47 protein-coding genes are annotated in these 47,134 nt (G+C 73.1%); 13 read left to right on the forward strand and 34 right to left on the reverse strand.

The window, feature by feature from the left end; translation table 11 throughout:
- Positions 1 to 604: condensation domain-containing protein (locus UW392_RS27570; RefSeq protein ID WP_320777828.1), on the reverse strand; the 604-nt coding region annotated here is incomplete at its 3' end.
- Positions 605 to 1,052: 448 nt separating this feature from the next.
- Between UW392_RS27570 and UW392_RS27575 the strand changes: the two genes are divergently transcribed.
- Positions 1,053 to 2,384 carry a phthiocerol/phthiodiolone dimycocerosyl transferase family protein gene (locus UW392_RS27575; protein ID WP_320777829.1) on the forward strand — a complete coding sequence of 444 codons (1,332 nt, stop codon included), beginning with the start codon at positions 1,053 to 1,055 and terminating at the stop codon, positions 2,382 to 2,384.
- Between the two features lie 57 nt (positions 2,385 to 2,441).
- On the forward strand, positions 2,442 to 2,960 hold the full coding sequence (locus UW392_RS27580; RefSeq protein WP_320777830.1) for an RNA polymerase sigma factor: 519 nt from the start codon (positions 2,442 to 2,444) through the stop codon (positions 2,958 to 2,960).
- 53 nt (positions 2,961 to 3,013) lie between these two features.
- Here UW392_RS27580 and UW392_RS27585 read toward each other — a convergent pair whose 3' ends face one another.
- Positions 3,014 to 3,790 carry a PAS domain-containing protein gene (locus tag UW392_RS27585; protein ID WP_320777831.1) on the reverse strand — a complete coding sequence of 259 codons (777 nt, stop codon included), beginning with the start codon at positions 3,788 to 3,790 and terminating at the stop codon, positions 3,014 to 3,016.
- 455 nt (positions 3,791 to 4,245) lie between these two features.
- Between UW392_RS27585 and UW392_RS27590 the strand changes: the two genes are divergently transcribed.
- Positions 4,246 to 5,496, forward strand: a complete 1,251-nt coding sequence (locus UW392_RS27590; RefSeq protein ID WP_320777832.1) for a helix-turn-helix domain-containing protein — start codon at positions 4,246 to 4,248, stop codon at positions 5,494 to 5,496.
- Positions 5,497 to 5,671: 175 nt separating this feature from the next.
- Positions 5,672 to 7,012: a cytochrome P450 gene (locus UW392_RS27595; RefSeq protein WP_320777833.1), complete on the forward strand. Its 1,341-nt coding sequence runs from the start codon at positions 5,672 to 5,674 to the stop codon at positions 7,010 to 7,012.
- Positions 7,013 to 7,069: 57 nt separating this feature from the next.
- Here UW392_RS27595 and UW392_RS27600 read toward each other — a convergent pair whose 3' ends face one another.
- The 6 genes from UW392_RS27600 to UW392_RS27625 all read right to left on the reverse strand — a co-directional run bounded on the left by UW392_RS27600 (position 7,070) and on the right by UW392_RS27625 (position 12,825).
- Positions 7,070 to 7,408, reverse strand: coding sequence for an STAS domain-containing protein (locus UW392_RS27600; RefSeq protein WP_320777834.1), 339 nt, complete (start codon positions 7,406 to 7,408; stop codon positions 7,070 to 7,072).
- The gene (locus tag UW392_RS27605; RefSeq protein WP_320777835.1) at positions 7,405 to 8,721 is read right to left on the reverse strand and encodes a PP2C family protein-serine/threonine phosphatase; all 1,317 of its coding nucleotides are present in this window, start codon (positions 8,719 to 8,721) and stop codon (positions 7,405 to 7,407) included. Before UW392_RS27605 ends, UW392_RS27600 begins: the two co-directional genes overlap by 4 nt.
- A complete protein-coding gene (locus UW392_RS27610; RefSeq protein ID WP_320777836.1) occupies positions 8,721 to 9,524 on the reverse strand; it encodes an alpha/beta hydrolase in 804 nt (267 codons plus the stop codon). The genes UW392_RS27605 and UW392_RS27610 overlap by 1 nt, the downstream gene beginning before the upstream one ends.
- Positions 9,525 to 9,644: 120 nt before the next feature.
- The gene (locus tag UW392_RS27615; protein ID WP_320777837.1) at positions 9,645 to 10,172 is read right to left on the reverse strand and encodes an alpha/beta hydrolase fold domain-containing protein; all 528 of its coding nucleotides are present in this window, start codon (positions 10,170 to 10,172) and stop codon (positions 9,645 to 9,647) included.
- Between the two features lie 328 nt (positions 10,173 to 10,500).
- Positions 10,501 to 11,619: an SDR family oxidoreductase gene (locus UW392_RS27620; RefSeq protein WP_320777838.1), complete on the reverse strand. Its 1,119-nt coding sequence runs from the start codon at positions 11,617 to 11,619 to the stop codon at positions 10,501 to 10,503.
- A gap of 81 nt (positions 11,620 to 11,700) precedes the next feature.
- Positions 11,701 to 12,825, reverse strand: coding sequence for an alkene reductase (locus UW392_RS27625; protein WP_320777839.1), 1,125 nt, complete (start codon positions 12,823 to 12,825; stop codon positions 11,701 to 11,703).
- 159 nt (positions 12,826 to 12,984) lie between these two features.
- Here UW392_RS27625 and UW392_RS27630 point away from each other — a divergent pair, with 159 nt between their 5' ends.
- Positions 12,985 to 13,356, forward strand: coding sequence for a MerR family transcriptional regulator (locus UW392_RS27630; protein ID WP_320777840.1), 372 nt, complete (start codon positions 12,985 to 12,987; stop codon positions 13,354 to 13,356).
- A gap of 100 nt (positions 13,357 to 13,456) precedes the next feature.
- On the opposite strand, the gene UW392_RS27635 is transcribed toward UW392_RS27630, so the two are convergent.
- On the reverse strand, positions 13,457 to 14,569 hold the full coding sequence (locus UW392_RS27635; RefSeq protein ID WP_320777873.1) for an alkene reductase: 1,113 nt from the start codon (positions 14,567 to 14,569) through the stop codon (positions 13,457 to 13,459).
- Positions 14,570 to 14,682: 113 nt separating this feature from the next.
- Here UW392_RS27635 and UW392_RS27640 point away from each other — a divergent pair, with 113 nt between their 5' ends.
- The gene (locus tag UW392_RS27640) at positions 14,683 to 15,039 is read left to right on the forward strand and encodes a helix-turn-helix domain-containing protein (protein WP_320777841.1); all 357 of its coding nucleotides are present in this window, start codon (positions 14,683 to 14,685) and stop codon (positions 15,037 to 15,039) included.
- Between the two features lie 19 nt (positions 15,040 to 15,058).
- Here UW392_RS27640 and UW392_RS27645 read toward each other — a convergent pair whose 3' ends face one another.
- From UW392_RS27645 to UW392_RS27675, 7 genes are all read right to left on the reverse strand, one after another.
- Complete coding sequence (locus UW392_RS27645; protein ID WP_320777842.1) at positions 15,059 to 15,634, reverse strand: hypothetical protein; 576 nt, start codon at positions 15,632 to 15,634, stop codon at positions 15,059 to 15,061.
- A gap of 92 nt (positions 15,635 to 15,726) precedes the next feature.
- Positions 15,727 to 16,443 carry a sulfite exporter TauE/SafE family protein gene (locus tag UW392_RS27650; RefSeq protein WP_320777843.1) on the reverse strand — a complete coding sequence of 239 codons (717 nt, stop codon included), beginning with the start codon at positions 16,441 to 16,443 and terminating at the stop codon, positions 15,727 to 15,729.
- Positions 16,440 to 17,489: an ABC transporter ATP-binding protein gene (locus UW392_RS27655; RefSeq protein WP_320777844.1), complete on the reverse strand. Its 1,050-nt coding sequence runs from the start codon at positions 17,487 to 17,489 to the stop codon at positions 16,440 to 16,442. Before UW392_RS27655 ends, UW392_RS27650 begins: the two co-directional genes overlap by 4 nt.
- Positions 17,482 to 18,504 (reverse strand): ABC transporter ATP-binding protein, encoded by a 1,023-nt coding sequence (locus UW392_RS27660; RefSeq protein WP_320777845.1) that lies wholly within the window; start codon positions 18,502 to 18,504, stop codon positions 17,482 to 17,484. Before UW392_RS27660 ends, UW392_RS27655 begins: the two co-directional genes overlap by 8 nt.
- Positions 18,501 to 19,493, reverse strand: a complete 993-nt coding sequence (locus UW392_RS27665) for an ABC transporter permease (RefSeq protein WP_320777846.1) — start codon at positions 19,491 to 19,493, stop codon at positions 18,501 to 18,503. Before UW392_RS27665 ends, UW392_RS27660 begins: the two co-directional genes overlap by 4 nt.
- 14 nt (positions 19,494 to 19,507) lie before the next feature.
- On the reverse strand, positions 19,508 to 20,437 hold the full coding sequence (locus tag UW392_RS27670) for an ABC transporter permease (protein WP_320777847.1): 930 nt from the start codon (positions 20,435 to 20,437) through the stop codon (positions 19,508 to 19,510).
- 1 nt (position 20,438) lies between these two features.
- Positions 20,439 to 22,040, reverse strand: coding sequence for an ABC transporter substrate-binding protein (locus UW392_RS27675; protein ID WP_320777848.1), 1,602 nt, complete (start codon positions 22,038 to 22,040; stop codon positions 20,439 to 20,441).
- Between the two features lie 263 nt (positions 22,041 to 22,303).
- On the opposite strand from UW392_RS27675, the gene UW392_RS27680 reads away from it, so the two are divergent.
- The 4 genes from UW392_RS27680 to UW392_RS27695 all read left to right on the forward strand — a co-directional run bounded on the left by UW392_RS27680 (position 22,304) and on the right by UW392_RS27695 (position 26,757).
- Complete coding sequence (locus tag UW392_RS27680; protein WP_320777849.1) at positions 22,304 to 23,305, forward strand: 2-hydroxyacid dehydrogenase; 1,002 nt, start codon at positions 22,304 to 22,306, stop codon at positions 23,303 to 23,305.
- Positions 23,306 to 23,395: 90 nt separating this feature from the next.
- Positions 23,396 to 24,685 (forward strand): glucarate dehydratase family protein, encoded by a 1,290-nt coding sequence (locus UW392_RS27685; RefSeq protein WP_320777850.1) that lies wholly within the window; start codon positions 23,396 to 23,398, stop codon positions 24,683 to 24,685.
- A gap of 16 nt (positions 24,686 to 24,701) precedes the next feature.
- Positions 24,702 to 25,715 carry a 2-hydroxyacid dehydrogenase gene (locus UW392_RS27690; RefSeq protein ID WP_320777874.1) on the forward strand — a complete coding sequence of 338 codons (1,014 nt, stop codon included), beginning with the start codon at positions 24,702 to 24,704 and terminating at the stop codon, positions 25,713 to 25,715.
- 130 nt (positions 25,716 to 25,845) lie between these two features.
- Positions 25,846 to 26,757 carry a 5-dehydro-4-deoxyglucarate dehydratase gene (locus UW392_RS27695; RefSeq protein WP_320777851.1) on the forward strand — a complete coding sequence of 304 codons (912 nt, stop codon included), beginning with the start codon at positions 25,846 to 25,848 and terminating at the stop codon, positions 26,755 to 26,757.
- A gap of 41 nt (positions 26,758 to 26,798) precedes the next feature.
- Here UW392_RS27695 and UW392_RS27700 read toward each other — a convergent pair whose 3' ends face one another.
- The 4 genes from UW392_RS27700 to UW392_RS27715 form a co-directional block, all read right to left on the reverse strand.
- The gene (locus UW392_RS27700) at positions 26,799 to 27,254 is read right to left on the reverse strand and encodes a hypothetical protein (RefSeq protein WP_320777852.1); all 456 of its coding nucleotides are present in this window, start codon (positions 27,252 to 27,254) and stop codon (positions 26,799 to 26,801) included.
- A gap of 18 nt (positions 27,255 to 27,272) precedes the next feature.
- A complete protein-coding gene (locus tag UW392_RS27705) occupies positions 27,273 to 27,902 on the reverse strand; it encodes a class F sortase (RefSeq protein WP_320777853.1) in 630 nt (209 codons plus the stop codon).
- Between the two features lie 6 nt (positions 27,903 to 27,908).
- Positions 27,909 to 28,592: a DUF4142 domain-containing protein gene (locus UW392_RS27710; protein WP_320777854.1), complete on the reverse strand. Its 684-nt coding sequence runs from the start codon at positions 28,590 to 28,592 to the stop codon at positions 27,909 to 27,911.
- A gap of 134 nt (positions 28,593 to 28,726) precedes the next feature.
- Positions 28,727 to 30,232, reverse strand: a complete 1,506-nt coding sequence (locus UW392_RS27715; protein WP_320777855.1) for a Gfo/Idh/MocA family oxidoreductase — start codon at positions 30,230 to 30,232, stop codon at positions 28,727 to 28,729.
- 201 nt (positions 30,233 to 30,433) lie between these two features.
- Here UW392_RS27715 and UW392_RS27720 point away from each other — a divergent pair, with 201 nt between their 5' ends.
- Complete coding sequence (locus tag UW392_RS27720; protein ID WP_320777856.1) at positions 30,434 to 31,183, forward strand: TetR family transcriptional regulator; 750 nt, start codon at positions 30,434 to 30,436, stop codon at positions 31,181 to 31,183.
- Positions 31,180 to 31,950 carry an SDR family NAD(P)-dependent oxidoreductase gene (locus tag UW392_RS27725; protein ID WP_320777857.1) on the forward strand — a complete coding sequence of 257 codons (771 nt, stop codon included), beginning with the start codon at positions 31,180 to 31,182 and terminating at the stop codon, positions 31,948 to 31,950. Before UW392_RS27720 ends, UW392_RS27725 begins: the two co-directional genes overlap by 4 nt.
- A 230-nt stretch (positions 31,951 to 32,180) precedes the next feature.
- Here UW392_RS27725 and UW392_RS27730 read toward each other — a convergent pair whose 3' ends face one another.
- From UW392_RS27730 to UW392_RS27795, 14 genes are all read right to left on the reverse strand, one after another.
- A complete protein-coding gene (locus UW392_RS27730; RefSeq protein ID WP_320777858.1) occupies positions 32,181 to 33,557 on the reverse strand; it encodes a lytic transglycosylase domain-containing protein in 1,377 nt (458 codons plus the stop codon).
- Between the two features lie 37 nt (positions 33,558 to 33,594).
- Complete coding sequence (locus UW392_RS27735; protein WP_320777859.1) at positions 33,595 to 34,407, reverse strand: hypothetical protein; 813 nt, start codon at positions 34,405 to 34,407, stop codon at positions 33,595 to 33,597.
- 29 nt (positions 34,408 to 34,436) lie between these two features.
- Positions 34,437 to 34,952, reverse strand: a complete 516-nt coding sequence (locus UW392_RS27740; RefSeq protein ID WP_320777860.1) for a nuclear transport factor 2 family protein — start codon at positions 34,950 to 34,952, stop codon at positions 34,437 to 34,439.
- 95 nt (positions 34,953 to 35,047) lie between these two features.
- Complete coding sequence (locus UW392_RS27745) at positions 35,048 to 35,707, reverse strand: hypothetical protein (protein WP_320777861.1); 660 nt, start codon at positions 35,705 to 35,707, stop codon at positions 35,048 to 35,050.
- Positions 35,707 to 36,258 (reverse strand): hypothetical protein, encoded by a 552-nt coding sequence (locus UW392_RS27750; RefSeq protein ID WP_320777862.1) that lies wholly within the window; start codon positions 36,256 to 36,258, stop codon positions 35,707 to 35,709. Before UW392_RS27750 ends, UW392_RS27745 begins: the two co-directional genes overlap by 1 nt.
- Entirely contained in the window at positions 36,255 to 37,508 is a 1,254-nt protein-coding gene (locus UW392_RS27755; RefSeq protein WP_320777863.1) for an MlaD family protein, read from the reverse strand. Before UW392_RS27755 ends, UW392_RS27750 begins: the two co-directional genes overlap by 4 nt.
- On the reverse strand, positions 37,505 to 38,680 hold the full coding sequence (locus UW392_RS27760) for an MCE family protein (protein WP_320777864.1): 1,176 nt from the start codon (positions 38,678 to 38,680) through the stop codon (positions 37,505 to 37,507). Before UW392_RS27760 ends, UW392_RS27755 begins: the two co-directional genes overlap by 4 nt.
- On the reverse strand, positions 38,677 to 39,708 hold the full coding sequence (locus UW392_RS27765; RefSeq protein WP_320777865.1) for an MCE family protein: 1,032 nt from the start codon (positions 39,706 to 39,708) through the stop codon (positions 38,677 to 38,679). The genes UW392_RS27760 and UW392_RS27765 overlap by 4 nt, the downstream gene beginning before the upstream one ends.
- Positions 39,705 to 40,799 carry an MCE family protein gene (locus tag UW392_RS27770; RefSeq protein WP_320777866.1) on the reverse strand — a complete coding sequence of 365 codons (1,095 nt, stop codon included), beginning with the start codon at positions 40,797 to 40,799 and terminating at the stop codon, positions 39,705 to 39,707. Before UW392_RS27770 ends, UW392_RS27765 begins: the two co-directional genes overlap by 4 nt.
- The gene (locus UW392_RS27775) at positions 40,796 to 41,854 is read right to left on the reverse strand and encodes an MlaD family protein (RefSeq protein ID WP_320777867.1); all 1,059 of its coding nucleotides are present in this window, start codon (positions 41,852 to 41,854) and stop codon (positions 40,796 to 40,798) included. Before UW392_RS27775 ends, UW392_RS27770 begins: the two co-directional genes overlap by 4 nt.
- Positions 41,851 to 43,116, reverse strand: a complete 1,266-nt coding sequence (locus UW392_RS27780) for an MCE family protein (RefSeq protein WP_320777868.1) — start codon at positions 43,114 to 43,116, stop codon at positions 41,851 to 41,853. Before UW392_RS27780 ends, UW392_RS27775 begins: the two co-directional genes overlap by 4 nt.
- 1 nt (position 43,117) lies before the next feature.
- Positions 43,118 to 43,924, reverse strand: a complete 807-nt coding sequence (locus tag UW392_RS27785; RefSeq protein ID WP_320777869.1) for an ABC transporter permease — start codon at positions 43,922 to 43,924, stop codon at positions 43,118 to 43,120.
- A gap of 5 nt (positions 43,925 to 43,929) precedes the next feature.
- The gene (locus tag UW392_RS27790) at positions 43,930 to 44,694 is read right to left on the reverse strand and encodes an ABC transporter permease (RefSeq protein ID WP_320777870.1); all 765 of its coding nucleotides are present in this window, start codon (positions 44,692 to 44,694) and stop codon (positions 43,930 to 43,932) included.
- Complete coding sequence (locus tag UW392_RS27795; RefSeq protein ID WP_320777871.1) at positions 44,691 to 45,743, reverse strand: ABC transporter ATP-binding protein; 1,053 nt, start codon at positions 45,741 to 45,743, stop codon at positions 44,691 to 44,693. Before UW392_RS27795 ends, UW392_RS27790 begins: the two co-directional genes overlap by 4 nt.
- Before the next feature lie 693 nt (positions 45,744 to 46,436).
- On the opposite strand from UW392_RS27795, the gene UW392_RS27800 reads away from it, so the two are divergent.
- Positions 46,437 to 47,078 (forward strand): hypothetical protein, encoded by a 642-nt coding sequence (locus tag UW392_RS27800; protein ID WP_320777872.1) that lies wholly within the window; start codon positions 46,437 to 46,439, stop codon positions 47,076 to 47,078.
- Positions 47,079 to 47,134 lie beyond the last annotated feature (56 nt).

The raw sequence follows: 47,134 nt of genomic DNA on the forward strand, positions 1-47,134 counted from the left end.
CGGCCCAGTGGGCGCGGTCGCGCGCCGCGCGCTCGGAGGCGAGGTAGGCCGCCTCCTCGGTGGCGAGCCGGGCCACGGGGGCGAAGGCGGCGGGGGTCGGCCGGCGGCCCGCGGCCAGCGCGTCGTAGGTGTCGGCGAGGCGGCGTCCGAGGAGCTTGTAGCTGTAGCCGTCGAGCAGGATGTGATGGGCTCTCAGGAACCAGATGTGCCGGTCCGGTGCGAGGGTGAGCAGGGCGTGCGAGAACAGGGGCCCCTTGTCGATGTCCACGGGGGTCGCGAGGTCCGCGTGGATCCACTGCCACGCGGCGGCCTCCGGGTCGTCCGTGCCGCTGACGTCGATCCGGTGCAGTGTCCAGTCGTCCGCGTCCGGTGCCGGCCGGCAGCGGGGGCCGTCGTCGGTGTCGAGGAAGCGCAGGGCGAACGTGCCGGCCTCGCCGACGGTGTGCCGCAGCGCGGCCTCGAACAGGCCGGTGTCGAGGGGCCCGTGGACCTCCACCGCCTCTCCGGTGTTGTAGGCGGCACTGTCCGGAGCGAGTCGCTGGGCGTACCAGAGGCCCTCCTGGGCTCCGGTCAGCGGGCGACGGTCGTCCTCGTGGAGTGACATGCACAACCCTCATGTGGCAAGCCGTGATCACACGGTCGGGGGGGATGGGGTCCGGTCGGGCCGGACGCGCGCGAGCGTCGGACCGGTTCGTTCAACGTATTCCTGGGGCCGGCGCAGGCAAAAGGGGAACTGTCGCTCCACTCGAGGGTCGTTCGGCCCTGTCGCCGGTTCCGGCAGCTCTTTACGTTGAGGGAGCACGAGCGGCTCGGTCAAGGCCGGAGCGTACGGCGGGAGGAATTCCGGGAATTCCCCTAGAAGTACGTGCCGCCGGCCGGGAGAAGTTCTAGGGAAAGCCCCCGATTCGGGGCCCGGGGCCGCCCGGAGTTGGATTTTGCGGCTTCCGGCGATGCACCCTCTGAACGACACCGGGTTACTTCGGGCAGCCGGCGGTGGCGCGGTGCCATCGCCTCGGGTACGGAAAATGGTTGACGAGCAGATGACTGACGGCATGCAACGTGCACTGTGTCCGGTCGAGACGCTGTATGTGGGCCAGCGGAGCCGGGCGGTGCTCTCCTGCACCCTGCACGGACACGTCGACGTGGAGGCGCTGTCGGCGGCGTTCGACGCCGTCACGGCCGCGCAGCCCACGCTGCGCGCGCGGATCGTGCCGGACGGCACGGGGTACGCGCTGCGCCTCCTCGACGAGGAGAGCAGGCCACGCCTGATCACGCGGACCGGCGACGCGGAGGAGGCGCACGCGGCGGAGCTGAACTCGCCGCTGCCGGTCGGCTCCCCGCTGACCCGCGCGGTCCTCGTCAGCGCACCGGACGGTGACCAGCACCTGTTCGTGCTGACGATCGACCACACGATCACCGACGGACACAGCGCCCTCACCCTGCACAACATCCTGTGGGACCGATACCGGGAGATCGTCGAAGCGGACGGGGAGCACCGGGAAGCGGTGCCGTCCGCCGCCGCCGTGGTCACGGAGGACCGCGTGGACGGCCCGCAGTGGCCGAGTCCCGTCAGCCTGTCGCTGCCCCGCGGGGACGAGGCCGACACCGCCGCGTACCTCGAGCGCCGCACCGAGGAGGCCAGGCAGCACCCGGTCGAACTGGTGGCCTACGACGTACCGGCCGGCACGGAGGACGGGCACGTCGAGGCGTGCCGGCTGACCCTGGACCCGGAGGACACCACCCGGCTGCGGCAGGCCGCCCGCCGGGCCGGGGTCTCCGTCCACGCCCTGGTGAGCGCCGCGGTCCTGGGGGCGGCCCGCCGCCGGCTGGCGGGCGACGGCGCCCGGACGCTGGGCTGTCTGTCCCCCGTCGACCTGCGGTCCCGGATGTCCCCGCCGCTCCCGGCCGCCGTCGCGGTGGCCGCGGTCACCAGCCACCTGCAGACCGTCGAGGTGTCCGAGGAGACGGAGCCGCTGGCCCTGGCGCGCACCGTGCACGCCCGGATCGGTGAGTACATCGCGCGCGGCGACCACTTCCGGGAGGTCCTGATCACGCCGGAGATCCCCCGGAACCCGGCACTGCAGCTGGGCACCGTGATCGTCACCAACATGGGCGTGGTGCCCGGGCCGCGGCTCCCGGAGGGGCTGCGCGCGAGTGACGTCCGGCTGGTGCCCGGCCGGGAGAACTACTTCCCGCAGATGGGCCGGAGCCCCGTGATGGCGTGCGTCGTCTCCTGCGAGGGCCGGCTCGCCATCGAGTTCCCGCACTTCACCGCCTGCTTCAGCCCGTCCTTCATGGCGGCGTTCCGCGACGACGTCCGCGACGGGCTGCTCGCCTTCACGGGCACCGCCGAGCCCGAGCCCGCGCTCGCGGACGCGCGCTAGGAGAAGGCCTCCGGCCCAGCGCACCTGCCCCAGCTGCCACGAGGAGCGATCCCCCGCATGAACACCGTCAGCGACCTCCCCCCTCTCCCGGCGCTGCTGCCGCGGGCCCGGGCGGGTGACGAGGAGGCCATGAACAGCCTGCTCACCGGCATCACCCCGTACGTCGCCCGGATCTGCCGGTCCATCACCCAGGACGACGCCGCCGACGCCACGCAGGAGGCGCTCCTCGCCATCTACCGCGGTCTTGGCACCCTGCGCGAACCGGCGGCGTTCTACGGCTGGGTGCGCTCGGTGACCGTCCGCGAGGCCGTCCGCACCGCGAAGCGGCGCGGTGCGGAGACGACGTACTCCGAGGTGGAGACGGAGCAGCGGACCAACCCGCTCGACGCGGTGTACATCAGCGACGTGCTGGACCGGTTGTCCGACGCCCACCGCCAGGTCCTCACCCTGCGCGTCTACGGGCTCAACGAGGAGGAGATGGCCGAGACGCTCGACCTGCCCGTGGGGACCGTACGGTCCCGTCTGCACCGTGCCCGCCGCCGGTTCCAGGAGGCCTGGCAGCCGGCGGCCGCGTGACGGGGCCCCCGCCGGCGGCGCGGCCGTCCGGCGGGGGCCCCGTCACGGGAGGGTCAGGCGACGCACTCCGGTGGCACGCGCGGCGGCCACTGCCCCACCGTCAGCAGGCCCAGACCGTGCGCACGCGCCACGAGGGCGGGACGGTTGGGCACCTGGAACCTGCGCAGCAGCAGTCCGACGCGGTACTCGACGCCCTGCCGGCTCATGAACAGGCGGGCGGCCAGCTGCACCGTGGAGGCACCGCCCGCGACGCCCTCCAGCACCTGCGCGTCGAGCTTGCTGAGCATCCGCCGGGCGGGCGCGTCCGGCTCGTCGTCCACGTCCGCCGCGCCCGTGTCGTCGTCGGGCCGGAGCAGGAGGACGACACCGGCCGGCCTTCCGGCCGTGCCGTTGACCGCCGTGCCGGTGAGCTCGGCCGAGAAGGGGCGCCCCGTTCCGTCCCGGCCCGTCACCCGTTCCGTGAAACGACCGCGGCGGCCCTCGGAAAGACCGGCGAAACGTGCGCTCAGCGAAGGCAGTGACAGGGCGGGGAGAAACTCGTGGAGACCGCGGCCGTACATGTCGGCCGGGGTCCGGCCGAATTGCCGCGCGAATCCGTGCTCCGACGCCGTGATGACGAGGTCACCGGGAGATACGTGAGCCGTAAAAATGCGTCGGTGCGGCCTTCCCTCCGTGCCGTTCCGACGAGTTCCGGTTACGGTTCGGACTTCGGGGACCACTGGGGCGGCACCGTTATTCACCGCGCCGATCGAAGCACCGGTGATGTGCGCGGTCACCACGGACCTACCGTCTTTCCTCCCGTACGGGGAGAGCGCCGCGCCCGCGTGCACGAGGACAGGTACAACGTTGTCATGGCCATTCGATCTCCGGCTCCCCCGCCGTGGTCTCGAGGGACGCCGCCGGAGCGGTCGCGGCCACCCCTGCGGCAGCCCCCCACTGCCAGCCCAAGAAAGCGTGACGCAACACGAATACCTCCACGGAACCTGGTGAGACGGATCGGGGTCGGCACTTCAAGGGTAAAGCCAGGCAACTACTGTGACAAGAGTTTGCCTACAAGGATCAAGGTCTTGCCAAGCCTCCCGTCACTGAAGAACGAGGCCCTCACCTGCAAGAACGGCCGTACGCCTGAGGAACAGCACGCAGCGGACCGTGACGCAAGCCGCAAGGGTGATCAAGTCGGTTGCCAGGCTTGCCCGATCTTTCGTAAGGTGGCGGCACCTTCCGCACCCCGGCTGACGACCCGGAACGAAGGAGTGCCGGAGGCGTCGGAGAACAAGAGGTGGGAATGCTTGACCAGCCGCACTTCGGCCGCCGGCTGAGGAGGCTCAGGCTGGAACGAGGTCTGAGTCAGGCTCATGTGGTGGGCGAGGGCATGTCCACGGGCTACCTGTCACGCCTGGAGTCCGGGGAGCGCCCGCCCACCGAACGGGCCGTCGCCTACCTCGCGGGGCGGCTCGGCGTCGACGTGTCCGTCCTGACCCGCCCCACGGACGGCTCCCTCACCGAGGTACTGGCCGGCGCGCTGTCGGCACCCGCCGGCACGGACAGCACCGACGCGCTGTCCCGCGCGCTCGAGGACGACGAACGCGAGGACCCCGCCGCCCGCTGGCAGGCCCTGTGGCTGCTCAGCCGCGGCAACCGGCGCAACGGCGACCACGAGCAGGAACTCGCCCAGTTGCTGGAGATCATCGAGCTGAGCGAGCTGCTCGACTCGCCGGAACTCAGCGCGCGGGCACACATGCAGCACGCCCGGTGCCTGCGGGCGCTGGGCAGGATGGGGCAGGCGGAGCCGGTGGCGGTGCGGGCCCTCGCCATCGCCCGCGACGAGGCCCTGTCCGTGGCCGACACGATGGCCGCGCTCATGGTGCTGATCAGCATCGAGACGGAGATCGGCAGCATCGAGGCCGCCGGCCGGCACGTCGCGGAGCTGGAGCGGGACTTGCTGGCGGACGCCGCCCCCACCCAGGCGGCCGAGGCCCTGTGGACCGCCGCCATGGTCAGCAACCGCCAGGGCGACCACACCGGCGCCCAGGTCAGACTGGAGCGGGCGCTCGATCTCCTCGAGGGCAAGGACGACCTGACCCTGTGGGCGAGACTGCGGGCGGCCGCCACCGCCGCCGCGCTGCAGATGTCCCCTCCCCGTGTGGACGCGGCCGAGCACTGGCTGGGTGAGGCCGAGCCCGTCGTCGAACTGATCGGCACCCCCCTGCAGGTGCAGGAGCTGCACGCCCTCCAGGCCCATCTGGCCTACCACAAGGGCGACCTGGACGAGGCCCGGGCCCGCTGCGACGCGCTGCCGACGGACGACGACCTCCGCCTGTCCTACCGCGACCGCGTACGCCTGCGGGTCCTCCGGGGGCAGTTGACGATCCTGGACGGCCGGATCGACGAGGGCATCACCCTCCTCAAGGAAGCGGGCCGGCAAGCGGCCGACTCCAAGAACCTGGACCTGGCGGCCCACATCTGGCAGTCCCTGGCCACCACCCTCACCGAGGTGCGCGCCACGGAGACGACCGGCACGACACGGGACGACTGACACCGGAGGCGCTCGGCGTGTGAGACGCGCACCGCGTGTGTCTCATGTGGCGCTGGTGAGGCAATGGTGCACATCGTGCACGTGCTGCGAACACGCGACCCGTACGGGCGTACGCACGCGAACAGCCAGGGAAGACATGGGGGCGCCAAGATCAGCCCGAAGGGAGCAAGCCTCCGTGACGCTCGCCGCGCCGCCCCCCATACCCAGAGCAGCGGGATCGTTCCCCCTGCTGGGTCACGCCGTCCAGCTCCTGCGCGACAACCTCGGTTTCGTCGCCTCGCTCCGCCGCGACTACGGGCCGCTGGTGGAGATCACCCTGCAGCCCGGCACCCGCACCGTCATCGTCCAGGACCCCGAACTGATCCGCACCATGCTGGTCGACCTCGGTCCCAGCCTCGACAAGGGGCGCTTCTTCGAGAAGATGGGCGAGCTGCTGGGCGACTCGGTGGTCACCGCCGCCGGCCAGCACCACGTGCGCAAACGCCGCCAGCTGCAGCCCGCCTTCGCCCGCGACGAGATCGCCCGCTACGTCGACATCATGCGGGACGAGGTCACCGCGCACGTCGACGGCTGGCGGGAGGGCCAGACCCTCGACGTGCGCGAGACGATGGTCGGGCTCTCCCTCGACATGCTCGCCAAGACGGTCTTCTCCGGCTCCCTCGACGAGGGCACCTTCCGCCGGCTGCGCGAGGACCTGTCGGTGGTGATGAACGGCGTCGGCGCCCGCGTCATGCTGCCCGACTGGGTGGCGCGCCTGCCGCTGCCCCACAACCGCCGCTTCGACCGGTCCCGGGACGCCGTCCGGGCCACCGTCCAGCGCGCCGTCGACGAACTGCAGGCCTCCGGGCACGACACCGGCGACATGCTCTCCCTGCTGCTGCGCGCCCGGGACGAGACCACCGGCCGGCCGCTCACCGGGCACCAGATCTGCTCCGAGATCCTCACCCTGGCCGTGGCCGGGACCGAGACCACCGCCTCGGTGCTCTCCTGGACGCTGTACGAACTCGCCCGCCACCCGGACGTCGAGGCACGCGTCCTGACCGAACTGGACGAGGTCCTCGGCGACCGGCCGGTCACCTTCGAGGACGTCACCCGCCTCCCCTACCTGCGGCGCGTGATCGACGAGGTGCTGCGGCTGCACCACACCGGCTGGCTGGTCACCCGCCGTACCGTCACCGAGACCCGCCTCGGCCGGTGGACCCTGCCCGCCGGCACCGAACTGGCCTACTGCCAGCACGCCCTCCACCGCGACCCCGAACTCTTCACCGACCCCCTGTCCTTCGACCCCGACCGCTGGCTGGACAGCGCACAGCCGCCCCCGTCGGGCGCGTTCCTGCCCTTCGGCGCGGGCAAGCACCGCTGCATCGGTGACCGGTTCGCCCTCACCGAACTGATCACCGCCATCGCGACGATCACCCGGCGGGTACGTCTGGACCTGGGGGGCCGGACCGTCCGGCCGGTGGCCCAGGCCACCGTGCGCCCGCGGACCCTGACCATGGACGTGCGGCTGCGGTGAACACCGCCCCCGGTCGCCGTCGCCGTCGGCGTCACCCGGGGGCCGCCCACCCGCCGTTCACGGCCGGGTGGCGGTCTCGCTGTCGCGGTGGAAGGTGAAGACCTGGTCGAGGCCGACGATGCCCAGCACCCGCAGGGTGTGCGCGGGCACGGCGGCGAGGGCGAGGTCCGCCCGGGCGGCGAGGGCGTGGTTGCGGGCGGCGAGCAGGGCGGTGATGCCGCTGGAGTCGCAGTACTCCATGCCGGCCAGGTCCAGGACGAGGCGCTGGCCCGGCCGCAGGGTGAGGGCGGCGAGCAGGGCGCGCAGCTCCGGTGCGCCGGCGTAGTCGAGTTCGCCGGTGATCTCCAGGACGGGACCGGTCGTGGCGTCTCGGGTGGTGATCTTCAGCGAGCTCATCGTGCGTATCTCGTCGTCGGGTCGGGAGTGGTGGGGGCGGAGGAGGTGGCGGGCGCGGGCACGCCCAGCGCGAGCAGGGCGGTGTCGTCGTCGAGGCCGTCCCCGAAGCTGTCCAGCAGGCTGGTCAGCGCCTCGACGAGGGTACGCGGGGACGCCCCGGCGTGGTCCGCGGCGAAGGCGCGCAGGGCCTCGTCGCCGTACAGCGTGGTGCGGTCGGGGCCGATGCGGGCCTCGGTGAGGCCGTCGGTGTAGAGCAGCAGGGTGTCGCCGGGGGCGAGCACGGTGTCGACGGTGGCGAAGCGCGCGTCGGGCAGGACGCCGACGAGGAGCCCGCCGGGGGTGGGCAGGTAGTCGGCCGTCCCGTCGGCGCGCAGCACCAGGGCCGGCGGGTGCCCGCCGGAGGCGAGGCGGACGGTGACCTGCCCGGTTTCCGGGTCGGGCTCCAGGGTGCCGAAGATGGCGGTGCAGTACCGCGGGTCGCCGCCCGTGTAGCGCTCGTGCAGCACCGTGTTGAGGGTGGACAGGGCGGCCACGGGGTCGGGGTCGTGCAGGGCGGCGGCGCGCAGGGTGTAGCGGGTCAGCGAGGTGACCGCGGCGGCTTCCGGGCCCTTGCCGCAGACGTCGCCGAGGAACAGGGCGAAGCGTTTGCCGTCGACGGGGAAGACGTCGTAGAAGTCGCCGCCGAGCCGGTCCGGGGAGGCGGTGTGGTAGTGGGCGGCCGTCTCCACCCCGGGCACCGGGGGCAGGGTGGCCGGCAGCAGCGACTGCTGGAGCACGGCGAGGGCCGCCTGCAGGCGGGCGCGGTCCGTCTCGGCCTGCCTGCGCGCCTGTTCGGCCGCCTTCCGCCCGCGCAGGAGCTCCTCCTCGTAGGCGCGGCGGTCGCGGGCGTCGAAGAAGGTGGCGCGGATCAGCAGCGGCTCGCCGGTGCTGCCGCGCTTGACCACGCCGGAGACCAGCACCGGCATCCGGGCGCCGTCGGCCTGCCGGAGCTCCAGGGCTATGCCGCTGACCTCGCCCCGCACCCGGAGCAGCGGAGCGAGGTGGGTCTCGTAGTACATCCTGCCGCCCACGGTCAGCAGGTCGGTGAACCGCATCCGGCCCACCACCGCGTCCCGCTCCAGGCCGAGCCAGCCCAGCAGCGTGGCGTTGACCTTCGCGACGGTGCCGTCCATCAGCGTGGACAGGTAGCCGCACGGCGCGCTTTCGTACAGTTCCTCGGCGCTGTCCTCCAGCAGCGCGGCGAACAGCGCGTCCGGCACCTCGGGGTCGCAGGCGGTCTCGTGCGGGTCGGGTTCCGGCCCGGTGCGGCACATCACCGCAGGCTCCTCAGGAATGCGGTGATCGCCGCGTTGGTGGCGTCGGGCGCGGACAGGTGCGGGCAGTGCCCGGTCGCGTCGAGGACGACCAGCTGCGAACCCGGGACCGCCCGGTGGACGTGGGCGCCGACCTCCGGGGAGGCGATGACGTCCTGCGCGCTCTGCAGCACCAGGGTCGGCACCCGCACCCCCTTCAGGTCGTCCCTGGAGTCCGAGAGGAACGTGGTCCGCGCGAAGACCCGCGCCATCTCCGGGTCGGTGGCGCAGAAGCTGTCCGTCAGCTCCTCACCGAGTTCCGGACGGTCCGCGTTGCCCATGATCATCGGCGCCGTGGCCTGTGACCAGCCGAGGTAGTTGGACTCCAGCGAGCCCAGCAGCTCGTCGATGTCCGCCGCGCTGAAACCGCCCCGGTAACCCTCGTCGTCGACGTACCGCGGGGACGGGGCGACCATCACCAGCGCCCCGATGCGCTCCGGGGCCAGTCCGGCGGCCAGCACCCCGATCATGGCGCTGACCGAGTGCCCCACGAACACCGCGTCGCGCAGGTCCAGGGCCTCGCACACCTCCAGCACGTCGCGGGCGTAACCGTCCAGGGAGGAGTACCGCTCCTCCGAGAACGCGGACAGGTCCGAGCGGCCCGAGCCCACGTAGTCGAAGAGCACCACCCGGTGGTCGTCGGCCAGGGCGGGCACCGTCAGGCGCCACATGTTCTGGTCACAGCCGAAGCCGTGCGCCAGCACCACCACCGGCCCCCGGGGGTCGCCGGTGACCGTGACGTTGTTCCTGCGCCGGATGTCCATGCGAACCATCCTCGCAGCTTCCGTCCGTCGACCCGGTCCGGCCCTCGCATCACCCCGAGCTCTGCCCAGCGCCTTCACCTCCCGTCACCACGTGGGACGCGGGGCGCCGCCGGCGTCCGGTCAGCCGGACAGCACGCTCACGAAGAAGTCGGGCGAGCGGTCCACCTCCCCGAGGGACGGGCCGCGGTTCGGGTACCCGTGCGCCATGCCCGCCGCGTGGTACGTGCGGACGGGGACACCGGTCTCCTCGCGCTGCCGGGCGAGCAGTTCGCCGGACGGGCGGAGGTCGTCGTGCTCGGCGAGGACGATGCCGGTCGGGGGGAGGCCGTCCAGCTGCGTCGCCCCGGGCATCGCGTCCGCGGGCAGACCGGTCAGGCGGCCCACGCACTTGCGCACCATGTCCTCGATCGACCCGGTGGTGAACCGCAGGAGTGCCGGGAGCTCCCGCATCGCGGCCGCCGTCGCGTCGTCCAGGGCCGGGGTCGGGAAGTGCACGAAGGGGTACGCCGGCAGCAGGGCGTCCGGACGGGGTTCGTCCCGGTCGCGCAGCCGGAGCGCCGTGGACAGGGCGAGGGCCGCGCCCGCGCTCGCGCCCCGAGGGCGACCGGGCCGGAGGGCGCCCGGCCGGCTCCGGTGAGCCAGAGCCACGCGAAACGTGGATCCGGACGGGGACCTCCCCGTGCGGCCCCGGCACGGTGCGGTCCTCGACCGAGATGTCCGGCGCGCTCCACCCGCCCGGGTCGCGGCAGAACTCCGCGACCCGGGCCATGGCCCGCGGGTCGGCCTGGGCGTCCTCCTGGCTCAGGCCGTCGAGCAGGTGCGTCTTTGGGGCGAGGCAGGGATCGAGTGGCATGCGCGCTCCCCGGGCGTCCGGTTCCGGTGTCCGGTTCCTCGCGTCTGTCCATCACCTCCGGACGTCTCGAACATCGAACACGGTTCTGCATGTCGGGAGACGGAGATCGCCGGACGGCGGGTGTCAGGCGGCGGGGATCACGCGCTCGCTCCGCAGGGTGTCGAACAGGGCGGCGAAGGAGGCGAGGGTGTCGACGTGGTCGGTGAAGCCCGCGCGGCGACTGCGCGCCATGTCGGTGAAGCACTCGACCGGACGGTTCAGGTCGCTGTCGGTGTGCCACCAGGAGGCGACCCGGGCGAGGTCCGGTTCGGCGAGGCCCTCACGCTCGGTGAGCCCGCGCCACAGGTCCTCCTTCCCGGCCATCTGCTCCTCCAGGGGACGCGGCCGCCCGGCGTAGCCCTCGGGTTCGACGCCGAGCAGCCCGGCGATCCGCGGCCACATCCAGCGCCACCGGAAGACGTCACCGTTCGCCGTGTTGTACGCCTGGCCGGGCAGGCCCTCGGTGGTCGCGGCCCAGATCATCTGGCGGGCCAGCAGGCCGGCGTCGGTCATGTCGGTGATGCCGTTCCACTGCGTCTCGTTGCCGGGGAAGACGAAGGGCCGGCCCTCGGCGCGGCACAGCGCCGCCTGCGCGGCCAGGGTCTGCCCCATGTTCATGGCGTTGCCGACCGCGTGTCCGATGATGGTGTGCGAGCGGTGCACGCTCCAGGAGAAGCCCTGCCGCTCGGCGGCCGCCCACAGCTCGTCCTCCTGGGCGTAGTAGAAGTTGGGGGCGTCCAGGCGGGGCTCGTCCTCGTGGAACGGGGTGTCGCGGGTCGCGCCGGTGCCGTACGCCTCGAACGGGCCGAGGTAGTGCTTGAGGCCGGTGACGAGGGCGACGTGCCGCAGGGTGCCCGCCCGTCCGGCCGCGTCCAGGACGTTGCGCACCATGGCCGCGTTGACGCTGATGTTCTCCGCCTCGGTCGGCCGACGGCTCCACGCGGTGACGAACACGTGGGTGAAGGACCGCCCGGCCAGGGCCGTCCGTACGGACTCCGCGTCCGTCAGGTCCGCGCGCAACGCCTCCACGCCGTCCTGGGGGGCGGCCTCCCGCCGGGAGAGGCCGGCGGTGCGCCATCCCTGCGCGACGAGTTCCCGGCACAGGGCCCGTCCGGCGATCCCGGTGCCGCCGACCACCAGGGCGGAGTGCCGGGTACCGCCCGTGGTCTCCACTGCGTCCGTCCCGTCCGTGTTTCCTGCCATGTCCTTGCTCCTTGCCGTGTCCGCGCTCCGTGCCGTGCCGGAGCTGTCCGCCGTGCTCACCCGGGTTCCCCTTCCGCCGGTTCAGCCGCGGGCGGCGGGAGGCTGCTCCGCCAGGGTGGGGTAGTCGGTGTAGCCGTGGTCGTCGCCGCCGTAGAAGGTCGCCCGGTCGGCCTCGGTGAGGCGCGCGTCGCGGGCCAGGCGGTCGGGGAGGTCGGGGTTGGCGATGAAGGCCCGCCCGAACGCCACCGCGTCGACGGTGCCGCTCTCCACGGCGCGCAGGGCCTGCTCCCGGCCGTAGCCGCCCGCCGCGATCAGGCGGCCCGGGTAGCGCCCGCGGACCCAGGCGCTGTCGATGCCGTCGGCCGGCCGCCGCGCTGCCGTCGAGTCGTCGCCGACGATGCCCGGCTCGACCAGGTGCAGGTAGGCGAGGCCGCGCGGGGAGAGTGCGTCCAGGACGTGGGTGAAGAGCGCCACCGGAGCGGAGTCGGCCATGTCCTGGAAGGTGCTGCTGGGCGAGATCCGGACGCCGACCCGGTCGGCCCCCACCGCGGCGGTCAGCGTGTCGAGGACCTCCCGCAGCAGCCGCGCCCGGTTCTCGACGGCGCCGCCGTAGCCGTCCGTGCGCCGGTTGGCGCTGTCCTGGAGGAACTGGTCGATGAGGTAGCCGTTGGCCGCGTGCAGCTCCACCCCGTCGAACCCGGCGGCCCGCGCGTTCTCGGCGGCCCGCCCGTACCGGTCGACGATGCCGCCGATCTCCTCGGTCTCCAGCGCCCGCGGCGTGACGTGGGGCACCCGCCCGTCGCGGGCGAAGGTCGTACCGGAGATGGCGATGGCGGAGGGGGCCACGGGCAGCTTGCCGCCGGGCTGCAGGCTGGGGTGCGAGGCGCGGCCGGTGTGCCACAGCTGCGCGACCATGGTCCCGCCGGCCTCGTGGACCGCGTCGGTGACCTGCTTCCAGGCCGTCACCTGTTCCGGGGTCCACAGGCCGGGGATGTCGGGGTTGCCCACGGCCTCGGGCATGATCGCGGTGCCCTCGGAGACGATGAGCCCGGCTGAGGCCCGCTGGGTGTAGTACCGCCGCGCGGAGGGGCCCGGGCGGCCGTCGGGCAGGGCGCGGCTGCGGGTCAGCGGCGGCATGACGATACGGTTCGCCAGGGGCAGCGCGCCGAACCGCGCGGGGGCGAACAGGGTGGACCGGTCGTGCATGGTTCTCTCCGGGACATGGCGAAAGTGCTGGCCGGGCGGGGTGTCCGCCCGGTCCTCCCGAAGCTAGACCTTGACGTTGACGTGAAGGTCAAGCACCGCCGGCGCGGGGCGGCCGAGCGGTAGGGTCTGACGTGTACGTCAAGGAGGGACGGGCCCGCCATGAAGATCGGTGAACTGGCGCGCCGCACCGGCGTGACCACCAGGACCCTGCGCTACTACGAGGAGCAGGACCTGCTGCACCCGGAGCGGCAGGCCAACGGGTACCGCACCTACCCGGAGTCGGCCGTACTGCGCGTGGAACAGGTGCGCGACCTCCTCGCCGCCGGCCTGTCCACCCGTGTCATCAAGGTGGTCGTCCCCTGCTTCGAGGGTTCCGGGGCCCGGCTCAGGCCGCAGGTGGACGGGGAGCTCGCCGCCAATCTGGCCCGCGAGGTCGAGCAGATGAACGCGCGCATCGACGCCCTGACCCGTAACCGCGACGCGGTCTGCCGCTTCCTGCGGAGCGCCACCCCCACGGCGGCGGCCGACTGAGGGCCCTCGGCCCGTACTCGGCGCCGCATCACGACGAGGGCGGGGACGGCCCGGTCGCCCGGGCCGTCCCCGCCCCGCCCCGCGGGTGCCGCGGCGCGGCTCAGCCCGCCTGGAGGAACGGGTAGTCGGTGTACCCCTCGGCGCCCGGACCGTAGAACAGCTCCGGCCGCTGCTCGTTCTCCGGGTGCTCGCCCTGCCAGCGCTCGACCAGGTCGGGGTTGGCGATGACCGCCCGGCCCACGGCCACGGCGTCGGCGTGGGCGGCCTCGATCAGCTCCACCGCCTCCTTGCGCGTGGTGGGCGAGGAGAAGCCACTGTTGATCATCAGCTTGCCGCCGAAGCGCCGGCGCAGCTCCTGGACCAGCTCGCCCTCCGGCTCCTTGTGCAGCACGGAGAGGTACGCCAGGCCCAGCGGGCGCAGCTGGTCGAGCAGGGTGCCGTAGGTGGCCAGGACGTCGTCCCGGTCGGTCTCGACGGCGTCCTGGATGTTGTGCTCGGGCGAGATCCGCAGTCCGACCCGTCCGGCACCCACGGCCTCGGCCACCGCCTTGACCACCTCGACGACGAAGCGGGCGCGGTTCTCCGGGGAGCCGCCGTACTCGTCGGTGCGCCGGTTGGACGCCGGGGAGAGGAACTCGTGCAGCAGGTAGCCGTTGGCGCCGTGGACCTCCACGCCGTCCAGCCCGGCCTCCTCGACGGCCCGGCGGGCGGCGGTGACGAAGTCGTCGAGGGCGGCCCGCGCCTCGTCGGCGGTCAGGGCGTGCGGCACCGGGTAGGGCTGCTTGCCCTTCTCCGTGTGACCCTCGCCCTCGATCGCTATCGCGCTGGGGGCGACGACGCGCCGGCCACCGTTGACGTCGGGGTGGGTGACGCGGCCGCCGTGCATGATCTGCATCACGATGCGTCCGCCACGGGCGTGCACCGCCTCGGCCACCCGCCGCCAGCCGGCCACCTGCTCGTCGGTGACGATCCCCGGCTGCCCCACGAAGGCCTGCGACTCGTGGTTGAGGTAGGTGCCCTCGGTGACGATCAGCCCGATGCTCGCCCGCTGCGCGTAGTGCTCGGCCACCAGGTCGCCGGGGACGCCGGAGGAGCCGGACCGCATCCGGGTCAGCGGTGCCATGGCCACGCGGTTGGCGAGCTCGATGTCCCCGAGGGTGACCGGTTCGAAGAGGGAGGAAACAGGCGAAGACGATGATGCAGTCACAGAAATGTTTTCCTTCGTGAAGCGGTTGACAACGGGAAAAGCAGACCTCCCGCGATTCCACTGTAACCCATGTACGCAATCACGCGAACATACTGCCGGACGGGCGGTACCCTTGCGCCATGGCCAGTCGAACGTCCTCTCCGCTCGTCCACCCCGACGAGGCGGACCTCGACCTCTTCAGGATCATGAGCGCGCTGGCCGACCCGGTGCGGCTCGGCATCGTGGTGACCCTCGCCTCCCGGCCCGGGCTGGCCTGCAGCGGCTTCTACCAGGACGTCGCCAAGTCGGCCCTCACCCGGCACTTCCGCGTCCTGCGCGAGGCCGGTCTGATCCACCAGCACGACGTCGGCACCCGGCGCATCAACACCCTGCGCAAGGAAGAACTGGACCGCCGCTTCCCCGGCCTGGTCGACCTGGTCGTCAAGGAGGGCGCCGACCGCGCGGCCGCCGCACCGGAGGACGCCGCGCGCGCCTGACGCGGTCGGGTACGGGGGCTCAGCCTCGCCGGGCGACGTCCAGCGCGGTGGCCCACAGGACGACGGCGGCACCGAGGCCGACCAGCGCCTGAACGGCCGCGGGGTCGCTCCCGCCGGCGAGCACCAGGACGCCGGTCAGCCCCAGGGCCGTCAGCGCGCCCGCCGTCCACCGGTACTGCGACTGCCCGAAGGCCGACGCGAGCGGCAGGAAGTGCAGACCGACGACCACGCACACCGCTGCGGGAATGTGGAACCCCTGGCCCGTCACGGGACCGAGGACGACGACGACCGCACCGATCGCGAGGGACTGCCCGATGGTGACCTGGCGGAACCGCCGGAGGCTGTCCGCCGCCACCTGGCGCGTACGCCTCGGCCCGGCCGCCTTGCCGTACCGGACGGTGAGGCCCAGCGCGCCGGCCGCCACCGCCACCGTCGCGGCCGCGACGAGGAGGAGCGCCGGCGTCGGGAGGTGGGAGGAGAGACCGGAGACTCCCAGGACGGCCCAGGCCGCCGCGAAGACCGCCATGACGAACGCCCCTTGCAGAAGCCGCTCCTCGCTCGATCGCTGCTGCTCACCGGCGGTCTCGTCGATCACTCGCCCGGTCTGACTGTGCGATTTTCCAGGGGAGTTCACGGACCGGCACCGCCGAGGGCCGGTGCCCTACGGCACGGCGACGGAACCGCGCGTCAGACGAACTGCCGCACCACCAGGACCGACGCCCCGGCAACCGCGAGCGCCGTGGCGGCCGTCCGGGTGCGCCGTACGTCCAGCCGGCGGGTCAGCGGACGGGCGAGCAGCACCCCGGCCACGGCGGCGGGGGCCAGCAGCGCCGAGTGCCGCAGCGTGTGGGCCCCGACCGTGCCGGCCGCCGTCAGCGCGGCGAGGCTCATCAGCGAGCCGACGAGGAAGAACGCGCTCATCGTGGCGCGCAGTTCGGGCCCGCTCAGCCGCTGCCACACCATGGCCATGGGCGGGCCGCCGATGGAGGTGGCGGTGCCCATCACCCCCGACGCCATACCGGCCAGCAGGACTGCGGAACGGCGTTGCCGCGGCACGAAGCCGGCCACGCTCGCCGCGACGCCGACCAGGACCACCCCCGCGATGAGGAGCGCGAGGTACCGCGCGGGGAGTACGGCCACGAGCAGCGCGCCCGCCGCCACGCCCGGCACCCGTCCGAGGAGCGCCCATCCGCAGCCGCGCAGGTCCGCCCGGCCGCCTTCGCGCACCAGCACCAGCGCCGTCACCCCGGTGGCGAGCATCAGGACCACCGTCGGGGCCAGGGCGGGGTCCACCAGCGAGAAGACCGGCGCGGCGATCATGCCGAGGCCGAAGCCGACGGAGACCTGGAGGAGCGCGCCGACGACCACCGTGAGGGACAGCAGGACGAACTCCGCGCCGGTCATGCCCACGCGGACCCTGCCTCCGCGGCCCCCGCTGCCTCCAGGGGGAAGTGGCACAGGGCCGTGTGCGGGTCGGCCCCCGTCCCGCGTACCACGGCCGGAGGCGCCTGGTGCGCGCACAGGTCCTCGGCGTGCGGGCACCGGGTGCGGAAGCGGCAGCCGGAGGGGATGTCGAAGGGGGACGGGACCTCTCCCTGGAGCTGGACCTCGCGCCGGCCGGGGTCGCGGGAGGTGTCCAGGACGGGCGCGGCCGACATGAGGGCGGCGGTGTAGGGGTGCTGCGGACGGTCGAAGACCTCGTCGACGCCTCCGTGTTCGATGACCTTGCCCAGGTACATCACCGTCACCCGGTCGGAGATGTACCGCACCACGGACAGGTCGTGGGAGATGAACACGTACGTGACACCGAGGCGCGACCGCAGCTCCGAGAGCACGTTGAGGACCTGCGCCTGCACCGACAGGTCGAGCGCGGAGACGGGCTCGTCGCACACGACGAGGTCGGGGTCGAGGGCCAGTGCGCGGGCGATGCCGATGCGCTGGCGCTGCCCGCCGGAGAACTCGTCGGGGTACCGGTGGGCGTCGCTCTCCCGCAGCCCGACCAGGGACAGCAGTTCGCGGACGCGCTTCTCGCGGGCCTGCGGCGTCGGCACCACGTCCCGGTGCGTGCGCCAGGGCTCGGCGATCAGGTCGGCGGCCGACATGCGCGCGTTGAGCGAGGCGAAGGGATCCTGGAAGACCATCTGCACCCGGCGCCGCCAGGCCAGCAGGTCCTTGCCGCGCAGGGCGAAGGGGTCGGTGCCGTCGAACCGCACCGTGCCCGCGTCCGGCCGCTCCAGGCCGAGCAGCACCCGGGCCAGGGTGGACTTGCCGCACCCCGACTCGCCGACGAGCCCGAGTGTCTGTCCCCGGCCGACGCGCAGGTCCACGCCGTCCAGGGCGGTCAGCCGGCGCCGCCCGCTGCCGAAGCTCTTGGTGACGCCTCGGACCTCGAGGAGCGGGGCATCGGTACGGGGCTCGGACACCACAGAGGCGTCACGGGTCTCAGGCACGGTCGAGCTCCTCGGAGAAGTGGCAGGCGGCCGAGCGGCCGTCGCCCGTCGGGCGCAGGGCAGGCCGTTCCCGGACGCAGCGCTCCCGTGCCAGGGGGCAGCGGGCCTGGAAGACACAGCCGGGCGGGACCGCGCTCAGCTCGGGCGGGCTGCCGGGGACGGCGGGCAGCGGGCGCCCGCGCACCGAGCCCTCCGGTACCGAGTCGAGCAGCCCCCGGGTGTAGGGGTGGCGGGGAGCGGAGAAGACGTCGTGCACGGAGCCGTTCTCCACCACCGTGCCCGCGTACATGACGGTCACGTCGTCCGCCCGCTGCGCGACCACCGCCAGGTCGTGGGTGATCAGGACGACGGCCATGTCCCGCTCGTCCTGGAGGTCCCGCAGCAGCCGCATGATCTGCGCCTGCACGGTCACGTCGAGGGCGGTGGTGGGTTCGTCGGCGATGAGCACGTCGGGGGCGAGGGCGACGGCCATCGCGATCAGCAGCCGTTGCCGCATGCCGCCGGAGAACTGGTGGGGGTAGGCGCGGGCCCGCTCCCCCGGCTCGGGGATGCCCACCCGCGCCATCAGTTCGACCGCCTTCTCCCGCGCCTGGCGCCGGGAGAGCCTCTGGTGGATGCGGAAGGGTTCGCCGAGCTGCCGGCCCACCGGCTGCACCGGGTTGAGGGCGGTCAGGGCGTCCTGGAAGACGATGGACAGGGCGGGGCCCGCCAGCTTGCGGCGGGCCGCCGGGCTCATGCGCAGGGTGTCGCCGCCCTTGACCCGGACGGCGCCGCCGGTGACCGCGGCCGCGGGGTCCAGCAGTCCGACCACGGCGAGGGCGGTCATCGACTTGCCGCAGCCGGACTCGCCGAGCAGGGCCAGGGTGCGGCCCCGGCGGACGCTGAAACTGACGTGGTCGACGGCGCGTACCGTCCCCGCGGGCGTGGTCAGGTCGACGCACAGGTCCTCGACGTCGAGGGCGGGGGTGTCCGCGCCGGACGGGCCCGCGGAGGAGGGGCTGGTGGTGGTCGTCACGGCATCGTCTCCGGCTGGACGGGAGGGACGGGAGCGGCGGGGGCGTCCCGGTCGCGGCGCTTCTTGCGCAGCGTCAGGCGCCAGCGCTGGGCGGGGTCGGTGGCGATCCGGGCCCAGGCGGCGAGCACCGTGGCGGACACCGTGGTGAGCACGATCGCGAGGCCCGGCAGCACCGTGATCCACCAGGCGGTCTGGAGGTACTGGCGTCCCTGGGCGACCATCAGGCCCCAGCTGACGTCCGGGGGCTGGATGCCGATGCCCAGGAAGCTCAGCGAGGACTCGGTGAGCATCACGAAGCAGAAGTCGAGGGTGGCGACGGTCAGCAGGGTGGGCAGGGCGATCGGCAGGACGTGCCGGTAGATGATCATTCGGGCGGGGGTCCCGAAGGTGCGGGCCGCGTCGACGAAGAGCCGGCTGCGCAGCTCGGCCGCCTCCGCCCGCGCGGTGCGCAGGTAGACCGGGATGCGGGCCACGGCCAGGATCAGCACGATGTTCAGCGCGCTGGGCGAGAACACGTACAGCACGACCACCGCGATCAGCAGCGAGGGGAAGCTGAGGATGACGTCGGCGACGCGCATCGCGACGCTCTCCCGGCGTCCTCCGTGGTAGCCGGCCCACAGCCCGAGGGCCGAGCCGATCAGCAGGGAGCAGAGCACCGCCGGGACGGCCACCGACAGGGTCGTCGCGGCCGCCTCGACCAGCCGGGCCAGCATGCTGCGCCCCAGGACGTCGGTGCCGAGCAGCCCGTACACCCCGTCGCTCAGGGACGGCGGCCGCAAGGAGGCGTCCAGGTCCTGGCGTTGCGCGCGGTCGCCGATGAACAGCTGGCCGAAGAGCGCCACGAGGGCGACGAGCGCGAGGACGACGGCCCCGACGGCGGCGGCCCTGTCCCGGCCCAGCAACTGCCAGCAGCGCGGCGGCCGGTGCCGCTCGGCAGGTCGGGTGGAGGGGGTGTCCTCCGCGGCGGAGGACTCTGCTCGGGTGGTCATGGTGCTTCCTTCGCTCACGCCGGCACCGCCTGGGGTACGCGGGGGTCGATCAGCGCGTGGCAGACGTCGACCAGGATGTTCAGCGCGAAGATCGTCACCGCGGTCAGCAGCACGGCCGCCTGGAGGACCGCGAAGTCGCGCTGGAGGATGGAGTCGATCATCAGCTTGCCGATGCCGGGCCAGCCGAAGATGGTCTCGACGATCACCGCGCCGTTGACCAGGCCCACCGTCAGGTCACCGGCCACGGTCAGCACCGGGGTCACCGCGTTGCGCAGGGCGTGCCCGAAGATCACCCGCCGGGGTGTGGCGCCCTTGCTGCGGGCCACCTTGACGTAGGGCGCGGACAGCGCGGAGACCATGCTGCCGCGGACCACCTGGACCAGCACGCCGAACGGGCGGATCAGCAGGGTGGCGATGGGCAGCACCCAGATCTCGGGGCCGCCCAGCGTGCCCGAGGTCGGCAGCCAGCCGAGGCTCACGCCGAAGACCAGGACACCCATGACCGCGAACCAGAAGTCGGGGATGCTGGCGGCCGTCATCGACAGCAGGCTGGCGACGCGGTCGATCAGGGAGTTGGGCCGGTAGGCGGCCAGGCTGCCGACCAGCACCGCCCCGGTGACCGCCAGCAGCATGGTGACACCGGCGAGTTGCAGGGTGACGGGGAAGGCGTCGAGCACCATGGAGGTGGCCGACTGCCCGGTCCTGAGCGAGGTGCCGAAGTCGAACTGCGCGGCGTCGACGAGGTAGTTCCACAGCTGCGCCGGGATGGAGAGGCCGAAGCCCTGCGCGGCGGAGAACTCCGCGCGCTGCTCGGGGGTGGCGCTCAGCGGGAGGTAGAGGTCGACGGGGTTGCCGGTCATCCGGGCCAGGAAGAACACGCCCAGCACCACGCAGACCAGGGGCACCGCGCTGGAGACGATGCGTTTACGCAGGAAGAGAACCATGTCAGCGCCCTTCCGCCGCGGCCGGGGCGACCTCGGCCAGCCTGAGTTCGTCACCGGTGGCGGAGTTCGGCTCGTAGAGGATCGTCGGTGACAGGCCGAGCAGTCCGCTCATGTGGGCGATGTGGGTGTACTGCACGACGGACTCGTTCTGTGCGGCGAGCAGCTCGGCGAAGGCGGTCTGCCGTTCCTCGCCGGACAGCGCGCCCGCCGCGTCGAGGCGCCGGTCGAGCTCCTTCGTGCCGAACGTGGACTGAGGGCCGTCGCTCAGCAGGTACTGGCTGGTGGTGAACGCCGCGTCACCCGCCTGGTTGCCGTGCATGATCAGCAGGGCGACGGGGCCGACGCCCTCGGGCAACGGCCGCAGCTGGTACTGGAGGTGGGTGGCGGTGTCGGCCATCCGGACCCGTACGTCCAGCCCGATCTCCTGCATCTGGTACTGGAGGGCCTCGGCCGTCTCCGACACCCCGGAGAACATGCCGTTGCGGGCGACCAGGGTGATCGTGCGGCCGGTGGGCACCCCATCGGCCGCCGCCTCCTCGACCAGGGCGCGGGCCTCGGCCACGTCCTGCTCCGGCGGTTCGATCTCCTCGCCGTGGCCGACCACGCCGGGCGGGACCAGTTGGCCGGCCGGTTCGGCCTGGCCGCCGAGCAGGGCGTCGATGATGCCCTCGCGGTCCACGGCCAGGTCGATCGCCCGGCGCACCCGCAGGTCGTCGAGCGGGGCCTCGCGGCCGTCCAGGCGCAGGGCGGTGGTCTCGTTGTTGGGGTACGAGACCGTCGTGTCCTTCTCCGCCTCCATCGGGTCGAGCGCCACGGCGATCTCCGCCTCCCCCTTGTCGATCATGGCGGCGCGGACGCTCGCGTCGCTGCGCCAGACGTAACGGGCCCGCGCGTAGGGCGGCGCCTCGCCCCAGTAGTCGTCGAAGCGGCTCAGCGAGATCGCCGATCCGGCCTGCCAGGAGCGGACGGCGTAGGGGCCGGTGCCGACCGGGACGCGCACCTTGGCCCCGGTGTCGGTGGTCCGCGGCACGATCTCCACGAAGCTCAGGCGCAGCGGCAGGATGGGGTCGGGTTCCTCGGTGGTGACGGTCAGCCGGGTGTCGTCCACCGCTTCCACCTCGAGGTCCTCGTTGCCGAAGACATAGCCCTCGACGTTGCAGGCGAGGTCGGAGTTGACCGCCCGGTCGATGGAGAAGGCGGCGTCCTCGGCGGTGAAGGGCTCGCCGTTCTGGAAGCTCACCCCGGAGCGGATGTCGAAGGTCCAGGTGTCCGGCCGGGTCTGCTCCCAGCCGGTCGCCAGCAGGGGGTGCAACGCGCCGGACGCGGGGTCGCGTTCGACCAGGGGCTCGGTGATGTTGGACCGGACGACGACACCGGTGCCGGTCAGCGAGGCCTCGCAGGGTTCGAGGGTGGGCGGTTCCTGGGTGAGCACCACCCGCAGGGTGCTGCCGTCGGCGCTGCCGGTGTCGCCGCCCGCGCTGCCTGCCACGGCGCACCCACTGGAGAACAGCACGGCACCCGCCAGCAGCATCGCGGTGGTCGTTCGGGGCCGCCTCCGGGCGGCGGGCGGGGTGGATGAGACGGAGGACTTCATCGTCGGCATGTCTCCGAGGGGGAGTGCTGATGTGTCGCGTTCCGATCACGGGGTCACGGACCGCCTTCGGGGGCGTGTCTACACTTGCGTACGCGGTCCGCATCCGTGAACGCCGAAGCTAAGACCGGTGCCGCGGCAGCGTCAAGACGTGCGCAAGGTCGGATGTCGCGCACCCCACGCACCGCTCCGCCCCGGTCCCCGCCGCAGGGCCGCGCCACCGGACGCGACCGACGACCACGACGGCAACGACCACTACGACCACGGGAGTCACCATGTCCACACCCCTCACCGCCACCACGAGCGCCACCGGCACCCCGGGCGGCCGGGGCACCGTCCTGCAGGCCTCTCCCCTGCTCCCCGCGCTGGAGGAGGCGCTGTCCGAGCAGTACCGGACGGTGCGCCTGCACGAACTGACCGACCCCGACGCCCACCTGCGCGACCACGGGGACGAGGTGGTGGCGGTGGTGACCAGCGCGCGGTTCGGGGTGAGCGACGCCCTGATGGACGCGCTGCCCCGGCTGCGGGCCATCGTCCACTTCGGCGTCGGCTACGAGACGACCGATGTGGTCCGTGCCCGGGCCCGTGGCATCGACGTCAGCAACACCCCCGACGTACTGACCGACTGCGTCGCCGACCTGGCCGTCGGCGCCCTGATCGACGTCATGCGCCGGCTGTCGGCCGCCGACCGGTACGTACGCGGCGGCGGTTGGGCCGGCGCGCCCTTCCCGCTCGCCTCCCGGGTGAGCGGGAAGCGGGTCGGCATCCTGGGGCTGGGCCGCATCGGCCGGGCCGTCGCGGCACGGCTCGAGGGCTTCGGCACGGACATCGCGTACTGCTCGCGCGTCCCGGTCACCGGCGTCACCTACCGCCACGTCCCCACCGCCCGGGAGCTGGCCGAGCAGTGCGACGCCCTCGTCGTCACGGTCGCGGGCGGCGCGGACACCCGTGGGCTGGTCTCGGCCGAGGTGCTGGACGCGCTCGGCCCCCAGGGCTACCTGGTCAACGTCGCCCGGGGCAGCGTCGTCGACGAGCCCGCCCTGGCGCGGGCGGTGACGGAGGGCCGCATCGCGGGCGCGGCGCTCGACGTGTTCGCCGACGAACCCCATGTGCCGCGGGAGTTGCTGGAGTCGGACCGGGTGGTGCTGCTCCCCCACATCGCCAGCGCCACCCGGGAGACCCGGGCGGCCATGGGTGACCTGGCCCTGCGCAACCTGCGGCACTTCATGACCGAGGGGGTCCTGCTCACCCCCGTGCCCGGGACCCCCGCTCCCTGACGGCCCCGACGGCCCCGACGGCCGCGATGCCGTTCCGACCCATTGACAGCGTCAGAAACCCCTGTCTACAAATGAGAACGCCGACTACATATGAGGATGGCCTTCGTGGTAGACACCTCCGCACGCATCGCCGACGTCACCGTGACTCCCGTGGCTTTCCGGGACTATCCCCTGCTCAACACGGTCGGGGTGCACGAGCCCTACGCACTGCGCACCATCGTGGAGATCACCACGGAGACCGGCGTCAGCGGCGTCGGTGAGACCTACGGCGGCACGCTGCACCTGGCGCGGCTGCGCCGCGCCGCCGCCGGACTCGTCGGCATGGACGTCTGGAGCCTCAACGACCTGGTCGCCCGCACCACCCGGGCGCTGGGCGCCGACACCACGGGCGGCGACGGCATGTCCGGGATGGTCACCGGCAGCAGCACCGTGGACCGGGTCATGTCGCCCTTCGACGTCGCCTGCCTGGACGTCCAGGGCAAACTCGTGGGCCGGCCGGTCAGTGACCTGCTGGGCGGCGCGGTGCGCGACTCGGTGCCCTACAGCGCGTACCTCTTCTACAAATGGGCGGGGCACCCTGATCAGGGCGACGACGACTGGGGCGCCGCCCTCGACCCCGCCGGCCTGGTCGAACAGGCCCGCCGCATGATCGACACGTACGGCTTCTCCTCCATCAAGCTCAAGGGCGGCGTCTTCCCGCCGGACGAGGAGATCGCGGCGGTCAGGGCGCTGCGGGAGGCCTTCCCGGACCTGCCGCTGCGCCTGGACCCCAACGCGGCCTGGAGCGTTACGACCTCGCTGCGCGTGGCCCGCGAACTGGACGGGGTGCTCCAGTACCTGGAGGACCCGGCCGAGGGCATCGAGGGCATGGCGGCCGTGGCCGCCGGGACCCCGACCCCGCTCGCCACCAACATGTGCGTCGTCTCCTTCGACGACCTCGCCCCGGCCGTCGAGAGGAAGGCGGTGGGCATCGTCCTGTCCGACCACCACTTCTGGGGCGGGCTGCGGCGGTGCGGCCAGCTCTCCGCGATCGCCGACACCTTCGGGCTCGGCCTCTCGATGCACTCCAACTCGCACCTGGGCATCAGCCTCGCCGCGATGACCCACCTGGCGGCGGCGACCCCCCGCCTGACGTACGCCTGTGACACCCACTGGCCCTGGAAGCAGCCCGACGAGGACGTGGTGGACCCCGCGCCGCTGCGGTTCAGCAAGGGCGCCGTCGCCGTGCCGACGGCGCCCGGTCTCGGAGTGGAACTGGACCGGGACGCGCTCGCCCGGCTGCACCGGCAGTACCTCGACTGCGGGCTGCGCGACCGCGACGACACCGGCTACATGCGCCGCGTCGACCCCTCGTTCCCGACCAAGACCCCCCGGTGGTGACCCGCTCGTGCGCATCATGCTGAACCACCGCATCCTGAGCCGGTTCCACGAGCCGCTCATGGCGCGCGCGGCGGGCCGGCACGTGTGGCTGGAGGCCCACGACTGGGACGCGGCGCGGATCACGGAGGCCCTGCCCGGGGTCGAGGTGTACGTCGGCACGAAGCTGGACGCCGAGGACGCCCGGCGGGCGGCACGGCTGCGGCTCGTGCACGTCGTCGGCGCCGGTTACGACGGCATCGCGCTGGACGCGCTGCACCCCGGGGTGACCGTCAGCACCACCCACCACCACGGCCGGTCCATCGCGGAGCACGTGCTCATGTCCGTGATGATGCTCTCCCGTGACGTCCTGGGCGCCGACCGCGCGCTGCGCGCCGGACGCTGGAGCAACGTGGCCGTGGACCCCGGTGTGCCCTTCGGCAGGACGCTGCCGGGGCGCCGGGTGGGCGTCATCGGGTTCGGCGAGACCGGCACCGAGGTGGCGCGGCTGTGCCAGGCGGTGGGCCTGCGGGTGCGTGCCGTGCGGCGCGACCCCGCCGCGCCGGTCCCCGACGACCTGCGCCCCGACTGGATCGGCGGGCACGACCGGCTGCCCGACCTGCTCGCCGAGTCCGACGTCGTGGTGGTGACGGTGCCCCTGAACGCCGCCACCCGCGGACTGATCGGCCCGGCCGAACTCGCGGCCATGGGCCCCGAGTCGCTGCTGGTCAACGTGGCCCGGGGGCCGGTGGTCCGGGAGGAGGCGTTGTACGAGGCTCTGCGCACCCGCGCCATCGGCGGCGCCGCGCTGGACGTGTGGTGGTCGGGACCGCCCCAGGCGCCGAGCCGGCTGCCCTTCCACGAGCTGCCCAACGTCCTGATGACCCCGCACCACTCGGGCCACACCTCCGACACCTTCGCCGCCCGTGCGGCGGAGATCGCCGACAACATCGGCCGCCTGGAGCGCGGGGACCCGCTCACGGGTGTCGTACGGGCCGGCGACGCCCCGGCGGCGGCCGCGGCCGTCGCCGCGTCCCGCGGCCCCGCACGGTAGTCCGACGGTCCCTCCCCCGGCCGCCGCTCTTCCGGCGGCCGGGCAGCACAGCCACGAAACCGGCTCCGCGGCTGCCGCCGACGGGACCGCGCACCACGCCACCGTCGCCTCTGGAATCAGGAAACCACTCATGCTCGCAGGCGTTCTCTTCTTCCCCGTCACCCCCTTCACGGCCTCCGGTGACGTCGATCCCGATGCCCTGCACCAGCACGTCACGGCGGGAATGGACGCCGGTCCCGGAGGCGTGTTCGTCGCCTGCGGCACCGGCGAGTTCCACGCCCTGGACCTCGAGGAGTTCGCCGCGGTCACCCGTACCGCCGTCGACGCGGTGGGCGGACGCGTCCCGGTCTACGCCGGGGCCGGCGGCTCGCTCGGGCTGGCCCGGCAGTACGCGCGGGCCGCGGCCGAAGCGGGCGCGGACGGCCTGCTGCTCATGCCTCCGTACCTGGTCGAGGCGCCCTCCGCCGGTCTGGTCGCCTACACCCGCGCGGTGGCCGGGGAGACCGCGCTGCCCGTGATCGTCTACAACCGGGGGAACGCCCGCTTCGACGAGCGCTCGGCGGCGGAGGTCGCCCAGTTGCCGACCGTGGTGGGCCTGAAGGACGGCACCGGCGACCTGGACCTCGTCGCCCGCGTCGTCCCCGCCGTGCGCGAGGCGCTCGGCGCGTCGGGCAAGCCCTTCCAGTTCTTCAACGGGATGCCCACGGCCGAGGCGAGCCAGCTCGCGTACCGGGCCCTGGGCGTGGAGCTGTACTCCTCGGCCGCCTTCGCGTTCGCGCCGGACGTCTCCCTGGCCTTCCACCGCGCGGTCGAGGAGGGCGACCAGGAGCGGATCGACGCCCTCCAGCGCGTCTTCTTCCACCCCCTGGTCCGGCTGCGCCGGCGCGTCCCGGGGTACGCGGTGGCCCTGGTGAAGGCGGGGGTGACCCTGTCCGGCATCAAGGCCGGCCCCGTCCGCCCGCCGCTGACGCCCCTCACCGAAGAGGAGACCGAGGAGCTGGCCGCCATCATCGCCGAGGGGAGGGCCGTCCTCGCTTCCTGAGGAGTGCGGGGACGCCGCGGCCACCCCCGCCCGGCTCCGCGTTACCGCCGGTCGTCGCCGTCCGGTCGCGCGGTGTGGTCCGGGTGGCCGACGGTGCGGCGGGCCTCCTTCATCTCCGCCTCGTACAGGTGGTCGCGGCCGTCCACGAGCTCGTCGAGGGCTTGGCGTTCGAGGTCCCTGAACGGCTCGTGGTACGTGCGGTCGTAGGCCTCGACGATCTGGAACGTCCAGTGCCCGGGGATGACGTTGCGGCCCAGGATCTCCCGCTGCACCCGGTCGGCCCACGCACCGTGGCCGGCCCGGCGCAGGAGCTCCACGGCACGGTCCAGTTCCAGGTCGGCGCTGCCGGTGAGCTGGTGGAAGGCGTACAGGTGGCCGCGGGCCCGCTCGGTCGTCTCCAGCGCCTTGGACAGAGAGCCGAGCGCCTCGACGGTCTCGTCGGTGACACCCTCGGGGCGCCGGTGGGCCCGGTCGGGGCCGTCCTCGTGATGGTTCATGATCTGTCCAGTCCCCGGTCAGCCGCGGCGCACACGTGGAGCGGGTGCGCCGACCGGTGCGGCGTACAGGACGAGGTTGCGCTCGTACCGGCCCGACGCGCGGTCGTAGGGGCCGGCACAGGTGACCAGGGCCAGCCGGTGGGCGCCGGTACGGGAGAAGAGGTCCGCGGGCAGCTCCTCCTGCCGGTAGGTGCGCCGGGCGGTGACGCGGTAGCGGCGCACCCCGGCGTCCGCCCCGGTCACCGCCAGGCCGGCGCCCACGCGTGTCCCGTGCAGCGCGGCGAAGGGTCCGAGTCCGTCCTCGCGGCTGTCGACGTGGCCCGCGATCAGGACGGTACCGGTGCCGGATCCGGTCCGGGCGCCCAGCGGCCACCACCCGCCGGTGCCGGGGTCCTCCGGCAGGGCCAGGACCCCGTCGGGCCGGGCGCCTACCGGCACGACGGGGACGTCGAGGCCGGCGGGCCCGCGGACACGGACGGGCACCGACGCCTCCCGGTCGCCGCCGGGGACGGCGTGCCGCACGTCGGCGGTCACGGAACCCGCGTCACCGGGGCCCGGTCGCGTCATGCTCCAGGTGAGCCATCCGGTGGCCGCCGCACCCAGTCCGCAGACGATCACGAGCACGGCGGCCGGCCTGCCGTGTGTCACGGAACGTCAGTCGTCGCCGGCCGGGCGGCGCCGGGCGCGCAGCAGGCAGGCGGCCGCGCCGGCGGCGAGGAGTCCGCCGCCCGCGACCGTGCCCACCATGCCGCCGTCGACGGGAGAGCCGTCGCCGGCCCTCAGGTGGCCGCCCGATCCGGCGTGCACCGTGCCGGCGTCCTCGGAGGCGTGGCAGGTGCCGTCGCGCACCATGCCGAGGTGCATCGCCACCACCGGGCGGGCCGCGCGGGCGGCGGCCACGACCTCGGCGTTCCCGCCGTCCTCGATCTCCTGGTCGATCAGCGCGAGCGTCTTGCGGTGCGCGCCGTCCTGGGCGGTCAGCCAGGCCGCGTCGTACGCCTCGCCGCCCGCCTTCGCCCGTACGGCGGCCAGTTCCTTCTTCTGCTCCTCGGACGGGGAGGCCGGCAGCGTCACGTCCAGCTTGCCGGCGAGCGTCTTCACGTCCGCGTCCAGCTTGGTGTGGTCGCGCACCAGCGTGGCGCCGACCTCCTTCACGCAGGTGCCCGTCGCGTTCTTCCGCGCGTCCTCACCCGCCGCGATCTCCGCGAGGTTCCCCTGGTGGGCTCCCTCGAGGAACGTCCGGTCCGTGCCGCTCACCGTGTCGGCGAAGGCCTGCGGCGCGGATATGCCCGACAACGCCGCCGCCACCACGGCGGCGCACATCAGTCGTCTACGCATCGGTACTGCTCCCTTCGGACCGGCGGGGCGGCATGCCGGCACCACACCGGTGATCGGAACGGGGCGCGTGGCACAGCGCCCCGCATGCATGGGTGCCACCCGCGCGCCCCGCCCTACCGCCGCGGCCCCGCGCCTCACCCGAGCGGCCGACGCCCGCCCGTCGTGGGCGGCTGTGTGCGGTCACCGGTGAGCGGGACCCCGAGGTCCAGGTCCTCGACACGGACCGGCTGCCCGGTCAGCAGCGACTCGTTGGCGGCCGCCCCCACGGCCACGGCGCGGACGCCGTCCAGGTAGCCGGCCGCACGGCCGAGCGGATCCGCGCCCACCCGCAGGTCGCGGCGGAAGACGTCCATGAGCAGGATGGCGTCGCCGCCGCCGTGGCCGCCGATGCCGTCCGGGACGGGAACCTCCTCGGCGCGCCCGAAGTGCTTCTGCACGACGAGCCGGTGCCCGGCGGGGCGGACCGGGTCGTCGCCGGCCGCCTCCGGCGTGGCGGACGGGTCCAGCACGCCGTCCTCGCGGAACTCGACGTGCCCGCGTTCGACGACCCGGAGTTCGGCGCGTCCCAGGGTGCCGTTGACGGACACCTGGTAGCCCTCCCACGGGCTGTGCGCGTTCAGGGAGTAGGTGAGGGTGGCGCCGCGGGCGTAGTCGACCAGGACGGACATGTTGTCCTCGATGGTGACGCCCGGGGCGAAGGGGTCCTGGTCGCGGCGGTACCCGTCGTGGTGCTCGGCCCGGAGGTAGAGCGCCTCCAGCCGGGGGTCGTCCCGCAGGTCGAGGGAGAAGGGGTCGCCCTTCGCCCCGGTGCCGCGCCCGGGGCGGGGGCCCGTGCCGCGGGCGGCGGCGGCCGCGTCACCGTAGAAGCGCAGGGCACCGGACGCGTACACGCGCGTGGGCACGTCGTCGATCCACCAGTTGACCAGGTCGAAGTGGTGGCTGGCCTTGTGCACGAGGAGTCCGCCGGAGTTGGCCTTCTCGCGGTGCCAGCGGCGGAAGTAGTCGGCACCGTGCACGGTGTCCAGCACCCACTCGAAGTGGACGCCGGTGACCTCGCCTATGGTGCCGTCCGCGATGACCTGGCGCAGCGTCGAGTTCCGGGGCGCGTACCGGTAGTTGAACGTCATGACCACGTCCTTGCCGGTGTCGGCGACGGCCCGGGTGATGCGCCGGCATCCGGCCGCGTCCGTGGTGAGCGGCTTCTCGACCACCACGTCCGCGCCCGCGCGCAGGCTCCGGTCGACGAGTTCGGCGTGGGTGCGGTCGATGCTGGTGACGACGACCGCGTCGACGGCCTGCTCGGCGATCATGCGCTCCAGGCCGTCGGGGGTGTAGCGGGGCAGCCCGGCGGGCGCGTCACCGCCGAGGGCTTGCCCGGCCTGGGCGTCGTAGTAGTCGATGCGCGCGGGGTTGGGGTCCAGCCAGGCGACCAGTTCGCCGACGTCGGCGTGGTCGCCGGTGAGGGCCTGTACGTACATGCCGGCGCGGTGTCCCGTACCCGCGATCGCGTAGCGACGCCTGGGCCGGTCGGCGGCGGGCGGCGCGAAGTCGGGCACGACGCCCGGTCCGGGGGTCGTGCTGCTGCTCTCCGCGGGCAGAGGGGCGGTCGGGTTCTGGTCGATCGGACTGTGCTCGGTCATGAGGCCACCCTGGTCACGTCGGGGAGAGAGCGATGGGGGAAAGCGATGGGAGAAAGCGATGGGAGAAAGCGCTTACTAGGCACGTTAATTCGCGTACGGACAGGTTGTCGAGAGCCGTCATCACCCGTTCACCCCAGGCACGCCCGGGCGGGCGCTCACGACAAATGTCCCGACGGGACAATATGGGTGTAGGGTGCAGGTATGAACGGTGGCGACGGCGACCCCGGTCACGTCAGTGACGTCGGTGACGCGGACGGTGTGACGGCGGATCGCCGACGGCAGCGGTCGCTGCGCACCAGGGAGGCCCTGGCGGCCGCCGCGGTCGACCTCGTCCTGGAGCGCGGCCCGGACGCGGTCGGCGTCGACGCCGTCGCGGAGCGCGCGCGGGTCACCCGGCGCACCTTCAGCCGGTACTTCACCGGCAAGGAGGACGCCGCGCTGCACTTCGCCCGCGCCGACGGCGCCCGCATCAACGCGGCGCTGCGGCGCCGCCCCCATGACGAGCCGCTGCTGACGAGCTACCGCGCCGCCGTGCACACCTGGCTCACCGACCCGGAGCACCCGGCCGAGCACAGCCGGCCCGCACCGCGCGCCCTGCTCGCGCTGGTGCCCGGCGAGCCGGCGCTGTTCGCCGCCTACGCGCGCATCCGCGCGGCCGAGCAGGCCGAGTCGGTCCGCATCCTGGCCGAGCGGCTCGGCGTGGACCCCGGCGTCGATCCCCGCCCGGGCATCGTCGTCGAGACCGGGGCCGGGGTCCTCGGCACCGTGCTGTACCAGTGGGCGCGGGGCACCGACGGTGCCGGGCCGGAAGTCCTGGCCGGGCGGGTGGAGCGGGCGTTCGACGCGCTGCTGGAGGAGACCTCCCTCGCGCGCCGCCGACCGTTCGCCCGCCCGGTCACGACGTCCCCCACGACGACGGGGGACGCGAACGAAGAAAGGCGCAAGGAATGACGTTCCCCGTACTGGACGGCAAGGTCGCCGTCGTCACCGGCGCGGCCATGGGCATGGGCGAGGCCACGGCCCGCCTGTTCGCGGAGGCGGGCGCCAAGGTGCTCGTCGCGGACCTGAACGAGGAGCGCGGCCGGGCCGTCACCGAGGAGATCGTCGCGGACGGCGGCACCGCCTCCTTCCTCAAGGTGAACGTGGCCGACAGCGCGCAGGTCAAGGAGATGGTGCAGGCCGCCGTCGACACCTACGGCCGCCTCGACGTCGCCGTGAACAACGCCGCGCTGACGCCCGACGACAAGCCGACCGCCGAGTTCGACGAGGACTACTGGGACCGGCTGATCGCCGTCGACCTCAAGGGCACCGCACTGTGCCTGAAGTGGGAACTGCAGCAGCTCATCAAGCAGGGCGGCGGCGGTTCCGTCGTCAACATCTCCTCGGTCAGCGGCTTCCGCCCGCAGCCCGACAACCCCGCCTACGTCGCGGCCAAGCACGGCGTCAACGGTCTCACCAAGACCGCCGCCGTCGAGAACGGCGCCCACAACATCCGCGTCAACGCGGTGGCGCCGGGCGCCATCGACACGCCGATGCTGCGTGGCTCGCTGGAGCAGTTCGGCTTCACCGAGGAGGAGTTCGCCCCGCGGCTCAGCCTGCTCGGCCGGTTCGGGCAGCCGCGCGAGGTCGCCCAGGCCAGCCTGTGGCTCGCCTCCGACCAGTCCTCGTACGTGACGGGCTCCGTCATCCACGTGGACGCGGGCTACACCAGCCGGTGACCGGGAGTCCCGGCCTCCCGGGGCCGAGGACGCGGGAGGGGGCCCGATGAGGGCCACTCGGCGAGCTGCCGCAACCCCACCACCGCCGGATCGCCGGCGATCTCGGGCGGTACGGATCCCGACCGCCGCCCGGCCGCGTTGCGGCACACCACCTTGCCGTCGTCGTCGGGGGCGACTTCGTGGCCGCCTGCCGACACCCACCCCATGTGTGCCCCCCGCACCCCGAATGATCAGGTGACGGGAACTGCGGAGCAGGGATCCGACAGTGAGGTGGCTGGATCTGGACCAGAGGCGGCGGGCTGGGCGCTCCCCTCCGGTGACGGGCGCTCGGAGGCCGAGGGGCAGTCCTGCGGGGGCGTGGGCGTGGAGCCGCCCGGGTCGGTGGCGGACGGTGTCGGCGACGGCTCCGCGGTGGGAGAACCGGTCGGGTCCGGACCGGGCGTCCCACCGGGTGTGCCGGAGGGCTCCGGACCTCCGGTGGGTGTCACCGAGGGGGTGGGCCCGGGGGACGGCGAGGACGACGGGGACGAGGGGGACGGGGAAGGCGGGCGGGACGAGGGGGAGGGTGCCGGGCCGCCGGAAGCGGAGGGGGCCGGGTCGGGGCCGATGATGATGCCGCCGCCTCCCGCGCCACCGGTGCCGCCGTTCGGGCCGTCGACGGGACGGGTCGCCGGGGTGTCGCCGCCGGCTCCGGGGCTGGTCGGGACGGTGCCCTGGCCGTCGGGCACGGTGTGCGCTCCCCGCCGGTAGAACTCCAGCCAGTACCGGACCAGGTCGAGGTAGGAGCGCGAGTAGTTGTAGCTGAGGATCGCCCGGTCCAGGTCCGCGGACCGGCCGAGGTCGCGGTCGCCCGCGCACAGGTAGTGCCCGGCCGCCAGGGCCGCGTCGAAGATGTTGTTCGGGTCGGCGCGGCCGTCACCGTTGCCGTCGGCACCCCAGCGGGCCCAGGTGGACGGCAGGAACTGCATCGGCCCCACGGCCCGGTCGTAGACCGTGTCGCCGTCGTGTGCACCCCCGTCCGTGTCCCGGATCAGGGCGAATCCGCGTCCGTCGAGCGGCGGGCCCGTGATGCGGCCCAGCGTCGTACCGGCGCGGTCGACCGCTCCGCCGCGCGCCTGGCCCGACTCCACCTTGCCGATCGCGGCGAGCAGTTCCCAGGGCAGCCGGCAGCCCGGATCGGTTCTGCCGACGGACGTCTCGGCCGTGCGGTAGGCGCGCAGCACGGTGGCGGGGATGCCGGACTCGGCACGGACCTGCGGGAGCCGCCCGGCGGCCGGCGTGGACGGGCCGCCCGGGTCCGGGCTCGCCGTCAAGGGCGGAAGTTCGGTGTGGTACGAGCCGTCGCCCGGTGGTGCGAGTTCGGCGTACGGGCCGCGCTCCGGCGCCACGCCCCGCACGCCCTCCCTGTCGGCGGCCGGGCCGCCGGGTCTCTTCTCCTCGTGCAGGGTGAGGCCGGGTGCCTGGGAGGCGGTGAGACACGCCACGGCCGCGACGGCGATGGCGGTCGTCCGCAGGCCCTGCCGGGTCCGGGCGCGCAGTCGCCGTACGCGAGGTGCGGAGGCGGCGGATGCGGGTGAGGAGGCGGGTACGGGTGCGGGTGCGGGCATGGCTGTCACTCCTGTCGACGTGTCGGGTGCGGCGGCTTCAGCGGCCGAAGGTGTCGATGCCCGAGACGAGCCACCGCCCGTCACGGTGCACGAGGTCGACGGCGAGCATGGCCCCGGCGTACGCCCCCTCGCTCCGGTTCTGTCCCGTCCCCTCCTCCTGGTCCGCGCCGCCCTCGGTCCCGGCGGTGGCGACGCTGCTCTGGTCGGCGTAGACCAGGACCCGGGCCCGGTCGCCGTCGATCCGCTCGACCGCGCTCTCGGTGACCGTCGTGGTGATCACCGCCTTCTGCTCCTCCGCCCGCGCGCGGACATCGGCGAACAGCGTGCGGTGCCGGCCGACCGCCTTCTCCGTGAGGAGGTCCTTCGCGGCGCGTTCGAAGGCCTCGGGTTCCGTGTGGTCGTACGAGAAGAGCGTGGCGACGGCCCGGTCGGTCCGGCCCTTGAGCTCGCTGGTGCGGGCGAGGTCGGTCAGGGCGCTGTTGCGCAGCGCGGGATCGTCACGGAGACCCTCCGCCCGCGCGTGCGCCCATCCGGCGAAGCCGCCGAGGGCGAGGGTCAGCAGGCAGAGCGCCAGGATGCCGGTCCGGTGGCGTGGGCGACGGGGCCGCCGCGCGCCACCACCGAGCCGGAAGCGTGCGCGACCCGCTCGTTCGGTGTCCCCGGCCGTCTGTCGGTCCGTGCCGTCGTGCGTGTCGTGCGCGCCCTGTGTGCCGTGTGCGATCTGAGTGTCGTACGTGTCGGGTGCGCCGTGGGCGGTCAGGACGGCCGAGCCCGTGCCGGGAGCAGGCGGCCGGGTTCCGCGTGCCTGGCGGCGGCGCTGCTGGTTGATGTGGTGTCGGGGCGTCGGCATCGTGCGTGTCCTCTCGGTGCGGGGGCCGGTCAGCCGGCCGATGAGCCGCCCACGGGGGCCTGGCCGAGGGCGCTCAGCTTCCACCGGCCCTCGGTACGGGTGAGTTCGCCGAGCATGCGGCTGTCCTTGTCGGTACGCGCGCCTCCGGGCGCCTCGACGGTGACGCGCAGGGCGACCAGCACCCGGGCGCGGCCCGCGCGGTCGTCGAGCTCGGTGACGGCGCCCGACAGCACCCGGGCCGTGGTGACCGTCCTCGCCGCCTCGACCTGCTCGGTGAACTCGGCGCGCCCGGACACCAGTTGCTCGTGCAGCTCGCCGGTGGTCGAGGACTCCCACAGGTCCAGGCCGCGCTCGACACTGCGGTGGTCGAGCGTGTTGAGGTTCTGGACGGACTGCTCCGCGGCGGCGAGCGCCGCGTCCCGCTGTGCGGCGTACGCGGCCGACTCGTCGCGGGCCGCGCCGTACCAGTCCTGGCCCGCCCAGGCCGCGAAGCCGCCCGCGACGAGGACGAGCGCGAGGGACAGGGCGCCGGCCAGGTTCTTCATCGGTGCTCCCGTCTCCCGCCCGTTCGACGGGCCGTTCTCCCGCCCTTTCGACGGGCCGTTCTCCCGCCCGTTCAATCGGCCGTTCTCCCGCCCGTTCAGCGGGCCGTGATATCGACGATCCGCCACTCGTCCTCCTCCAGCCGTGCCGTCACCGTGAGCTGGGCCGCCGCGACGGTCGTCCCGGCCTCGTCCTCGTCCCGGTGGGACGTCTGGTCGAGGAAGACCAGCAGCCGTGCGCTGTCGTCGTCGAGTTCGATCACTCCGGTGCGGACGGCCTGCGTGTTCAGGGTGATGCGCTGCTCCACGAGGTCGTCGCGGACCCGGTCGAAGAGTTCGTCGTACTGGCGGGCCGCCCGCCCGGTGAGGACGGTGCTCGCGGAGCGCTCGGTGGCTCCGGTACCGGCCGGCGTGTACGAGAAGGCGCGGGCGAGGGCGTTGCCGATGTCACCGGCGACACGGGTGGTGGCCCCGGTGTCGGTGAGCGCGCGGTTCTCGGCGGACGGGGCGGACCTCAACTGGTGGGCGGCGTGCAGGAACCAGCAGCCGCCGAGGACGAGGGCCGCGGCGGTCGCGGCGAGGGCGGCCCGCCGCCGTCTCCCCGCAGGACGGCGGGTGCCGGCACCGTCCCCCGCATCCCCGTCGTGACTCGCGTCCGCGGTGCTCTCCGTACTCTCGACCGGCTCAGTGTCTCCAGTGACCCCAGGTTCCTCAGTGACCCCAGTGTCCTCAGCGGGCTTGCGCAGCAGTCGCGTCATCAGTCCCCGTCTCCCTCGGGCCCCTCGACCCCCACGGCCCCTTCGGCTCCTTCGGCCTCCCTCGCCATCGGCACCGCGCTCAGCGCCCTGACCTTCCACTCCCCCTCGCCCGTCCGGGTCAGGACCGCCTCCAGGCGTTTGCGGTCGGTGGTCGGCTGTTCCGTGCCGACGGGCGTGACCCGCACGCGGACCGTGGCGATGAGCTTGGCCGAGCCGGTCCGTGTGTCGAGCGCGGTGACGGCGGCCTCGGTGACCGTGGAGCGTGCCGAGGCCCCTGCGAGCGGCTCGGTGCGGCCCAGTTCCTCGCGCAGGGGGCCGGTGGAGACGGCGCGCCAGGTCCGGATGCCCGCCTCCGCGCGCTGCCGGGTGGAGGCGTCGAGGGTGGTGAGGGCGGCGATGCCGGAGCGTCCGTCGGCGAGCGCCTCGTCACGCTCCCGGCCGTGGGCGAGCGAGTCGTCGGTGCGGGCCTGGGCGTACGTCCACGCGCCGGTGCCGCAGAAGCCGAGCGCCAGTACGAGTCCGGTACCGGCGAGCAGCCGGGCCCGCCTCACCGTGTGCTCCCGGTGGCCGGGGCGAGGAGCGGTGCCAGGTCCGCCGGTGCCTCGCCGCCCTGTCCCGGCAGGGCGAGCGCTCCGGGCAGCGCGGTGGACGAGGTGGGCAGGGAACCGGGCCGGGCCGGTTCGGGTACCGCCCCGCCCTTCGGGGCGTTGGCCGAGCCCCGGACGTTGGTGCCGGAACCGGCCGGGGCGGTGCAGGACGCCCCGGTGTTGAGCGGGGGCGCGGTGCCGAGGTCGAGTCCGTTGCGGTAGCGGGTCGCGCCGTACCCGTCGGTGCAGGGCAGGGGCTTGAAGAAGGTGACGGCCATGCCGAGGTTCAGCTTCCCTCCGTCGACGGCGGTGGCGCCGGCGGCGACGGCCGCCGGGTACTTCACGAGCAGTTCCTCCACGCCCCGCTGCCGGGTGACGGCGATCTCGGAGGTGGTGAGGAGGTTGGCGAGGACGACGCCGAGGCTCGGGTCGAGGTCCCGCAGCACGCCGCTGATCTGCGTGGCGGCCTCGGGGGTGACGGCGAGGAGCCGGCGTACGTCGGCGTCGGACTCCTTGAGGGTGCGGGCGAGTTCCTTCGCCCCGGTGGCGAAGGAGCGGAGGGCCTGCTCCTCCTCGGCCTGGGTGCGCAGGACGGTCTCGCCGTCGGTGATGAGCCGGCTGGTGGACGGCAGGGCCCGGTCCGCCGCCTCGACGAACGCGCTGCCGCTGTCGAGCAGCACCTGGAGGTCGTCGCCCCGGCCCTCGAACGCCTTGCCGAACTCGTCGACGACCGTGCGCAGGTCGTCCAGGGGCACGGAGCGGGCGAGGCCGTCGACGCCGGCGAGGACGTCGGTGACGGGCGCGGGAACCTGGGTGTCGGCCTGTTCGATGCGGGTGCCCTCGGCGAGGTAGGGGCCGCCGTCGCTCTCGGGCCGCAGGTCGATGTACTGCTCCCCCACCGCCGAGAGCCCGGCGACCACGGCCCGCGTGTCGGCGGGGATGCGCGGGGCGGACTTCTTGATGCGGAGCTCGGCGACGACCCCGTCGGCGGTGAGGCCGATCGGGCCGACGCGCCCCACGGAGACGCCCCGGTAGGTGACGTCGGAGTGGGTGAACAGGCCACCGGTGCGGGGCAGGTGGACGTCGACGGTGTAGTGGTCGGCGACCCCCACGTACCGGCCGAGGTCGGCGTAGCGGATACCCAGGTAGCCGAGGGCGAGGACGGCGACGAGGAGGAAGGCGAGGTTCTTCAGCCGTACGGCGAGGGTGATCATCCGTCCTCGCCCCCATCCCCAGCCGTGACCGTGCCCGTGCCCGTGCCCGTGACGGAGGGCAGCGCCAGTGGTGACGAGGGTGCGGACGGCGGGGGAGCCGTGCCCTCGGGCACCAGCGGAGGGATCACCTGGGTGCCGGGCACGGCGGTCATCTCCAGGTACACGTTGAGGTAGTCGCCCTTCACCCCGCGCAGCACCTCGTCGGTGAAGGGGTACGTCAGCAGCACCTGCAGCGAGTCGGGCAGGTCCGTGCCCGCGTCCGCGAGCGCCCGCAGGGTCGGCGCGAGGGCCTCGAGGTCGGCGATCATGTCGTCCTTGCTCGCGTCGATGGTGGAGACGGCGACGCCGGAGAGCGTGTCGAGGGAGCGCAGCATGGTCAGCAGTGAGCCGCGCTGTTCCTCCAGCGTCTTGAGTCCGGGTGAGAGGTCGGTGAGGACGGTGGCCACGTCGTCCTCGCGGGTGGCGAGGGTCGCGGAGAGCCGGTTGACGGCGTCGAGGGCGTCGGTGATGTCGCCCCGGTGCTCGTCGAGCTCGGTCACCAGGGTGTCGACCCGCCGCAGCATGGAACGGACCTCGGGTTCCCGGCCGCCGAGCGCCGCCTCGAGCTCCCGGGTGATGGTCTTCAGCTGGTCGACGCCACCACCGTTGAGCAGCAGGGAGAGCGCGCCGAACACCTCCTCGACCTCGGTGTCGCGGCCGGTGCGGGAGGCCGGGATGACACTGCCGTCGGCCAGCCGCCCCGGGCCGGCGCCTTCCCTCCCGTCGTCGGGGGCGGCGAGCTGGACGTACTTCTCGCCGAGCAGGCTGGACTGTTCGATCCGGGCCGTGGCGTCGGCGGGCAGGCGCACGGCGCCGTTGACCCGCATCGTGACGCGTGCCGACCAGTCGTCGTGGCCGAGTTCGATGCCGGTGACCCGTCCGACGGCGACGTCGTTGACCTTCACCGCGGACTGCGGGACCAGGCTGAGCACGTCCTCGATCTCCGCGGTGACGGTGTACGGGTGGGAGCCGAGGTCGGCGCCGCCGGGCAGGGTCAGGTCCTCGACGCCGTCGAAGCGCGGCGGCACCACGGAGACCGCGCCGAGGGCCAGGGCGAACCCGAGTCCGAGGGCGAGCAGCCCGCCCAGGGTGAGGCCCGCTGCCTTTCCGGTGGCGAGCGTGGCGCGCTTCACCGCTCCCCCCTCTCCGCGGGCGGCGTCCGCCCGGTGCCGTCCGTCGCGGGCAGCGGCAGCAGCGGTCCGCCCATGCTGATCTCGTTGAGGTTCGCCCGGCCGTCGAGGGTGCGGGTGTCGGGGTCGTAGGCGCCCACGACGTTGCCGGCGGCCAGCGGTGCCACGTCCAGCGCCTCGGCGAGCGAGGCGCGCTGCTCGACGAGGGCCCGGGTGATGGGCACCAGCCGGTCCACGTTCTCCTTCAGTGCGCCCCGGTTGTCCTTGACGAAGGTCCTGACCTGGCCGAGGGCCGTGCCGAGTTCTTCGAGGGCGCCGGCGAGGTCGTCCTTGTCGGCGGCGAGGAAGCCGACGACCTCGTCCAGGCGCTCCATGGCGGTACGTACGTCGGTGTCCTTGTCCTTGAGCATGGTGGTGAAGGTCTGGAGCCGGCTGAGCGTGGTGAACAGCTCGTCGTCGGCGCCGTCGAGCGTCCTGGCCGCCTTGCCGAACTGTTCGATGCTGTCGCCGATGGCGGCACCGTTGCCGTCGAGGTTGGCGGCGCCGGTCTCCAGCAGTTCCGACAGGGCACCCTTCGCGTTGGCGCCGTCGGGGCCGAGGGCGCGGCTCAGTTCGGTGATCGAGTCGTAGAGCTGGTCGATCTCGACGGGGGTGCGGTTGCGCGCGGCGGGCAGGACGGCGCCCTCGGCGAGGACGGGCCCGGCGGTGTGGGCGGGGGTGAGCTGGACGTAGCGGTCGGCGACGACGCTCGGTGCGACGACGACGGCCCGGGCGCCCTCGGGGACCCGTACGCCCTCGTCGAGGACGAGACCGACCCGCACCGTGGTGCCCTCGGGCCGCACCGACTCCACCTCGCCGACCCGCACCCCGAGGATGCGCAGGTCGGACCCGGGGTGGATGCCGACGGCACGGTCGAAGAGGGCGGCGATGCGCAGCCCTCCCGGGTCGATGACGCGCACCGCGGCCAGTGCGCCGGCGACGAGCACCGCGAGGGCGAGCGTGCCCACGAGGAACTTCCTGCGTCCGGTCATCGCTCACCACTCCCCTGGGCCGCCGGCTGCTTCGGCGGCAGGCATCCGGTCTCGGGCTGGGACTGCGCGGGCAGGTAGTCGCGGGGGACGACGCCGCACAGGTAGCTGTCGAACCAGCGGCCGTTGCCCAGGGTGTTGCCGACGAGGCGGTAGTACGGGCCGACCAGCGCGAGCGTCTCCTCCAGCCGGTCGCTGTTGTCCGCGAGGACGCCGGTGACCCGGCCGAGGGCTTCGAGGGTGGGGCCGAGCTGTTCGTCGTTGTCGTCGACGAGGCCGCTCAGTTCGGTGCTCAGCTTTCTGCTGCCCTTGAGCAGGGCGCGGATGGCGTCGCGGCGGTTCCGCAGTTCGCCGAGGAGTGAGCCGCCGTCCTCGAGGAGGGTCTCGAAGCTGGACCTCTGGTCTGCGAGCGTCCCGGTGAACCGGGCGCTGCCGCGGAGGAGTTCGGTGAGTTCCGCGTCGCGCGAGGAGACGGTCCGCGACAGCGCGGACAGGCCGGTCGCGGCGTCGCGCACATGGGGCGGTGAGTCGGCGAAGGTGTCGGAGATGGTCTCGAAGCTCTCCGCGAGCTGCTCGGTGTCGATGGCGTCCACGGTGCCGCTGAGGTCCTGGAAGGCCTGCGTCACGTCGTACGGGGAAGTGGTGCGCGACAGCGGGATGCGGCTGCCGGGGTTCTGCCGGCCGGGGCCGAGCGGGTCGAGCGCCACGTACTTGTCGCCGAGGAGGGTCTTGATGGCGATGGCGGCGGTCGTCCGGTCGCCGACCCAGGTGTCGTCCCCGACCTCGAAGGTGACCTTCACCTTGGCGCCGTCGAGCGCCACCCGGGTGACCTCGCCGACCTTGACGCCGGCGATGCGCACCTCGTCGCCCTCGTCGAGGCCGGCCGCCTCGGAGAAGTCGGCGGTGTAGGGCGTGCCGCCGCCGACGAGGGGCAGCCGCTCGACGTTGTAGGCGAGCACGGCGAGCAGGGTCAGGACCAGCAGCCCGACGACGGCGACACCGATCGGGTCGCGTTCCCTGACCGGCTTGAAGCGCGGCTTGGGGTGGGACCCGGAGCGGGTCGCGTAGCGCGTCCTGGGGCGCGGGCGGCTCATCCCCGGCACCTCGATTCGGTGATCGCGATGCCGGTCGGCGGCTCGAAGCCGTCGGAGGCGGTCACTCCGCTCACGCGCGCCTCGCAGAGGTAGAGGTTGAACCACGAGCCGTAGGACGAGAGGCGGGCCAGGGCGGTCATCTTGGCGGGCGTCCGGTCGAGGAACTCCTCGATCTGGGTGCGGTGTTCGCCGAGTCCCTCCGAGAGCCGGCCCAGTTCACGGATGTCCGCCTTCAGGGGGGCGCGTCCGTCCTCCAGGAGGTCGGCGGTGACGGTGGTCAGGTCACTCATGGCCTCGACGGCCTCGCCGAGGGGTTCGCGGTCGTCGTCGAAGCCGCTGACGAGTTCCCGCAGGGTGACGACGAGGTCGTCGAAGTGGGCCTCGCGGTCGTTGAGGGTGTCGAGGACGGTGGTGAGGTTGTCGACGACCTGGCCGATCACCTCGTCCTTGGCGGCGACCGTCCTGCTGAGCGAGCCGACGTGCCGGATCAGGCTGTCGACGGTGGCGCCCTCGCCCTGGAGGACCTGCACGATCGACCCGGCCAGTTCGTTGACGTCCTGGGGGGACAGCCCTTCGAACAGCGGCTTGAAGCCGTTGAAGAGCAGCGTCAGGTCGAGCGCGGGCGTGGTGCGGTCGAGCGGGATGGTCCCGCCGGCCGCGAGGGTGCCGGCCAGGTCGCCGCTGCCGCGCTCGAGGGCGACGTAGCGCTGGCCGACCATGTTGAGGTACTTCACGGCGGCGGTGGCCGACCGGGGCAGCCGCCGGTCCTCGCGGACGGTGAAGGTGACCTGCGCGGTGCGCCGTTGCACGACGCGGACGTCGGTCACCTCACCGACCTTCACCCCGGAGATCCGTACGCTGTCGCCGTCGACGAGCCCGGTGACGTCGGTGAACAGGGCCTTGTAGGTGCGGGTGGCGGAACCGCCGCCGGTGCCCGCGACGGTCAGCCCGAGCACGGTCGTGGCGAGGGCCGTGACCAGGACGAAGACCAGGGACTTGACGAGCGGTCCGGTCAGCGGACGGCGCCTGGTGTGCGCGGTGTCGGCGGTTCTCATTCGAGGGTCACCTCCGCGCCGCGGTAGGCGGGGCCCACGAGCAGGCTGCTCCAGTCGGGCAGGTCGCCGGGCCGCTTGCCGGCGGCGGGTGCGAGCAACTCGTTGACCAGGTCGTTCTCCTCGGGCGAGTTGGCGGGCCCGAGGTCCTGGCCGGCCGCGGCGGACGCCCGTACGGCCGGTGCGGCGGACGCGCCGAGGTAGGGCACGGGGTAGCAGCGGGGGCCGCCCCCGGAGTCGTACGCCGGGGTGTCGCGGCCGGGGACGTAGGCGCCGCGCGAGGGGACGGTGGTGACGTCGACGTGGATGCCGGGCCGGTCGGTGCCCTTGCCGAGTGCCTCGTCCATGGCGGGCACGAACTCGGCGAGGGTGCGCAGGGTGCAGGGGAAGGCCGCGGAGTACTCGGCGAGCAGTTCCAGGGTGGGACGGCCGCTCGCGCCGAGCCGGATGATGTTGTGCCGGTTCTGGCGCAGGAAGGCGGTCAGGTCCTCGGCCGTCCGCGTGGTGGCGCCGAAGGTGCCGGCGAGTTCGGCCTCCTGCTCGGCGAGGGTGCCGCTGGTGGTGGTGAAGTCGGTGAGTGCCGTGATGATGTCGGGGGCGGCGTCCGCGTAGACGTGCCCGACCTTCACCAGTTGCCTCAGGTCGCGGTTGAGGGCGGGCAGGTGCGGGTTGAACTTCCGCAGGTGCTCGTCGAGCCGGACGAGGGTGTCGCCGAGCCGGTCGCCGCGCCCCTCCAGGGCCTGGGACACCGCGGACAGGGTCGCGGAGAGCTTCTGCGGCTGGACGGCGGTGAGCATCGGCAGCACGTCGTCGAGGACCTGCTGGAGTTCGACGGCGTTCTCGGAGCGGTCCTGGGGGATGACCGCTCCGGCGGCCAGCGGCCGGGGCGAGGCGTCCTCGGGCGGTACGAGGGCCACGTAGCGTTCGCCGAAGAGGGTGGTCGGCAGCATCTGCGCGCGGACGTCGGCGGGCACGCCGGCCAGGGCGCCGGGCTCCATGGCGAGGGTGAGCCGGGCGCCGTCCCGGGTGGCGTCGATGGCGCGCACCTCGCCGACGACGACGCCGCGCAGTTTGACCTCGGCGCCCAGGTGCATCTCGTTGCCGACGCTGCCGGTCTCGACGACCACCGGGTCGGAGTCGGTGAACCGCTTGTCGTACACGGCGACGGCCAGCCAGATCAGCAGGGCGGGCACCAGCAGGAACGCCACCCCGGCGGACCGGCGGCGCAGCGTCGCGGCGCGTTCGCTCCTCACGCGTGGAGTCATCTCACCCCGCCACCTTCACGGTCGTGGTCGCGCCCCACAGGGCCAGCGACAGGAAGAAGTCGGTGACGCTGATCAGCACGATGGCGTTGCGCACGGACCGGCCGACGGCGACACCCACCCCGGCGGGACCGCCCGAGGCGCGATAGCCGTAGTAGCAGTGGGCGACGATCACCATCACGCTGAAGATCAGCACTTTCAGCACGGAGAGCAGGACGTCCGTGGGGGAGAGGAAGAGGTTGAAGTAGTGGTCGTAGGTCCCCCGGGACTGGCCGTTGAAGAGGACGGTCACGTAGCGGGAGGCCATGTAGGAGGAGAGCAGCCCGATCGCGTACAGCGGGACGATGGCGACGACCCCGGCGATGATGCGCGTGGTGACCAGGTACGGCATGGAGCGGATGCCCATGCCCTCCAGGGCGTCGACCTCCTCGTTGATGCGCATGGCGCCGAGCTGGGCGGTGAAGCCGGCGCCCACGGTCGCGGAGAGGGCGAGTCCGGCGACGAGCGGGGCGATCTCGCGGGTGTTGAAGTACGCGGAGACGAACCCGGTGAACGCGGCGGTGCCGATCTGGTCGAGGGCCGCGTACCCCTGGAGCCCGACGACGGTCCCGGTGAAGAGCGTCATCGCGATCATCACGCCGACGGTGCCGCCGATGACGCCGAGCCCGCCGGAGCCGAAGGCGACCTCGGCGAGCAGCCGCTGCACCTCCCTGAGGTAGCGGCGCAGGGTGCGCGGGATCCACAGCAGGGCCCGGGCGTAGAAGAGGAACTGGTCACCGGAGCGGTCGAGCCAGGCGAGCGGGGAGGCCATGGGCGTCAGCCTCCCTTCGGCGGGACGATCTGGAGGTAGATGCCCGTCATGACCATGTTGACGAAGAAGAGCAGGAGGAAGGTGATGACGACGGACTGGTTGACCGCGTCGCCGACCCCCTTGGGGCCACCGCGCGGGTTGAGGCCGCGGTACGCGGCGACGATGCCCGCGATGAACCCGAAGACCAGCGCCTTGAGTTCGCTGACGTAGAGGTCGGGCAGCTGGGCGAGGGCGGAGAAGCTGGACAGGTAGGCGCCGGGGGTGCCGTTCTGCAGCACGATGTTGAAGAAGTAGCCGCCGAGGGTGCCGACGACGGAGACCAGGCCGTTGAGCAGGACCGCCACGCCCATGGTGGCCAGCACCCGGGGGACGACGAGGCGCTGCACGGGCGAGACGCCCATGACCTCCATGGCGTCCAGTTCCTCACGGATCTTGCGGGAGCCGAGGTCGGCGCAGATGGCGGAGCCGCCGGCGCCCGCGATCAGCAGGGCGACGATGAGCGGGCTCGCCTGCTGCACCACGGCGAGGACGCTGGCGCCCCCGGTGAAGGACTGGGCGCCGAGCTGCTGGGTCAGCGAGCCGACCTGGAGGGCGATGACGGCGCCGAAGGGGATCGAGACCAGGGCGGCGGGCAGGATCGTGACACTGGCGATGAACCAGAACTGCTCGACGAACTCGCGGAACTGGAAGGGTCTGCGAAAGATCGCGCGGCCCACCTCGGCGGCGAGGGCGAAGAGCCGTCCGGTCTGCCGGAGCGCGCCGGTGATCATGTGCCGCTCCCCGGTGCCCCGGCCGGGCCCGCCACCGTCGGCGCCGTTCCCGCCGCGGGCATCGGCAGGGTGGGGGCCGTGGGGCTCGTCGCGTACGTCCGCCGGATGGCGGAGCGCGCGGCGGGGGGCAGTTGGTCGATCATGCCCATGACACGCTGGCGGCGTCGGGCGACGGCGCGGCGTTCCGGGAGGCCCGGCGAGGGCTCCAGCTGCGGAACGATCTCCCGGGGCCCGCCGCCCGCCGCCGACCGGGAGCCGGCCGCCTCGGCGGCGAGGGTGGCGGCGTCCTTCTCCTCCGACATCCCGATGGGGCCCTCGCGCCGGCCGCCGAGGAACTGGGCCACGACCGGCTCCTCGCTGGTGAGCAGCACCTCGCGCGGGCCGAAGGTGACGAGCTCGCGCCGGAAGAGCATCCCCATGTTGTCGGGGACGGTGGCGGCGATGTCGAGGTTGTGGGTGACGATCAGCATCGTCGCGTCGATCTGCGCGTTGAGGTCGATCAGCAGCTGGGAGAGGTAGGCGGTGCGGACCGGGTCCAGTCCCGAGTCCGGCTCGTCGCAGAGGATGATCTGCGGGTCGAGGACGAGGGCCCGGGCCAGGCCGGCCCGTTTGCGCATACCGCCGCTGATCTCCCCCGGCAGCTTGCCCTCGGCGCCGAGGAGGCCGACGACCTCGATCCGCTCCATGACGATGCGACGGATCTCGGACTCCTTCTTGCGGGTGTGTTCGCGCAACGGAAAGGCGATGTTGTCGAAGAGGGACATCGACCCGAAGAGGGCGCCGTCCTGGAACATGAGCCCGAAGACTTTCCGCGTCTCGTAGATGTCGCGTTCGGGACTGTTCACCATGTCCACCCCGTCGATGAGGACACGGCCCCGCTCGGGTTTGAGCAGCCCTATGAGCGACTTCAGGAATACGGTCTTCCCGGTGCCGGACGGCCCGAGCATGACGCTCACCTCTCCGGCGGGAAGAGTGAGTGTCACGTCCTGCCAGATGCGCTGCTTACCGAAGGACTTGGTCAGACCCTCGACCACCACTTCGATTCCCATATCACCTCCAGCGGGCGTGCGTACGTGCGTCGTGTGCGCGGGCACGTGCCGGCCTCCCGCACTTGTCCCGTAGGAGACAGGGCAGGGCCCCGCGGCCCAGGGGGTGGAGCCACGAGGCCCTGCCGACGGATGTCCGTGCCGAAAGGACCGGAGACCGGCCGGCACCCGTCGTGGCTCCGGCCGACGACGGGGCCGCCGACCTGGAACCGAGCGCCACACCGGCACGCTACGACCGAGTAACCTCGGCGAGCAATACCGGGATCCGGGGTTTTCCGGGGGACCGTCCCCGGCTCGGGAGAACCTGTCACCGCGCAGACAAAGCGCGCCTGAGCCGTTGTCATCCGGTGAGCATTCCGGCCCTCCGAGGAAGCCGGCGAACCGACGGAAACGGCGAACAGGAAGGCGGAACAGGACGCAGAACAGGGACGCGGACAGGAAGGCACACGTACCACCGGCCGAAAATGTCGACATTAGCAGCGGTTGACTAAGGCGACTTGCGGACCGCTCACCCCGGAAACAGTTGGTTCCGCATTTCAAAGAATCATGTACCACGGCATTGTTCGGCCAAGTTTCCCGCAAGTAACGTCATGGCTCGCGGACAGGCAGTACCGAGCCGCCGGGCATACGGCCCCCTCGATCACTTCGGCCACGGCCCGTCTTCGCCGGTCAATCCAGAAGGAGCGTCCCGGAGCCATGAAGAAAACCTCGAGAAGGATCGCTGTCGTGGCGGGTGCGGCCGCGGCCGCGTTCGGCCTCACCGTCGGACCCGCCTCCGCGGTGCCCTCCACGGTGTGGACCGTCACCCCGTCACCGGCCTCTTTCACCGCCACGAACTCCGGCAACATCGTCCTGACGGCCACCATCCCGATGACGTGCACGACCTCCGGCGCGTCGGGCACCCTGCAGAGCGCCACCGGCAACCCGGCGACGGTCGCGAACATCAACGCCATCAACTTCGGCACGAGCGCCTCGCCCTGTACCAGTGTCCTGGGCAACGTCACCACCGTGTCGGTCACCCCCTGGACGGTCGTCGCCCAGGACTACACCGCCTCGACCGGTGTCACCCGGGGCTACGTCGGCAACGTCACGGCCAACGTGACCGCCGGCGCCTGCAAGTTCACGGTGACGGGCAAGGCCTCGGCCACCTACACCAACTCGACCGGCATCCTGGCGGTCAACAGCGTCGCCGGTGACCTGGCCGTCAGCGCCAGCCCGGCCCCCGTCAACTGCGGCACGGTGGTCACGACCGCCACCCGGCCCACCTTCCGGGGCAACTACGCCGTCAAGGTGGCGGGCACCAGCACCATTCCGCGGATCGTCGGCTCCAACCCGTAGGAACAGCACCGCTCGCGACCGCCCGGCCGGCACCTCGGGCCGGGCGGTCGCGGTCC

The organism is Streptomyces sp. CRN 30 (genome assembly GCF_034105845.1).

Coding starts and splice junctions, on each gene's coding strand:
- UW392_RS27790 (WP_320777870.1), bottom strand. CDS start 44,694: ATGATCACCGGCGCGCTCCGGCAGACCGGACGGCTCTTCGCCCTCGCC.
- UW392_RS27665 (WP_320777846.1), bottom strand. CDS start 19,493: ATGACCACCCGAGCAGAGTCCTCCGCCGCGGAGGACACCCCCTCCACC.
- UW392_RS27590 (WP_320777832.1), top strand. CDS start 4,246: ATGCTTGACCAGCCGCACTTCGGCCGCCGGCTGAGGAGGCTCAGGCTG.
- UW392_RS27730 (WP_320777858.1), bottom strand. CDS start 33,557: ATGCCCGCACCCGCACCCGTACCCGCCTCCTCACCCGCATCCGCCGCC.
- UW392_RS27740 (WP_320777860.1), bottom strand. CDS start 34,952: ATGAAGAACCTGGCCGGCGCCCTGTCCCTCGCGCTCGTCCTCGTCGCG.
- UW392_RS27625 (WP_320777839.1), bottom strand. CDS start 12,825: ATGCACGACCGGTCCACCCTGTTCGCCCCCGCGCGGTTCGGCGCGCTG.
- UW392_RS27640 (WP_320777841.1), top strand. CDS start 14,683: ATGGCCAGTCGAACGTCCTCTCCGCTCGTCCACCCCGACGAGGCGGAC.
- UW392_RS27770 (WP_320777866.1), bottom strand. CDS start 40,799: ATGAGCCGCCCGCGCCCCAGGACGCGCTACGCGACCCGCTCCGGGTCC.
- UW392_RS27800 (WP_320777872.1), top strand. CDS start 46,437: ATGAAGAAAACCTCGAGAAGGATCGCTGTCGTGGCGGGTGCGGCCGCG.
- UW392_RS27675 (WP_320777848.1), bottom strand. CDS start 22,040: ATGCCGACGATGAAGTCCTCCGTCTCATCCACCCCGCCCGCCGCCCGG.
- UW392_RS27720 (WP_320777856.1), top strand. CDS start 30,434: ATGAACGGTGGCGACGGCGACCCCGGTCACGTCAGTGACGTCGGTGAC.
- UW392_RS27650 (WP_320777843.1), bottom strand. CDS start 16,443: ATGACCGGCGCGGAGTTCGTCCTGCTGTCCCTCACGGTGGTCGTCGGC.
- UW392_RS27795 (WP_320777871.1), bottom strand. CDS start 45,743: ATGGGAATCGAAGTGGTGGTCGAGGGTCTGACCAAGTCCTTCGGTAAG.
- UW392_RS27735 (WP_320777859.1), bottom strand. CDS start 34,407: ATGCCGACGCCCCGACACCACATCAACCAGCAGCGCCGCCGCCAGGCA.
- UW392_RS27775 (WP_320777867.1), bottom strand. CDS start 41,854: ATGAGAACCGCCGACACCGCGCACACCAGGCGCCGTCCGCTGACCGGA.
- UW392_RS27670 (WP_320777847.1), bottom strand. CDS start 20,437: ATGGTTCTCTTCCTGCGTAAACGCATCGTCTCCAGCGCGGTGCCCCTG.
- UW392_RS27610 (WP_320777836.1), bottom strand. CDS start 9,524: ATGGACATCCGGCGCAGGAACAACGTCACGGTCACCGGCGACCCCCGG.
- UW392_RS27725 (WP_320777857.1), top strand. CDS start 31,180: ATGACGTTCCCCGTACTGGACGGCAAGGTCGCCGTCGTCACCGGCGCG.
- UW392_RS27690 (WP_320777874.1), top strand. CDS start 24,702: ATGCTGAACCACCGCATCCTGAGCCGGTTCCACGAGCCGCTCATGGCG.
- UW392_RS27620 (WP_320777838.1), bottom strand. CDS start 11,619: ATGGCAGGAAACACGGACGGGACGGACGCAGTGGAGACCACGGGCGGT.
- UW392_RS27780 (WP_320777868.1), bottom strand. CDS start 43,116: ATGACTCCACGCGTGAGGAGCGAACGCGCCGCGACGCTGCGCCGCCGG.
- UW392_RS27630 (WP_320777840.1), top strand. CDS start 12,985: ATGAAGATCGGTGAACTGGCGCGCCGCACCGGCGTGACCACCAGGACC.
- UW392_RS27680 (WP_320777849.1), top strand. CDS start 22,304: ATGTCCACACCCCTCACCGCCACCACGAGCGCCACCGGCACCCCGGGC.
- UW392_RS27765 (WP_320777865.1), bottom strand. CDS start 39,708: ATGACCGGACGCAGGAAGTTCCTCGTGGGCACGCTCGCCCTCGCGGTG.
- UW392_RS27575 (WP_320777829.1), top strand. CDS start 1,053: ATGCAACGTGCACTGTGTCCGGTCGAGACGCTGTATGTGGGCCAGCGG.
- UW392_RS27605 (WP_320777835.1), bottom strand. CDS start 8,721: ATGTGCCGCACCGGGCCGGAACCCGACCCGCACGAGACCGCCTGCGAC.
- UW392_RS27600 (WP_320777834.1), bottom strand. CDS start 7,408: ATGAGCTCGCTGAAGATCACCACCCGAGACGCCACGACCGGTCCCGTC.
- UW392_RS27580 (WP_320777830.1), top strand. CDS start 2,442: ATGAACACCGTCAGCGACCTCCCCCCTCTCCCGGCGCTGCTGCCGCGG.
- UW392_RS27745 (WP_320777861.1), bottom strand. CDS start 35,707: ATGACGCGACTGCTGCGCAAGCCCGCTGAGGACACTGGGGTCACTGAG.
- UW392_RS27700 (WP_320777852.1), bottom strand. CDS start 27,254: ATGAACCATCACGAGGACGGCCCCGACCGGGCCCACCGGCGCCCCGAG.
- UW392_RS27785 (WP_320777869.1), bottom strand. CDS start 43,924: ATGGCCTCCCCGCTCGCCTGGCTCGACCGCTCCGGTGACCAGTTCCTC.
- UW392_RS27695 (WP_320777851.1), top strand. CDS start 25,846: ATGCTCGCAGGCGTTCTCTTCTTCCCCGTCACCCCCTTCACGGCCTCC.
- UW392_RS27685 (WP_320777850.1), top strand. CDS start 23,396: ATGAGGATGGCCTTCGTGGTAGACACCTCCGCACGCATCGCCGACGTC.
- UW392_RS27710 (WP_320777854.1), bottom strand. CDS start 28,592: ATGCGTAGACGACTGATGTGCGCCGCCGTGGTGGCGGCGGCGTTGTCG.
- UW392_RS27755 (WP_320777863.1), bottom strand. CDS start 37,508: ATGATCACCCTCGCCGTACGGCTGAAGAACCTCGCCTTCCTCCTCGTC.
- UW392_RS27715 (WP_320777855.1), bottom strand. CDS start 30,232: ATGACCGAGCACAGTCCGATCGACCAGAACCCGACCGCCCCTCTGCCC.